We start from the raw sequence: 56159 nt of genomic DNA, 5'->3' as shown, positions 1-56159 counted from the left end.
CGGCGAGACGGCCCGCCAGCATACCGAGAACCCGCGGCAGCACCTCCGGAAGATCCTCGGCGATCAGCCCGAGACCGGCGGCCTGGCCGGCCTCGCCATGCAGCCAGACCGCGGCGCTCGCCGCGGCGAAAGGCGCCATGCCCTGCGCCAGAAGGCCGGTCACGATTCCCGCCAGAACGTCGCCGGACCCGGCCGTCGCCAGCCAGGGCGGCGCATTGGCGGCGATCGACACCGTGCCGTCGGGCATGGCCACCACCGTATCCGGCCCCTTGAGGATCACGGCGGCGCCCGCCAGCGCGGCAGCCCGGCGCGCCGCATCGGGCTTCGCGAGGCCTGGATCGGCACCGAACAGGCGCACGAACTCGCCGGCATGGGGCGTCAGCACCACCGGACGATCCGGCCAGGCGCGGATGCCGGCGAAGAGCGCCGCAGGATCGGCTGCGAAGGCGGTGAGGCCGTCGGCATCGATGACGGTCGCCGCCCCGCTCGCCAGCGCCTCGGCGACCAGCGCCCGCGTTGCCTCGCCCGTCCCCAGCGCCGGACCGAGACAGACGGCATTGCGGCGGCGGTCGGCGAGGCTGGCGGCAAGGCCGGAGGGCCCGTCCATCCGCTCCAGCATGATCGCCGTGAGATGGGACGCGTTGACGGCCAGCGCCTCGGGGGGTGAGGCGAGCGTCACAAGGCCCGCGCCCGCGCGCAGGGCGCCGCGGGCGGCAAGGCGCGCCGCGCCGGTCCGCGCCAGCCCGCCCGACACGACGACCGCATGACCGCGGTGATATTTGTGCCCGTCCGCCCGCGGCAGCGGGAAGGCGTCACCCCAGAGCGCCGGGTCATTGGCGAAATCGCGGATGGCGAGCCGGTCCAGGACCGCCGGCCGGATGCCGATATCGGCCACCCGGACCGTGCCGCCATGCAGGCGACCGGGCATCAGAAGATGGCCGGGTTTGCGGCGGAAGAAGGTGACGGTCTCGCGCGCCATCATGGCGACGCCGCGCACCGCGCCCGTCGCTCCGTCAACGCCCGAGGCGATGTCGGCCGCGACGACCCGGCAGCCCGAGGCATTGACCGCGGTGATCACCTCGGCCTCGACTCCGGTAATGGCGCGGGACAGACCGGCACCGTAGAGCGCGTCGACCACAACGCCCGGCCGCACGGCAGCCCAGTCCGCCAGCGGGACCGCCGCCCTGCCCCAGGCTTCCGCCGCGGCCACGGCATCGCCCGCCTGCGCCCGCGGCGGCGCGCTGGCCGCAACCGTCACGCCGAAGCCGCGTTCGCGCAGAACCTTGGCCGCCACATAGCCGTCTCCGCCATTGTTGCCGGGCCCGCACAACACGACGATGCGGGTGCCGAGGGGGGTCGCGCGTGCCACCACATCGGCGATGGCAACACCCGCGCGGTGCATCAGGACCGCGCCTGGCGTACCCGCGGCGATGGTCAGGCGGTCGGCCTCGGCCATGGCCAGGGGCGTGAGGAGAGCGCTGGAGCGGCGTGTCATGGCGCCACCATCGGAAGGCACCCGGCCCGGGTCAATCGTCACGGCTGCCGGCGCTGCACTTTTCTTTGCCCATTATTGCGGCACTGATGGTGCGACGGCGCGCCCCAACCGACCATGCAGCAACAATGATGATCATTTTTTGATCATTATGCACATTGAATTGGCAAAAAGATCGCCGCTTGGAGAGGCCGCAGCCAAGGAGCACTGGCTTTCGCCTTGGAATTCCAGCACAATTGTCGAGGGACGCCTCTGGCACATCTCCTGCTAGCCCGCGACAGCGGTTCGGGAGCGGGAGCCAGATCCGGCGATCGGACCACAGGAGCAGGATCGGAATGAAGAAGATCGAGGCGATCATCAAGCCCTTCAAGCTCGATGAGGTGAAGGAGGCGCTGCAGGAGGTCGGACTTCAGGGCATCACCGTCACCGAGGCGAAGGGATTCGGCCGCCAGAAGGGTCATACCGAACTCTACCGCGGCGCCGAATATGTCGTGGATTTCCTTCCCAAAGTGAAGATTGAGATCGTCATGCCCGACGACATGGTGGACAAGGCGATCGACGCCATCCGCCGCGCGGCCCAGACCGGCCGCATCGGCGACGGCAAGATCTTCGTCTCGACCATCGAGGAAGCGATCCGCATCCGCACCGGCGAATCCGGCCTCGACGCGATCTGAACGGAATTCGGCGGGTCCGCCTGCCGCAAATGCAAACGTGCAAACCAAGAGGAAGCACTAAATGACGACTGCCAAGGATGTCCTGAAAATGATCAAGGAGAACGACGTGAAGTACGTCGATCTCCGCTTCACCGACCCGCGTGGCAAGTGGCAGCACGTCACCTTCGACATCACCATGATCGACGAGGATATCTTTGCCGAGGGCACGATGTTCGACGGCTCCTCGATCGCCGGCTGGAAGGCGATCAACGAGTCGGACATGCTGCTCATGCTCGACCCGACGACGGCGCAGATCGACCCGTTCTTCGCCGAGACGACCATGTCGATCGTCTGCGACATTCTCGAGCCCTCCACCGGCGAGCCCTATAACCGCGACCCGCGCGGCATCGCCAAGAAGGCCGAGGCCTATCTGAAGTCCACCAAGATCGGTGACACCATCTTCGTCGGCCCCGAGGCCGAGTTCTTCGTCTTCGACGACGTGAAGTTCGCTGCCGAGCCCTACCACACGGGCTTCAAGGTCGACTCTTCGGAGCTGCCGACCAACTCCTACACCGACTACGAGGGCGGCAATCTCGGCCACCGCGTCCGCGTCAAGGGCGGCTACTTCCCCGTTCCCCCGATCGACAGCCTGCAGGACATGCGCGGCGAGATGCTCGCCTCCATGGCCAAGATGGGCGTGAAGGTCGAGAAGCACCACCACGAGGTCGCTTCCGCCCAGCACGAGCTCGGCATGAAGTTCGACACGCTGACGCACATGGCCGACCAGATGCAGATCTACAAGTACTGCATCCATCAGGTCGCCAACATCTACGGCAAGACCGCCACCTTCATGCCGAAGCCGGTCTATGGCGACAACGGCTCGGGCATGCACGTGCACCAGTCGATCTGGAAGGGCGGCAAGCCGCTGTTCGCCGGCAACAAATATGCCGACCTCAGCCAGGAATGCCTCTGGTACATCGGCGGCATCATCAAGCACGCCAAGTCCCTGAACGCCTTCACCAACCCGTCGACCAACTCCTACAAGCGTCTGGTCCCGGGCTACGAGGCCCCGGTGCTGCTCGCCTATTCGGCCCGCAACCGCTCGGCGTCCTGCCGCATTCCGTGGACGGCGAACCCGAAGGCCAAGCGCGTCGAGGTCCGCTTCCCCGATCCGACCGCCAACCCCTACCTGGCGTTCGCGGCCATGCTGATGGCCGGCATCGACGGCATCACCAACAAGATCGACCCCGGCGCGGCCATGGACAAGGACCTCTATGACCTGCCGGCGAAGGAGCTGAAGAAGATCCCGACGGTCTGCGGCTCGCTGCGCGAGGCCCTCGCCAACCTCGACAAGGACCGCGCCTATCTCAAGGCCGGTGGCGTCTTCAACGACGACTTCATCGACAGCTACATCGAGCTGAAGATGACCGAGGTGATGCGCTTCGAAATGACGCCGCACCCGGTCGAGTACGACATGTACTACTCGGTCTGATCCGGACGGGGCGGGCTTTCGGGCCCGCCCCTTTCTCTTGGGGTCACAGCTTCGCCGGCGCCCCGTCTTCATGCATGTGCGCGCCCTGCCGGGCGTGACATGGGGGCCCTGTCACGGCACCGGCAGCGTCATGTCCCCAAGCGGCTGCCAGCGCTGGGTGGTGATCATTTCGACACCGCTGAACCGCGAGGTCGAGATCGCCTGGGTTGCGATCCCCGATTCCCGGCTGATCCAGTAGCGGTTGTGCATCTCCACCCGCACCGACCCTTCCATGGTCATGCGCGCCTCGTAGGTATCGTGGACCACGCCGTCGAGCGTCTCGGTCCCGCAGACCACCCCCGTCGCCGACCGCGCCTGGGACCTGATCGCCTCCTTGGCTTCGGCATGCTGCTTGTCCCGGTCGAAGCTGTGAACCTTCGTCCAGCTGCGGCCCTGGTCGGCGGACTGGTACATTGCGCTCTGGTAGGTGAGCACCCAGGGAATGTTGTCCGGATTGACCGGCTTGAACATGTGGTGGTCGCGGGAGACGAAGATGAAAAGGCTCTCCTGGGTCGAAGCGCCCTGCTGCACGGTGGTGCGGCTCTGGCCCGGCCGGCCGTCGAGAGCACTCTCGAGATAGCGCACCAGACGGTCGCGGCATTCGTCGGCGCCAGAGGCGCCCATGGCAAACAGGACCAGTGTCATTGCGACAGTCAAGGTCTTCATTCCGGCCCCTCTCCGATCGACAGCGGGCATCGGTGCCCGTCGACCGATATCGGGCCACGAACCACGGACGGTGGCAACTCCCGTTATGCGCTGTGTTGCTCACGGTCGTGCAACCGCCGGCGTGGCGGTTAGGCCGCCGGGTCGGCCGCGGCCACCGCGGCTCCTGCTCGCGGATTATCGATGATCGACTGCAGGTGAAGCCCCTGGGGGCCACTTGGTCACGGGCGGCGTATGCTGAGGATCGGATTCACGGCAGCATGCCGGTGCCGGCGGAACTGCCATGCCGAAAACGACGACGAAACGTCCATTCCCGAAGGGAAGATCAGAATGTGCCGCCTCTGCACGCTTCAGACCGGTGGATCGCGGAGCCGTCCGGTCCCTGCATTACGCAGCATGCTGCATGGCGACGGCGGCGCCGCCGGGTTCCTGGACGGGTTGGATCGTCCATTCGGCCGGGTGCACCTGGGGCTCTCCCGCGGCCCTAACGCCCTCCCTCAGAGCACCAGGAACGTCGCCGCCAGTGCCACGGTCACCACCCAGGCGCCGATGCGCCCGAGCGTCCACTCCGTGCTCTTTTCATCTCCGGGGAGCACGAGGCTCGTCTCCTCGGGGTCGATGCAACCCAGGGCGAGGCCGGCGCGCTCGGCCGCGCGCATCAGCTTCGCCATGTCCTGTTCGACGGTCACCAGTCCCAATACGCGGTCCATGACGCAACTCCGGAACGCCTCACCCTACCCAGTCGCGGACTGTGGACGTGCAGGCGTAAACGAGGTCTTTGCAATCGGCCCGGGGACGCGTGCGCCATCAGCATGATGACGCGGATGACGGCGAGCTGTGGCATTTTGGCTTCACCGGATAGAGGATCACCGCCGTCATGGCGTTGTCGCCGGCCTCTGCTGACATCGTCGACGATGCCCACAAGGAGCCCGACATGATGCGCGACGCCGACAGGCCGGATGATGATGGCCTCTGCAATGCCTCGCAGCGGGCTGAGGCAGCGGAAGACCGGGGCACTAGCCCGGCTGGCGCGCCGACCTTCGGCGACGTGGTTGCCACCCGATTCCACCGCCGCGAGTTGATGAAGGGCGTCCTTGGTGTCGGCGCCATCACCGCAGCGCTTGGCCCCGCCGCCCTCGCCTCCCGGACCGCTGCGGCGCAGACGGCGGCTGCCACGCCCTCCTTCGGCTTCCGCGAACTCTCCTCCACCCCCACCGACCGCGCCGAAGTGGCCGCGGGCTACGACGCCGACGTGCTGATCCGCTGGGGCGATGCGGTGCTGGCCGATGCGCCGGCCTTCGATCCGCGCCACCAGAGCGGGGCGGCCCAGGCGCGCCAGTTCGGCTACAACAACGACTATCTCGGCTATTTCCCTGTGCCGGGCGCATCGGACCCGTCGCGTCACGGTCTGCTCTGCGTCAACCACGAGTACACCAACGAAGAGCTGATGTTCCCCGGCATCGGCCGCCAGGATGCCGGCGGACCGCTCGGCCGCGCCAGGGCCTTTTCCGGCATGACGCCCGAACTCGTCGCGATCGAGATGATGGCCCATGGCGGCAGCGTCATCGAGGTCCGGCGCGAGGATGGGCGCTGGCAGGTGGTCGCCGGCTCGCGCTATGCGCGGCGCATCACCGCCGAGACAGCGATGGAGATCACCGGCCCTGCCGCCGGTCATCCGCGGATGCGCACCGCCGCCGACCCGGCCGGCCGGCGCGTCCTCGGCATGCTCAACAACTGCGCCGGCGGCATAACGCCCTGGGGCACCTGGCTGAGCTGCGAGGAGAACGTCAACGGCTACTTCACCGGCCGCCTGCCCGAGGGCCATGCCGAGGCCGTCAATTACCGCCGTATGGGCATCCCGGGCCGCTGGTACAATTGGGGCGATCATGTCGACCGCTTCAACCTGGAGAAGGAGCCGAACGAGGCGAACCGCTTCGGCTGGGTGGTGGAGATCGACCCCTTCGATCCCGCATCGATTCCGAAGAAGCGCACCGCACTCGGCCGCTTCAAACACGAGGGCGCGGCGGGCATCGTCGGCCGCGACGGGCGCTACGTGCTCTATTCGGGCGACGACGAGCGCTACGACTATGTCTATCGCTTCGTCACCGCGGGGCGCGTTACCGGCGACCGGGCGCGCGACCGCGACCTCCTCGATGCCGGCACGCTCTCCGTCGCCCGCTACAATGCCGACGGCACCGGCGACTGGCTGCCCCTGGTCTTCGGCGAAGGGCCGCTGACACAGGCCAACGGCTTCCACTCCCAGGCGGATGTGGTGATCGAGACGCGCCGGGCCGCCGATCTCCTCGGCGCCACCCGGATGGACCGGCCGGAAGACGTCGAGGCGAACCCTGCGACCGACAAGGTCTATGTCATGCTCACCAACAACAGCCGCCGCAAGCCGGAGGAGGTCGACGCCGCCAATCCGCGCGCCGACAACCGCTTCGGCCATATCGTCGAGATGCTCCCCGACGGCCGCGACCATGCCGCACCGCGCTTCACCTGGGACATCCTCGTGCGCTGCGGCGACCCGTCGGTGGCAACCGTCGGCGCCACCTTCAACAGCCGCACGAGCCAGGACGGCTGGTTCGGCATGCCCGACAATTGCGCCATCGATGCCGATGGGCGGCTATGGATCGCCACCGACGGCAACTTCCCCTCCCGCACCGGCCGCAACGACGGCGTCTGGGCCATGGAGACGGAAGGCGCGGCGCGCGGCACCGCCAAGCTCTTCTTCAAATGCCCCTTCGGTGCCGAACTCTGCGGACCGGAATTCACCCCCGACGGCGAAACCTTCTTCGTCGCCATCCAGCATCCCGGCGAAGCCGATCCGGAAGACGCCAGGGCGACACCGGCGACCTTCGAGAACCCGGCGACCCGCTGGCCCGACTTCGCGCCTGACATGCCGCCCAGGCCCTCCGTCCTCGCCATCACCCGGCAGGGCGGCGGCAAGATCGGCAGCTAGACACCGGCGGCGGCTAGGGCGCCAGCGCGAGGAGCGCCCGCGTCAGCGCGCCGTCGGGACGGCGCATCGTGTCGAGGATGGAGAAATGGTCGGTATTGGCGACCGGCAGGAGTGTCCCTGGCGCGCCGGCCCGCAGCCGCGCCGCCTGCATGGCATGGGAATTCGCCACCAGCGCCGGCAATTCCCGCGCGCCATAGGTGATGGCCAACGGCTTCATCACAGGCGGGCGGCGCAGCGGCGACAAGTCGGCGATCTCGGCTGGGGAGAGCCTGAGGGTTTCGTTCAGATAGGTGTCGGCGAGCGGCGCGAGCTCGAAGATGCCGGAAATGGCGAGCCCGGCTGTCACCGCCCCATGGCTCAGCGCCATGGCGGCGAGGTGCCCGCCGGCCGACCAGCCGGCGACGATCAGCGGGCCGACCACGCCATGGGCGGGGGCATGCGCCGCCAGCCAGTCGAGCGCCGCGCTGCATTCGCCGACGATGTCGGCGAGGCAGGCCTGCGGCGCCAGGGTGTAGCCGGGCATCGCCACCGACCAGCCACGGGCCGCAACCCCCTCACCCAGAACCGCGAACATCTCGCGGGAATTGCGCATCCAGTAGCCGCCGTGGAAATAGACGAGACAGGGGGCGGCCGGGTCCTGCCCGGGATAGAGGTCGATCTTCTGCCGCTCCGCCCTGCCATAGGGCAGGTCCATGGTGGTCGGGTAGCGCGCCCGGATATCGGCGGATTCCGCTGTCCAGCCGGCGAATGTTGCGACCCAGCTCGGCACGGCCTGGCCGTTATTGTAGGCGGCGTCGCGCAGGGCCTGCGGGACGGGCGAGACGTCTATGGCCATGATCGGGTATCCGGTCGGGAACAATGGCCAGTGTCGCACGGAACGCGCCGGGGGGAACCGCCGCGACCGCATGCGGTTCACCCGCGGATGAGGAGATCGCCATGACCCGACCGGCCAGCCAGCCCGCCGACCATTCCACCGTCTCAGCCTATGTGATGGCGCAGGGCGCACGCGACCTGATGGACTTCCTCGGCACCGTCTTCGGCGCAAAGGCGCTGATGGCCATCGACCGTGAGGATGGCAGCCTCATGCATGCCTCGCTCAGGATCGGCGATTCGGTGGTGATGATCGCCGAGGCCACTGCCGACTACCCCGCCTTCCCCACCTGGCTGCACGTCTATGTCGACGATGTCGACGCCACCCATGCCGCGGCGCTGGCCAAGGGCGCCACCGAGGTCTGGGCGCCGTCCGCCAAGGGCGACGGCGACCAGCGCGGCGGCTTCCGCGACGCCTGCGGCAATACCTGGTGGATCGCGACGCCGGTCAGATGAGCCGCCGCGGGGGACCCAGCCGGCCTGCTCGGCGCCCCTGGAACAATCCCCGGACCGACTGCCATGACGCCCCAGGTGACAACCTGTCTGCGGAGCCGGAGAACGACGCCCGCCCACACCCCCCGCGACCAGCAGCGGCGGCCGCAGATTGGCCGGCTCTGAACAAGGCTCCTCGGGATCAAATCAGCAATTCGGCCCAACCCTTGAAGCTGCGCCGCGCTGATCCGTCGGATCGGGCGAGGGTGCCGTGGATCACCGCCATGGCAAACCCGCCAGTCCGCCAGTCGGCAACCTCCTCCAGCGCGACGGTCCCGGCCTCAAGCTGCCACGCCGCTCCCCGGTGGGTGAAACCGACCCGCCAGTCTGTCGGCCAGCGATAGGGGCGATCAGCGACGGCGCGGCTGTCGCGGATCTTGAAATCGATGTCCGACAGGACGCCTGCGCCGTCGACGGTGGTCATGCCGCTCTCGCGCGGCACGCCCGGCTGGGCCCGGTCGTGGTAGCGCAGATAGATGTCTCGGTTGTCCTCGGTCCACAGGTAAAGGCCGTTGAAATTGTTCCAGTTGGCGCCGAAATCGCTGGTGAACCGGTTGAAGCCGGTGCGCGCGATGAATTCGAAGATGACCCGCCCGCGAAGCTCCCGCCCCTTCCAGCGCATCGTCGCGGACGCGGCGCCGATCCAGTAGTCATTGTCCGGCATCTGCCGCCGCAGGATCGGTGTCAGTCCTTCCACGGCCATGTCGATGTCGTTGGTCGCGCTCACCATGCGCAAGCCGCCGGCAACCGTCCCGCGAAACTGGAAATGCTCGGAATCCGGAATGGTCTCGAGGATCCTGTCCGGATTCGGGTAATGCGCGCTGCCGGCGACCGGCACGACACCCTGGCCGTCGGCGAACATCGCGATCCAGTGGTCGGCGAAGAAGCGGTCTCCGGTCTGGCCGCGGTTGTTGTCGTGCGCGAGGTAGACGGTGCCCTGCGCGTCGGAACCGACGAAGGAGAAATAGTCGGAGTGATAGCGCCGGGTGACCTCCGCCCAGGCCAGTGTCGGCACCGAGGCCACAAAGCCGGTCGCCGCGAGCAGGACATGACGACGATGCAGAACCATGGGCCGACCCTTCGCGTTACCAGATCAGCATGCCGACAATGACCGTCGCCGCAATTCACGTCTTATTGACGCACAAAACGATCCAGCGCCGCCGGTCATACCCGCGCAGCGCCGCCCTGGCGGTGGCGGGAGCCATAGCCGTCTGACGGGGGCCGGCCCCGGCCCAGGGCCATCGACCGGAACATCCGGACGATCCTGATGTTCTTGATCTGGGCAACCGAGGAGGACCTGGCATGCCGAACGGCAAGACGACGAGTGTGACCACCCGCAACACCATCACCCGCGAGGCGCAGACCATCGCCACCGAAGCGGACACCACGATCCCGGCGCACGACAAGCCGGTCGAGACCGGCGGCGCGGAGGCTATGCAGCGCCGGACGGTGCTGAAGGAAGCCCATTCGACGGCGACCGAGGCCGGCACCACGATCCCGGCCCATGATCGGCTCGTGCCTAAGGGCGCTTAGGCGTGCTTGGGCAGCCTCTCCCCGGAAACGAAAAAAGCCGGGCCCAGGGCCCGGCTTTTCGATGTCGTGAAGAGCGATCAGCGCTTCGAGAACTGGAAGGAACGGCGGGCCTTGGCCTTGCCGTACTTCTTGCGCTCGACCACGCGGCTGTCGCGGGTGAGGAAGCCTTCCTTCTTCAGCGCGCCGCGCAGATCCGGCTCGTAATAGGTCAGAGCCTTGGAAATGCCGTGGCGCACAGCGCCGGCCTGGCCGGACAGGCCGCCGCCGGCGACCGTCACATTGATGTCGTACTGCGTGTCGCGGCCGACGAGAACGAGCGGCTGGCGGAGCAACATGCGCAGAACCGGACGGGCGAAGTAGACTTCGAGCGTACGGTCATTGACGGTGATCTTGCCGGAACCCGGCTTGACCCAGACGCGGGCGACCGCGTCCTTGCGCTTGCCGGTGGCATAGGCGCGGCCCTGCTTGTCGAGCTTCTGCACATGCCGGGGGGCCTCGGCGGCCGCCGGCTTGAGGGCGCTCAGGCCTTCGAGAGACGAAACGGTCTCAGCCATGATCAGGCCCTCACGTTCTTGGAGTTCAACACGCCGACGTCGAGGACGACGGGCGCCTGGGCCTCATGGGGGTGCTTGTCGCCGCCATAGACGCGCAGGTTCGACATCTGCCGGCGGCCAAGCGGACCGCGCGGGATCATGCGCTCCACGGCCTTCTCGACGATACGCTCGGGGAACTTGCCGTCGCGGATGGTCTTGGCGATCCGCTCCTTGATGCCGCCCGGATAGCCGGTGTGATGGTAGTAGGCCTTCTGGTCCCACTTGCGGCCGGTGAAGACCACCTTATCCGCATTGATGATGATGACATTGTCACCGCAATCGACATGGGGGGTATACGTGGCCTTGTGCTTGCCGCGCAGGCGCGTCGCCACGATCGTCGCGAGGCGGCCGACAACCAGGCCCTTCGCGTCGATCAGAACCCACTTCTTGTCGACCTCGGCGGGTTTCGCCACATAGGTCTTCATGGTCGTGTCTTCCGGAATTGAGAAATCGGAAGCGGCGGTGCGCAGATCGCCCGTCGCGTCGGGAGGGCTATAGGCGAGACCGGCCGCGGCGTCAACGCGGGCAACCGGCAAAAAGAAAAGCAAAACCAATGACTTATAAAATAGGTATTTTGATACCTTGATTTTATGGCCGATTTTGCAAGGGCTTGCCCCCGTCCCGGCTCAGGGGCGCGCCGGGATCTCGAGCCCCCGCTGGACCGCGGGACGGGCGAGACAGCGCTCGAGCCAGGCCGGAACCTCCTTGAGGTCGTGATAGGCGACGAGATCGCCGGCCCCATAGAAGCCGACGAGATTGCGCACCCAGCCGATCAGCGCGATGTCGGCAATGGTGTAGTCGTCGCCCATGATGAAGCGGCGCCCGGCGAGCCGCGTCTCCAGCACCCGGATCAGGCGGTGGGCCTCGGCGCGGTAGCGCTCCAGGGGGCGCTTGTCCTCGTATTCCCGGCCCGCGAACTTGAAGAAGAAGCCGAGCTGGCCAAACATCGGGCCGACGGCCGCCATCTGGAAGAAGACCCACTGGATGGTCTCGATCCGGGCAACCGGATCGGCCGGCAGGAAGCGACCGGTCTTTTCGGCGAGATAGAGCAGGATCGCTCCGGATTCGAACAGAGCGAGCGGTTGTCCGCCGGGCCCTTCGGGGTCGATGATCGCCGGAATCTTGCCGTTCGGGTTGAGCGCCAGGAATTCCGGGGTCCAGGTTTCGTTCTGGCCGATATTGATCGCATGCGGCTCGTAGGGCAGCCCCGTCTCCTCCAGCATGATCGACACCTTCACCCCGTTCGGCGTCGGCAGCGAATAAAGCTGGATGCGGTCGGGATGGGCGGCGGGCCAGCGGCGGGTGACGGCGAAGGCGGAAAGATCGGACATCGGGGAAGCTCCTCGGCCGTCACTGCGACGGCTGACCCTGCGACAAATGGGCGGCAAACCTCGGCGATCAATGGACGCCGCGCAAGCGTCGCTGCTTCGAGCCCGGCCTCCTACGCCGCACGGCCCAGTTGAGCGGCGCTCCGCCCTGCCCCACGCTCGTCCGATCCGGGAGGCGGGATCAACCCGCCCCGCATGAGTCCAGAGGAAAGCCCATGCCGATGGTCACCCCGCCCGCGGGCCATGTCGGTCCCTTCGCCGGCCTCGACGTCCCCTGGCTCCTGAAGCTTCGGGCCCGCACCCGCCGCGACCATCCCTTCATCGTCTGGGCGCCCTTCGAGCGGCCCGCAGTCATCCTCACCTACGGCGCCTTTCACGCCCGCGTCGGCGCCCTCGCCGCGGGGCTGGTGAAGCGCGGTGTGAAGCCCGGCGAGTTCGTGCTGATCCACCTCGACAATTGCCTCGAGGCGATCCTCGCCTGGTATGCCTGCGTCGAGCTCGGCGCCGTGGCGGTCACCACCAACACCCGCTCGGCGGGTCCCGAAATCGCCTATTTCGCCGGCCATTGCGGGGCGGTTGCCGCCATCACCCAGCCGGCCTATGCCGGCGCGGTGGCCGCCCATTGCCCGGGCCTCCGCTGGATCGCTGTCACCGACAACGACAGCGGCGAGCCCTCCCCGGCCGGCACGACCCCCGAGACGGCGATGCGCTTCGACGCCCTCTTCGCCGAGGAGTCCGACCGGCCCGTGCGGCCGCACGACCCGCTCTGGCCCTGCAGCGTGCAATACACCTCCGGAACCACCGCCCGGCCCAAGGCCGTGCTCTGGACCCACGCCAACGCGCTGTGGGGGGCGAAGGTCAACGCCGTCCACGAGGATCTTCGGCCCGAGGACGTCCATCTCGTCCATCTGCCCCTCTTCCACACCAACGCCCTCGCCTATTCGGTGCTCGCGAGCCTCTGGGTCGGCGCCACCGCCGTCGTCATGCCGCGCTTCTCGGCGAGCCGCTTCTGGACCATTGCCGCCGCGCACCGCTGCACCTGGACCTCCGTCGTCCCCTTCTGCACCCGCGCCCTCATGGAGCGCGACATCCCGAAGGTCCACACGTTCCGGCTCTGGGGCAGCGCCGTCTGCGAGCCGCCGACCGATGCGATCTTCGGGGTGAAGACGATCGGCTGGTGGGGCATGACCGAGACCATCACCCACGGCATCATCGGCGAGGCGAACCAGCCGAACACGCCCTTGGCCATCGGCCGGGCAGCGCCGGAATACGAGATCCGCGTGAGCGACGACGATGGCCGGCCGACGCCGCTCGGCGGCACCGGGCACCTGCGCATCCGCGGCATTCCCGGCCTGTCGCTGTTCAAGGAGTACCTGTTCAATGCCAAGGCCATGGCCGAGAGCTTCGACGAGGACGGCTACTTCATCACCGGCGACCGCATCACCCTCCTGCCCGACGGCTTCCTGAAATTCGCCGACCGCGACAAGGACATGCTGAAGGTCGGCGGCGAGAATGTCGCGGCCTCCGAGATCGAGCAGGTCATCGTGGCGGTTCAGGGCGTGCGCGAGGTGGCGGTGGTGGCCCAGAAACATCCGATGCTCGACGAGGTCCCCGTCGTCTTCATCATCCCGCAGGGCGGCATTGCCGGCGCGGCGCCGGGCCTTGCCGACGCGGTTCTCGCCGCCTGCCGCGCCGCCCTCGCCGATTTCAAGGTGCCGCGCGCGGTGCATCTCGTTGACGACATGCCGCGCTCGACGCTGGAGAAGATCGCCAAGGCCGAGCTGAGGAAGCGGCTGGAGGCCTGAGGCCCCTCACCGCTCCGGCGGGATGGAATAGGTGCCCGTCGCATGGGCGACGAGGTCGTCCGGCTCGCCCTCGGACCAGATCGACACCTCGCCGACGGCCAGCCGCTTGCCGAGCTTGATGAGCCGGCATGTGGCGATCAGGTCGCGCTGGTCGGGCTTCCTGAGGAAGTTGATGTTGAGATTGGTCGTCACCGCCAGCGCCACCGGCCCGATCGAGGCGAGGATCGCCACATAGAGCCCGGTATCGGCGAGGGTCATCATGGTGGGACCGGAAATGGTTCCGCCGGGGCGGAGCTGGCGCGGATCATAGCGGCAGCGCATCCGGGCGAAGCGGTGCTCCACCGCCTCGACCAGGAAGGTCTTGCCGGCGCCGAAGACCTGCGGGAACTCCCTCTCGAGGAAGGCCTCCATCGCGGCGGCATCGAGTTTCGGCGGCGGCTTGGTCTGTGACATGGCACGAGCGGATCCCGACGGCGGTCGTTCGACAGCCTTGCGGGCGCGACGATAGCGGGCGACAGTCCCCGCCGCTCCTCTTGCGAAAGGCGGATGGCGATGAACGCGCCGGCCCTCTCGACGCGCCCGATCCTCGACCGTCGGGACCACGACGGCGTGACGACGCTGACCCTCGACGATCCCGCCAGCCGCAACGCGCTGTCCGAGGCGATGCTCGCCGGTCTGTCCGACGCTTTCACCGCCATCGCCGCGGACCGGTCCGTGCGCGCCGTGATCCTCACCGCCGTCGGTCCCTGCTTTTCCTCCGGCCACCACCTCAAGGAAATGACGGCCCGCCGCGCCGACCCGGACCGCGGCCGCGCCTATTTCGCCGACATCCTCGCCCGCTGCTCCACCATGATGCAGCAGATCGTCCATCTGCCCCAGCCGGTCGTCGCCGCCGTCCAGGGCCTGGCGACCGCCGCCGGCTGCCAGCTGGTGGCCACCTGCGACCTCGCCGTCGCCTCCGCCGCGGCCCGGTTCTGCACGCCCGGCGTCCATATCGGCCTGTTCTGCTCGACGCCGATGGTGGCCCTGTCGCGCAACGTCGCGCCCAAACACGCCATGGAAATGCTGCTGCTCGGCGACATGGTGGCGGCGGAGGACGCCTTCCGCATGGGCCTCGTGAACCGCGTCGTCCCGGCCGGCGAGGAACTGGCCGCGGCCGAGGCCCTCGCCGCCCGCATCGCCGCCAAGTCCACCCTCACCGTGAAGATCGGCAAGCGCGCCTTCTACGACCAGAGCGGCATGGGCCTGGCCGATGCCTACGACCACGCCAGCGCCGTCATGGTCGAGAACATGCTCGCCCGCGACGCTGAGGAAGGCATCGGTGCCACCCTCGCCAAGCGCCAGCCGCTGTGGGAAGACCGGTGAACCACGACCATTATCCCGACGCCTATATCCGCACCATCCTTGGCGAGGTGAAGGTCGTTGCCATGGTCGGCGCCTCGGCCAATGCCGTGCGTCCCAGCTTTTTCGTGCTGAAATACCTCCTCGACCGGGGCTACCGCGTCCATCCGGTCAATCCGGGCCTCGCCGGACAGGAGATCCTCGGCTGTCGGGTCCATCACAGCCTCGCCGCCATTCCCGAGGCGGTCGACATGGTCGACATCTTCCGCAATGCGGAGGCCGCCGCAGCCGTCGTCGACGAGGCCCTCGCCCTGCCCACGCCGCCAAAGGTCGTCTGGATGCAGCTTTCCGTCCGCAACGATCAGGCCGCGGCGCGGGCCGAGGCCGCCGGCCTGAAGGTGGTGATGAACCGCTGCCCGAAAATCGAGCTCGGCCGCCTCTCCTCGGAAATCTCCTGGATGGGCGTCAATTCGCGCACCATCTCGGCCAAACGCGCCCCGCAGCTGAAGTCCGGCAAGTTCCAGAAGCTCGGCCTGCGGCAGACCTTCGAGGGCAGCGACTGACCGTCGCCGCTGCGGCGGCCGTCATGTCGTGCTAGGACAGCAACGTTCCCTCCCAGCTCTCCCCGCGAGCCCCCATGACCACTGCCGCCATTGCCCTGCCTCCCGCCGTCGCGAAGTTCCCGGTCCTTGGCTGGATGGTGAACGACGCCGTGACCGGCCGCGACGACGCCAAGTATTATTTCATCGGCAATGTGCTGCTGACCATCGTCCTCGCCGTCTATCTCTTCGGCTATCCGCTTCTGATCGTCCTCGCCCTCGCCGCCGCGGCGCTGGCCCTCACCACCATCGTCATCTTCACCGCCGCGGACATGTTCGAGAATCGCCGGCCGCGCCGACCGACATCGCCAGCCGCCCGTCCGAAGCGCTAAGTCTCGCCGCGGACGGCCGGCGGAAACCATCCATCTGCGGCGGCCCTAGAAAAGAAAATTCTCTCTCCTTGACCCGCCGACCGACCGTTCGATAAAACGAACATCTCGTTCGCCAATCAAGCCAGCCTCAGGGCGGCACCCAAGGAGGACACCCCATGGCCGACCGCGCTCCCGGTTTTGCGACCCTCGCCGTTCATGCCGGCGCCCAGCCGGACCCGACCACGGGCGCCCGCGCCACACCCATCTACCAGACGACGTCCTTCGTCTTCGATGACGTCGACCATGCGGCGTCCCTGTTCGGGCTCCAGGCCTTCGGCAACATCTACACGCGCATCGGCAACCCGACCAATGCGGTGCTCGAGGAGCGTGTGGCGGCGCTCGAGGGCGGCACCGCCGCTCTCGCCGTCGCTTCCGGCCATGCCGCCGAATTCCTCGTCTTCCACGCCCTGCTGCAGCCGGGTGACGAGTTCGTCGCCTCGAAGAAGCTCTATGGCGGCTCGATCAACCAGTTCAACCATTCCTACAAGAGCTTCAACTGGACCGTCGTCTGGGCCGATCAGGACGACGTGTCCTCGTTCGAGCGCGCCATCACGCCGAAGACCAAGGCGATCTTCATCGAGAGCATCGCCAACCCCGCCGGAGAGATCACCGACATCGCCGCCATCGCGGCCATCGCGAAAAAGCACGGCCTCCCGCTCATCGTCGACAACACGCTGGCGACACCCTACCTCATCCGCCCCTTCGAGCACGGCGCCGACATCATCGTCCATTCCGCCACCAAGTTCCTCGGCGGCCACGGCAATTCCATCGGCGGCGTGATCGTCGACGGCGGCTCCTTCGACTGGATCAAGTCGGGCCGCTACCCCTTCCTGACCGCCCCGCGGCCGGAATATGGCGGCATTGTCCTCGCCGAAACCTTCGGCAACTTCGCCTTCGCCATTGCCACCCGCGTGCTCGGCCTGCGCGACCTCGGCCCGGCCCTCTCGCCGTTCAACGCCTTCCAGATCCTCACCGGCATCGAGACCCTGCCGCTGCGCATGGAGCGGCACTGCGCCAATGCGCTGAAAGTGGCCGAATTCCTCTCCACCCATGCCAAGGTGGCCTGGGTCTCCTATCCCGGCCTTGCCGGCGACAAGGGCCATGCCCTGGCCAGGAAATATGCCCCCAAGGGGGCCGGCGCGGTCTTCACCTTCGGCCTCAAGGGTGGCTTCGACGCCGGCGTGAAGCTGGTCTCGGAGGTGCAGCTCTTCTCCCACCTCGCCAATGTCGGCGATACGCGGTCGCTGATCATCCACCCCGCCTCGACCACCCACCGCCAGCTCTCCGACGCGCAGAAGACGGTGGCCGGCGCCGGGCCGGAAGTGGTGCGCCTCTCGGTCGGCATCGAGGACCCCGCCGACATCATCGCCGACCTGGAGAAGGCGCTGGCGGCGGTGTGAGGCCACGCGGCGTCCAGCGTCGTCATGCCCGGGCGCGTCCCGGACAGTGCGCCCTTGGCACACACGTTCACCTCTCCCCGCCGGGGAGAGGTGCAGCGCAGCCTTTAACCCGAGGAAAAGCCCGGCCTGCTACTCCGCCGCGACCACCCGCCCGACCGGCGCCATCTGCATCCGCGGCGCGTGGGTCAGGGCGAAGACATGCGCCAGGGCATGGCCCAGCAGGACCACCGCGAAGCCCTGGTGCAGCAGGCCAGCCCAGAGCGGCACGACCAGCATCAGCGTGACGATGCCGATGACCGCCTGCGCCAGCATCAGCCCGAACAGCACGGTCGCGCTCTTGAAATAGGCCGTGCCCCGCGCCGACAGCATGTGCCAGAGCGCCAGGGCGACCAGCCCATAGGCGACGAGGCGATGGTTGAACTGGACGAGGGCCAGCGAGTCGATGAAGGCCTCGAAGACGCTCGGCTTGTCGAACAGCACGGCCATCGGCGGAACGAGGGCGCCGTCCATCAGCGGCCAGTCGTTGAAGCGCATGCCCGCCTTGTTGCCGGCGACGAGGGCACCGAGGGCGATCTGCAGCCCCAACACCGCAAGCACGGCGATGCCACCGCGGCGCACCGCGTCGGGCGCCGGCTCGCGGTCGCGCGGCGCCCCCAGCATGAGCGCTGTCCAGACCAGCAGCGCGAAGATGACGCAGGCCAGCGACAGGTGGAACATCAGCTTGAGCGGCGCCACATAGACCATGCCCGGCTGCAGCCCTGAGGCGACCATCAGCCAGCCGACGAAACCCTGCAGGCCCATCATCAGGCCGATGGCGAAAGTGCCGGCGGCAAGGCGCACCGACATCCAGCCCTTGGCGGCGAAGAACAGCCAGGGCAGCAGCATGGCGGCGCCGAGGAGACGGCCGAGGAAACGATGGCCCCACTCCCACCAGTAGATGAACTGGAAGTCGGCGAAGCTCATGCCGCGGTTGATGGCCTCATATTGCGGACTGGCGCGGTATTTGGCGAAATCCTCCGCCCATTGCGCCGCGGTCAGCGGCGGCAGGGCACCGGTGACAGGCTTCCATTCGGTGATCGACAGGCCGGAATCGGTGAGGCGCGTCGCGCCGCCCACCACCACCATGGCGAAGACGAGCACGGCCACCACCAGCAGCCAGAGACGGATGATGCGATCGGTATCGGGGCGGGACGAAAGGTCCGCTGTCGCCGTCATACGGCGATCCTCCAGCTTGTGATGAGCGTACGGGGAGAGATATAGCCCTCACCTCCCGCCCGACAAGGCGGCAACCTGACCCGGTCTTCACGCATGCGTCAACGCACCCGCAAACTCATCGGCACGCTCCTGCTCCTGGCCTGGGTGACCTTCTACGCCCTCATCGTCATGGCGATCACGCACAATGCCGTCCGCCGTTTCGGGCCGATCGGCGAGCCGGTCTTCTACGCCGTCGCCGGTTTCGCCTGGATCCCGGTCGCCATGCTGGTGATCTGGTGGATGACCCGTCCGGACCCCGAGGAGGACGAGGCCTGAGCGGCCCTCAGAGCAGCCCGAGTTCGGAGAGTTCCCTCGCGAGTTCCGGCGGCATGCCCTTGGTGGCCCCGGAATTCAGGTCCGGCGGGGCATCAGAAGCCGCGAGATAGCGCCAGCCCTGGAACGGCCCCTTGCGGCGCGGCTGCACCCGGTGGATCACCGGCTCGAGGATCAGGTCGCAGCGCGAGATCCCCTCGCCATCGGTGAAGGGACGCACGCCGATCAGCTTCTGCCGGCATTGCACCTGGCCCTTGATCACCCAGTAGAGCGACCCCTCGCCGATGATCTCGTCGGCGCGCTTCGGCTGCATCCGCGTCGTGTGGACCTGCTCGCCGAAACTCTTGATCCGCCAGTCGATCCATTCCTGCAGGTCCTCGACGGAATCGGCGCCGACGCAGAGCTTTATGAGGTGCAGGGTCATGGCCCCAATCTAGCGCGCCGCAGCCGCCGCCCCAAGCGCCGCGATCTCACCGGCTGGGGACAAAGGGCAGCGGCCGCAGCGCCAGTGCCATGCACAGGTCGGTGCGCCAGACGCGCCCGTCGCGCCGCGCCGCGACGACCACCCGCTGCGGCACCTGGAAGTTGACGCCGCAGGCCGCCGGGCTCGCCGGCGTCAGCAGGGTAATGGAGGTGACCTCCGGGCCCTTTTCCAGCCGCTGCACGTCGATCGTCGCCTGCAGCTGGCCGCGCACCACGGTGACGACGGCGACCGTGCCCTCGAAGACGATATCGGCGCGCTGGACAATCTCGGCGCGGGAGAAATTGAAGCACTGGCAGGCGGAAGCGGGGGTGGCGAGGGCGAGGGTGAGTCCGGCGAGGACAAGTCCGATGGCGGATCCGCCCTGCAGGAAGGCAAGTGCGTCCTTCGAGGCTCGGCTCCGGACGATGCCGGACGCATCGCCGGGGCCTCGCACCTCAGGATGAGGAGGGCGGAGACTTGCACACGCCAAGCTCAAAGCGCGGCGCCGACGCCTCATCAACATAGATGCCATGCACTCCACTCCTCATCCTGAGGTGCGAGCCTCGGCGAGAAGCGAACGCATCTCGCGTTCGCTCGATGCTGGGGCGAGCCTCGAAGGACGCACTTGGGTGATGCAGGGCCTTGGCCGATGCAAGGCACCACCCTCACGCCGCCTGCGCCTCGGCCGCCTCGATGGAGGCGACCGGTGCCCCCTCGGCCACCTGTTCGCCGGCGAGCACCGCCACCATCGTCACGGTCCCGTCCGAGGGCGCCACCAGCGTGTGTTCCATCTTCATTGCCTCGATCACGGCGATGCGGTCGCCCTTGGCCACCTGCTGACCCGCCTCGACGAAGACCTGCACGACCTTGCCGTGCATCGGCGCCTTCACCGACCCGCCACCATCGAGATGGTCGAGATCGACGTCGAGCGGGTCGAAGGCGCGGACCTCGGTCTGGCGGCCATCGCGAATGACGAAGACGCGGTCGTCGGCGAACACGAGTTTGACCTCATCGGGATACGACACCCTTTCGCCTACATAGATGAAGTCAAAAAGCTGACCGAAGCCGGACAGCATTGGCGTAGCGGGACTGACTGGAGCACCTGCACCGAAAACCACTGCAGGCCCCGATTGGGACCACGTCACATCTGCAGTCTGGGTTTCACCGTCGACAACCACGGCCCACCTGCGCCTCCAAACACTCTTGGAAAGCAGAAACCCGTCCCCCGAAGCCGGCTCCCATGGACTCCCCCGCAGGTCAGCGCGGACTTGGTCCAGCCGCTTGAGTTCCCCCTGGATCAACCGCAGCGCCCCCACCGCCGCCGCTTTCGCATCCATCGGCTGCGGCACGGCCCCGAGCGCCTCGACGTTCCGGTCGATGAATCCCGTGTCGAAATCCCCTTCGCGGAACCCCTCCGCCTCGGTCAGCGCCTTCAGGAACCGCACATTGGTGCGCGGACCCGCCACCACCGTCCCCGCCAGCGCCTGCCCCAGCCGGTCCAGCGCCTCGTCGCGCGTCGCGCCATGGGCGATCACCTTGGCGATCATCGGGTCATAGTAAGGCGAGACCTCCGCGCCCTCCTCCACACCCGTATCGATGCGCACGCCCTCCGCCTTGCCGAACTCGAGCGCGTGCAGCGTGCCGGTCGACGGCAGAAAGCCCTTCTCCGGGTCTTCCGCATAGAGCCTGGCCTCCACGGCATGGCCCTCGATGGACAGGTTCTCCTGCAACAGCGGCAAGCGCTCGCCGGACGCGACGCGGAGCTGCCACTCAACGAGATCCTGCCCGGTGATCGCCTCCGTCACCGGATGCTCCACCTGCAGGCGCGTGTTCATCTCCATGAACCAGAACCGGTCAGGCTGCAGCCCCTGCGACCCGTCGGCGATGAACTCGACCGTTCCCGCGCCGACATAGCCGACGGCCCGCGCTGCCTCGACCGCCGCGCGGCCCATGGCCTCGCGCATGGCCTGGGGCATGCCGGGCGCCGGCGCCTCCTCGATCACCTTCTGGTGGCGGCGCTGCAGCGAGCAGTCGCGCTCGAACAGGTGAACGACGTTGCCTTGGCTGTCGCCGAACACCTGGATCTCGATGTGGCGGGGCGACAGGACATATTTCTCGATGAGCACGCGCGGATCGCCGAAGGCGCCTTGCGCCTCGCGCTGCGCCGAGGCCAGCGCTTCATCAAAATCAACCGCCTTGTCGACGCGCTTCATGCCCTTGCCGCCGCCGCCGGCCACCGCCTTGATCAGCACGGGATAGCCGATCTCGTAGGCCTTCTCCTTGAGGAATTTCGGCTCCTGCATGGCGCCGTGATAGCCCGGCACCACCGGCACGCCGGCCTTCTGCATCAGGGCTTTGGCGCCGTCCTTGAGGCCCATGGCGCGGATGGCGGAGGCGGGCGGGCCGACGAAGACGATGCCGGCGGCCTCGCAGGCTTCCGCAAATTCGGCGCGCTCGGAGAGGAAGCCGTAGCCCGGATGGATCGCCTCGGCATGGGCTTCGCGGGCGACGGCGATGATCTTGTCGATGACCAGATAGCTGTCGCGGGCCGGGGCCGGGCCGATGCCATAGGCCTCGTCGGCCATGCGCACATGCATGGCATCGGCGTCGGCCTCCGAATAGACCGCGATGGTCCGGAGCCCCAGGCGCTTCGCCGTCTTCATGACCCGGACGGCGATCTCGCCGCGGTTGGCGATGAGGACGGAGGAGAACATGCGCGCCTCGGCTGCTGGATCAGGGGTCTGTGAATGTAACCCGTTCGCGCGCCGATGCCAGCATGCCGAAGGGACGAAGCGCGTGCATGGCATGCCCCCTGCCCCGCGGCTTGCACCGGGGCCCGCGCGGCGGGACAAGGGCGCATCTGCCGGAGCCTGCCATGACCGACCTCGCCGACCTCACCGCCGCCGCCCTGTCCAAAGCCTATGCGGCGAAGACGCTCTCGCCGGTGGAGGTGACCCGCGCCGTCCTCGCCCGCATCGAGGCCTCGGAGCCCGCCATCAACGCCATGTACCTCGTCTCGGCCGATGCGGCCCTCGCCGCAGCCGGTGCAGCGGAGGCCCGCTGGGCGAAGGGCGCGCCGCTCTCCGCCCTCGACGGCGTGCCGGTGACGGTGAAGGAGAATATCGGCACGAAGGGCGACCCCGCCCCCATCGGCGTGCCCATCGCCGACATGACGCCGCGGGCGGAGGACACGCCCGTGCCCGCGCGCCTGCGCGAGGCGGGCTGCGTCATCCTCGGCAAGACCACCATGCCCGATTACGGCATGATGTCCTCCGGACTCTCCTCGCTCCACGGCATCACCCGCAACCCCTGGGACCTCTCGAAGAACCCCGCCGGCTCATCTTCCGGCGCCGGCGCAGCGGCGGCGGCGGGCTACGGGCCGCTGCATGTCGGCACCGATATCGGCGGCTCCATCCGCCTGCCCGCCGCCCATTGCGGCCTGTTCGGCCTCAAACCCTCCTATGGCCGCGTGCCGATCCACCCGCCCTTCCTCGGCCGCGTCGCCGGCCCCATGACCCGCACGGTGGAGGATGGCGCGCTGCTGATGACCGTCATTGCCCGGCCCGACCCGCGCGACTATGCGAGCCTCCCCTATGACGGCCAGGATTTCGCCGCGGGTCTGGAGGGCCTGTCGCTGAAGGGCCTGAGGGTCGGCGTCATCACCGCCATGCCGGCGGGCCTGCCCGCCGATCCCGCCATCGTTGCGGCGGTGGAGGCGGCGGCCGCGGCACTGGCCGCCGAGGGCGCCCTGGTCACGCCGGTCGAAGGCTACCTCACCCCCGCCATGCTCGACGGCATCTGCCGCTTCTTCGAGGCACGCTCCCACGGCGACGTTGCGAAGCTCTCCGCTGCGGAGAAGGCACGCATCCTGCCCTATATCGTCGAATGGGCGACCTGGCGCGCCGGCGCCTTCACCGGCGCGGACGTGATGAGCGGCTTCCTCGCCGTGCAGGCCATGCGCGAGGCGGCGATCCAAGCGATCCAGGGCTTCGACGTCCTCCTGTCGCCCTGCACCTGCCCGGTGAACTATGCCGCCGAGGCCCATTCGCCCACCGACGACCCGCACCGGGCGCTGGAGCACATCCCCTTCACCGTGGCGCAGAACTTCTCCGAGCAGCCCGCCGCGAGCGTCAACTGGGGCTACGACCGGACCGGCTTCCCCATCGGCGTGCAGGTCACCGGCCACCGCTTCGACGATGTAGGGGTGATCAGGCTCTGTGCGGCGATGGAGACGCTGCGGCCGGAGCAGAAGCCCTGGCCGGTGGTGGGGTAGCCGGACGCGCTCAACCTCTGCGCGTCATGCCCGGGCTTGTCCCGGGCATCCACGACTTGACCACCGCCCCTCAAAGAATTCGTGGATGCCCGGGACAAGCCCGGGCATGACGCAGTGAAGGCAGCCTCAGCCCTCAGATCGGCGCGACACCCACCGTCATCCCGCCGCACACATAGAGCACCTGCCCCGTCACGAAGCTCGCGCCCTCCGACAGGAAGAAATCCGCGGCATGGGCGATGTCCTCGGGCTGCCCGAGACGCTGCACCGGCACGCCGCGGATGATCGCCTGGGTGCGCGGCGAATTGTGCGGGTTGGCCGACTTGAACAGCTCCGTCTCGATCGGCCCCGGCCCGATGGCGTTCACCGTGATCCCGTGGGGCGCGAGTTCCAGTGCCCAGGTGCGGGTGAGGCCGATGACCCCCGCCTTGGTGGCGGAATAGGCGGTGCGCAGTTCCTTCCCCAGCGCCGCCCGGCTTGAAATGGTGACGATCCGCCCCTTGCCCGCCGCCTTCATGGCCGACAGCGCAGCCTGCGCCGCCAGGATGCAGGCACGCAGGTTGATGGCGACGACCTTGTCGAAATCCTCCATCGTGGTGTCTTCCAGCGTCGCGGGGGCGGCGATGCCGGCATTGTTGACCAGCCAGAGGATGGCGTTCTCCGCGCTGATCGCGGCGAGCGCGGCCTGTGTCGATGCGAGGTCGGTGAGGTCGCACTGGACGAAACGCGCCGCCGAGGGCTCGGCCGGCGCCTCCCGGTCGAGAATGACGACCTTCAGGCCGCGGGCCAGCAGCTTGCGGACGATCGCCGCGCCGATGCCGCGGGAGCCGCCGGTCACCAGGGCGGCAGGTTCAGGGGTTCTCATGCGTTTCGTCCCTCATGCCGGCCGTTCGCCGGCCCTTGTCGGGACGAGACTAGACGGCTCCGCGGGGATCAGGCGAGCGGCTGTACTGCATGACGCAAGTGCGTCGTGCAGCAACCGTGTTGGCGGACCGCCCTCACATCCGGAACACGCCGAACCGCGTCTCCGGCACCGGCGCGTTGAGGCATGCCGACAGCGCCAGCGCCAGCACGCGCCGGGTCTCCGACGGCAGGATGATGCCATCGTCCCAGAGCCGCGCCGTGGCGTAGTACGGATGCCCTTCTGCTTCATAGTTCGCCCGGATCGGCGCCTTGAAGGCCTCTTCCTCCTCGGCGCTCCAGTCCTTGCCCTCGGCCTCGAAATTCTCGCGCTTGACGGTGGCGAGCACGCTCGCGGCCTGTTCGCCGCCCATCACCGAGATGCGCGAATTCGGCCAGGTGAAGAGGAAGCGGGGCGAATAGGCCCGCCCGCACATGCCGTAATTGCCAGCGCCGTAGCTCCCCCCCACCAGCAGCGTGATCTTCGGCACCTGCGCGCAGGCCACCGCCGTGACGAGCTTGGCGCCGTCCTTGGCGATGCCGCCGGCCTCGAACTGGCGGCCGACCATGAACCCGGTGATGTTCTGCAGGAAGAGCAGCGGAATCCGCCGCTGGCAGCACAGTTCGATGAAATGGGCGCCCTTCTGGGCGCTTTCCGAGAACAGGATGCCGTTGTTGGCGATGATGCCGACGGGCATGCCGTGCAGGCGGGCAAAGCCCGTGACCAGCGTCGTGCCGAAGAGCGCCTTGAACTCGTCGAACTCTGACGCGTCCACCAGCCGGGCAATGACCTCGCGGATGTCGTACTGGGTCTTGAGATTGGTCGGCACCAGCGCCTCGAGCTCGGCCGGGTCGTATTTCGGCTCACGCGGCTCGGCGAGCGCGATGTCGACGGTCTTGACCGAATTGACGTTGGCGACGATGCGCCGGGCGATGGCAAGCGCGTGGGTATCGTCCACCGCATAGTGGTCGGCGACGCCGGACTGGCGGGCATGAACGTCGGCGCCGCCGAGATCCTCCGCGGTGACGATCTCGCCCGTCGCCGCCCGCACCAGCGGCGGTCCCCCGAGGAAGATCGTGCCCTGCCGCCGCACGATCACCGTCTCGTCCGACATGGCCGGCACATAGGCGCCGCCGGCCGTGCAGGAGCCCATCACCACCGCGATCTGCGGGATGCGGGCGGCCGAGAGGTTGGCCTGGTTGAAGAAGATGCGGCCGAAATGCTCGCGGTCGGGGAAGACCTCGGTCTGGTGCGGCAGATTGGCGCCGCCGGAATCGACGAGATAGACGCAGGGCAGCCGGTTCTGCAGCGCGATCTCCTGCGCCCGCAGGTGCTTCTTCACCGTCATGGGATAGTAGGTGCCGCCCTTGATGGTGGAATCATTGGCGACGATCATCACCTCGCGCCCCTCGACCCGGCCGATGCCGGTGATGACACCGGCACCGTGGATCGCCTCGCCATACATGCCGTTGGCGGCGAGCTGGGAGAGTTCGAGGAAGGGCGAGCCGGGGTCGAGCAGGCCCATCACCCGGTCGCGCGGCAGGAGCTTGCCGCGGGCCACATGGCGCTGGCGGCTCTTCTCGTTGCCGCCGAGTGCGGCCTCGGCGCGCTTGGCCTGCAGGTCGGCGATGATCACCTGCCAGGCTTCGGCATTGGCCCGGGCATCGGGCGTCGCGGCGTTGAAGGATGACTTCAGGATGGCCAAGGCGTCACGGCTCCGGCAGGGACTGCGGGACGCCTTGGTTAGCGCGGCCCGCGCCCCCTGTCATCCGGGCGGAGAGAGGGAGGTTCAGCCCTTCGCCTTCGGCGCCCAGTCCTCGACCGGACCGCCGGTCTTCTTCCAGGCCCCGAAGCCCCCCTCGATATGGGCGACGGGCTTCAGCCCCATGTCCTGCGCCGTCCTGGCGGCAAGCGCCGACCGCATCCCGCCGGCACAGAAGAAGACGAACTTCTTGTCCTCCTGAAAAAGCGGCTTGGCATAGGGGCTTTCCGGGTCGATCCAGAATTCCAGCATGCCGCGCGGGCAATGGAAGGCACCGGGAACCTTGCCGTCCCGCTCCAGCTCGCGCGGGTCGCGGATGTCGACCAGAACGACGTCGTCGCGCCCATGCAGGGCCTTGGCGGCGTCGATGCTCAGCGTCTCGATGGCGGCATTGGCCTCGGCAATCAGCGCCTTGTAGCCCTTGGTGATGGTCTGCGGCATGGATTCTCTCCGGCGTGTCGGGGCGAGCCTAGCACCAAGCCGGGCCTGCCGGACACCCGCCGGACGGCGGACGAGTAGACGCGGATGCCCACCGCTTGCTACCGATGATCGATGCTTGGACTGACATTCCTCGACGGCGTCGCCTTCGGCTATTTCGCAGTGGCCTGGGCCACCTATGCCTGGCTGGTGGAGGTCTGGGGCGGCGGGCGGCGCGGGCTGACCGCCATCATGGCCGACTACCGCCGGGCCTGGATGACCGAGATGCTGGTGCGTCCCAACCGCATCGTCGACACCCAGATCAACATGACGCTGCAGCAGGGCTCGTCCTTCTTCGCCTCGACCTCGCTGCTGGCGGTCGGCGCCTGTCTTGGCCTGATCAATGCCTCGGATCGCGCCCTGGAAGTCCTCCAGTCGCTCTCCTTCGGCCATGCCGGATCGCGCCAGCAATGGGAGATCAAGCTCGCCGGGCTGCTGGTGATCTTCGTCTATGCCTTCTTCAAGTTCGGCTGGGCCTACCGGCTGTTCAACTACTGCGCCATCCTGATCGGCGCGACACCGGAGGGCGACGGGCGCGGCAGCGACGAGGCCAAGGCCATGGCCGAGCGCGCGGCGCGGATGAACACCATCGCCGCCGCCCATTTCAACCGGGGACAGCGGGCCTTCTTCTTCGCCCTCGGCTATCTCGGCTGGTTCGCCGGCCCGCTCGTGTTCATGGCGGCGACCACCGCCGTCTTCGCCGTGCTCTACCGGCGGCAGTTCCATTCCGAGAGCCGGCAGGCGCTGCTCTAGGCCAAGGCTCGACGGCCGGCCCGCCGTGGTGCATGAGGGCGCCATGACCCCCAGCGATTCCGATCTCCAGGCCGCCATCCTGCTCCTCACCCAGGGACGCGGACCGGACAAGTCCATCTGCCCTTCGGAGGCTGCCAAGCATGTCGCGGCGGCCCGCGACGTCGATTGGCACAGCCTCATGCAGCCGGTGCGGCGGGCGGCTGTCGGACTGGCGCGCGAGGGCCGGCTCGTCATCCTGCGCAAGGGCAAGCCGGTCGACCCCGATGATTTCCGTGGCGTCTACCGCCTCACCGTGCCGCGCCAGGACTGACCTCACGGCCCCGGCAGCAGGGCGTCGCTGCGGCCGCCGAGGCGATAGGCGAGAAGCCCCAGCCATTCCCGCACCATGCGGTCGACGAGATCGAGGCCGCGGCTGACCGGCAGGATCGGCCGCCAGAGCTCGCCTGGCCGCCCCCGCGTCTCGAAATCGGTGGGATAGGCGATCACGGTCCAGCCCGCCTTGCGGAAGATGCCGAAGGAGCGCGGCATGTGCCAGGCCGATGTCACCAGCAGCCAGGTCTCGCCCGGCCGCGGCTGGACGAGCGCCCTGGTCAGGACGGCGTTCTCGAAGGTGTTGCGGCTGTCGCGCTCCAGCGTGAGCCGGGCGGGATCGATGCCGAGCTGACGGAACAGCGCCTCCGCCGCCCCGGCCTCATCCAGAGCCTCCCCCCGGAAGACGGCGGCCGAACCGCCGGTGAAGACCAGCCGCGCGGCGGGAAAGCGCCGCGCCAGCGCCACCGCCTCGGTGATACGGCCGGGCGCCGACCCCATGGTCGGCTGTCCCCGCGCCGCCGTGGTCAGCGGGTCCATGGAACCGCCGAGGACGATGATGCCGATCGGCGCCGCCAAGTCCGGTCCCGGGATCGGGAAACGGCTCTCCAGCGGCGTCGCGAGCCAGAGACCGAGAGGCGAGAGGCCGCAGACGGCGAGGCCAAGCGCCCCGGCGACGACGAGGCGCCGCCCGCCCCGGCTCCAGCGGGTGAAGAGCAGCACAGCGCCGACCAGCACCAGGGCGGTCAGCACGTTGGAGGGCGCCGCGAACCACCAGAGGATCTTGGACAGGTAGAAGAAGACGTGGTTGGCGAAGGTCACTGGCGCTCCCGGCGGCGCGGAACGCGAGGGCCCGGGACGAGCGCCCCGGTCACGAACCGCCTCACATGGTCTTGTTGAACAGTTCCCGTCCGATCAGCATGCGGCGGATCTCGCTCGTGCCCGCGCCGATCTCGTAGAGCTTGGCGTCGCGCAGCAGCCGTCCCGTCGGATAGTCGTTGATATAGCCGTTGCCGCCGAGGAGCTGGATGGCATCGAGCGCCATCTTCGTCGCGTTCTCCGCGGCATAGAGGATGGCGCCGGCGGCGTCCTCGCGCGTCGTCTGGCCGCGGTCGCAGGCCTTGGCGACCGCATAGACATAGGCGCGGGCGGCGTTCATCGAGACATACATATCGGCGATCTTGCCCTGGACCAGCTGGAATTCGCCGATCGCCTGGCCGAACTGCTTGCGCTCGTGGACATAGGGCATGACCACGTCCATGCAGGCCTGCATGATGCCGATCGGCCCGGCCGCCAGCACGGCGCGCTCATAGTCGAGGCCGCTCATCAGCACGTTGACGCCGCGGCCGACCTGTCCGAGCACGTTCTCCTCCGGCACTTCGCAGTCCTCGAACACGAGTTCGCCGGTGTGCGAGCCGCGCATGCCGAGCTTGTCCAGCTTCTGGGCACAGGAGAAGCCCTTGAAGCCCTTCTCGATGAGGAAGGCCGTCATGCCGCGGGCGCCGGCAGCGGGATCGGTCTTGGCATAGACGACGAGGACATCGGCATCGGGACCGTTGGTGATCCACATCTTGGTGCCGTTGAGGATGTAACGACCGCCCTTCTTCTCGGCCTTCAGCTTCATCGAGACGACGTCGGAGCCGGCACCGGGCTCCGACATGGCCAAGGCGCCGACATGGGCGCCGCTGATCAGCTGCGGCAGGTAGCGCCGCTTCTGCTCTTCCGAGCCGTTCTTGCGGATCTGGTTGACGCAGAGGTTGGAATGGGCGCCGTAGGACAGCCCCACCGAGGCCGAGGCGCGCGAGATCTCTTCCATGGCGATGCAGTGCTCGAGATAGCCGAGCCCGCTGCCGCCATGCTCCTCCTCGACGGTGACGCCAAGCAGGCCGAGCCCGCCGAACTTCTGCCACAGGTCCATGGGGAACTGATCGGTCTTGTCGATCTCGGCGGCACGCGGCGCGATCTCCGCCTGCGCGAAGGCGAAGACCGTGTCGCGCAGCATGTCGGCGGTCTCTCCGAGGTCGAAATCGAAGGAGCGCGGCATATTCCTCAGCATGGCATGGTCCTCGGCGGTACGGGCTTCGTGCGGCGGCTTCGGGAAGGTTATAGAAGCGGTATGCCGGGCTGTCATGATCGGCCTTGCGGCAGGGAGACGAGGATGACGGACGCGCCAGACACACCCTATGCCGATCGACCGAACCGCTTTCCGCTGCCGCCGCTCATTTTCGTCGGCGCGCTGGCCCTCGGCTACGGCCTGAACTGGCTGGCGCCGGTGGTGCTGCCGGTGGCGATCGTCTTCAAGGCCGCCGGCGCCCTGGCGCTGGGAGCGGGCCTGGCGCTGATCCTCTGGGCCTCCTCCGCCCTGTCGCGGGCGGGGACCGCGATCCTGCCGCACCACGCCGCGCGGCGCCTGGTCACGACAGGGCCGTTCGGCTGGAGCCGCAATCCGATCTATCTCGGTGAGGCGCTGATCATCGGCGGGTTCGGCGGGGTCGAGGGGGCGCTCGGCTATCTCGTGGCGGCGGCGGTCTTCGTGATGGCCATGACGCATTTCGCGATCGTGCGCGAGGAAGCGCATCTGGCGGCGCGGTTCGGCGCCGACTGGCAGGCCTATGCGGCGAGGGTCCGGCGCTGGGTGTGACCGCGATCAGCCCTGCGCGCCGCTGAGGCAGACCGCCGCGGCCCCTAGAAGCGCGGCCGCGATGCCGGCAGAGGCGCCGTCGTCATGGCCGGCGCATCGGCGGCGGGGACAGCGGCGGCGGGCACCGATGTCGTCGCCGTCGGCACCTGTGCCGGGCTCGTCTCGGCCGCGGCGAACGCCATGGGCGGGGCCGCAGCCGCCGGCGCTGCCGCCACCGCCGTCACCGGCTGGCCGCGGTGACGGAACCCCGTCTGGGCGATCTGCTGCCATTGCTGGGGCGTGCCGGCGAAGACGTTGCGGTCCACCGGAGTGTTGATACCGGCGACACGGCCGGTGGCTGTGATCTGCCAGAAGGCCCAGCGGCGGCCCGGATAGCGCTCATGCGGCACGGCCGCCACCGAGCGGACCCAGAACGGATATTCGGCAAACTCGTTGTTGGCCAGAATCTCGCGGTGGAACTTGATATCGGCATAGATGATCGGCTTCTTGCCGTAATGCCGCTCCATGGCCCGAAGAAACTCGCGCATCTTCGCCTGAGCCACGGCGACCGGAACGCGCCGCGGGCAGGTCGGCGACTGGAAGTTCCATTCGACGTCGAGCACTGGCGGCAGCGCGTCCGGCTCGACCGGCACATGGCGCTTGAACCAGGCGATCTGGTCCGCCATCGGCCGGCACCAATAGGTGAAGTGATAGGCACCGCGTGGAATGCCGGCCCGGCGCGATGCCTCCCAGTTCTCGCGGAAGCGGCTGTCGAGGAGATCGCCGCCTTCCGTCGCCTTGATGAAAGCAAAGGACACGCCCGCCGCCCTCACCTGCTCCCAGTCGATCCGGCCCTGATATTTCGACACATCGATGCCATGCACCGGATGGGCGTGATGGCCCACCGTATGGGTGATGGTCGGGAAGGGATGGTCACCGGTCGGCGGCGCGGCAACATCCGTCGGCACGCTGCCGCAGCCGGCGAGCATCAGCCCCATCAGGGTCACGGCGGTGAAGGCGATGGAGCGTCGGTTCATGGTCGAGGATGTGGCCAAGGATTGCGGCTGCGAAATGGCGGCCTTCTCTCATCCCTTATGCTTTACGACCCGTTTCCTTTTCGTAACGGGCCTTGGTCTCGGCGTTCGGCGGATAGAGGCCCGGCAGCGGCACGCCCTTGTCGATCTCGCCCATCAGCCAGCCTTCGAGATGTTCCTGCGCCTCGGCTGCCTCGAGCACCGCCTCGACCATGTCCTGCGGGATCAGAACCGCGCCGTCACCATCGCAGACGACAATGTCGTTCGGGAAGACGGCGACGCCGCCGCAGCCGATCGGCTCCTGCCAGTTGATGAAGGTCAGCGCCGCGACGGAAGCCGGCGCAGCAGCACCCGAGCACCAGACCGGCAGACCCGTGCCGCGCACCCCGTCGGCATCGCGAACCACGCCGTCGGTGACCAGCGCGGCAACGCCGCGCTTGGCCATGCGGGCGCAGAGGATGTCGCCGAAAATGCCGGCTTCCTTCGAGCCCATGGCGTCGACCACGGCGATGACGCCCTCGGGCATGGCCTCGATGGCGCCGCGGGTCGAGATCGGATGCGACCAGCTCGCCGGTGTCGCCAGATCCTCGCGCGCGGGGACGAAACGCAACGTGAAAGCCCGCCCGACCGTGCGCTTCCCCGCATGGGAGAAAGGCTGTGTCCCGGCCATCCAGATCTTCCGCAGGCCCTTCTTGAGCAGGACCGTCGTCAGCGTCGCGGTGGTGATCGTCTCGAGCTTCGCCTTGATGGCGGGATCGAGGGGCAGGACGTCAGTCATGGCAGGGGTCCGTCGGAAGGCTGAAGGAAGGCCGCGACCCTGCCCGACGTCAGCGGCGCTGTCGAGGACACAAAACGCCGGACAGCCCCCTCATACCCGGCCTGACACCGCCCTTCCGGACACGATGCCCGGCGTTGTCACGGCCAGCGGCAGGCGAGAATGCGCGCACCGGGCTGGCTTGGGCGCCACCTGCCGAACGCGGCCACGGCCGCAGACGCGAGGCGTGGGACTTTTGCGAGCGGGATCAACAAACAGGACAGCGCGGCTGATTCACAATCTGAACCACCATGTCGCGATCATCAGGAAACTGAAGAACCCGGTCACGTCGGTCACCGTCGTCACGAAGGGGCCGGAGGCGATCGCCGGGTCGACCTTCATCCGGTCGAGCGCCAGGGGGACCAGCACGCCACCGAGCGAGCCGGCCACCAGGTTGCAGACGAGGGCGAGCCCGATCACCATGCCGATGCCGGCATTGGTGAACCAGAAGCTCGCCACCGTTCCGGTGATGAGCGCGAAGGCGATGCCGTTGAACAGGCCGACGAGCATCTCGCGGCGAACGACGCGCCAGGCGTTGCGCGGACCGAGCGCGCGGGTCGCGAGCGCGCGGACCGCGACCGTCATGGTCTGCGTCGCCGCACTGCCGCCCTGGCTGGCGACGATCGGCGCGAACACGGCGAGTGCGACCATGGTCTCGAGCTGGTTCTCGGAGGATTTGAGCACGGTCGTCGCGAGAAAGGCGGTGACGAGATTGATGAGCAACCAGCGGAAGCGGCTCTTGGCCGTGGTCCAGACGCTCTGGATAGTCCAGCGCCCGCCGCCGGCGCCATGTCCTCGAGAATTTCGGCGCGGATCGTCTCGTCGATCTCGTTCAGCGCGTTGAAGTCGAAGGCGGCGCCGAGCAGGGACACGACCCTGCTGCGGTCCTCCGCGTCGAGCTGGGCGAGCAAGGCGCCGAGATCGGCCTCATGGGCCTCGGAAACGAGGCTCTTCAGGCTGTCGCGGTCATCCGCGCGCAGGATCGACTGGACCAGATGGACGACGGCGGGCAGCAATTCACCATCTTCGTCGCGCCAATCCTGGTCACGCCATTGTTCGGCCATGGCGGCGGGCGACGTGGTGACGGCCATGGGGCCTCCAGGCGAAGCGCAGCTCTCGGATCAGGGATCGGTCGTTCTTGGATGCACGGCAACGATTTGGCTAGCAGAGGTGGCGCATGGCCACCGACAGTGCCTGCAGAAGGATGGCGACGCCATGACGTCCGCTCACTCACCCTCGCGCCGCGCCCTTCTCGGCGCCCTGTCGCTGACGCTGGTGCCGGCCGCCGCCGGCGCGGCGTCCTGCGGGCCGGGCCGGCTCGGCACGGCGCGTGTGCTGCAGGTCTCCACCGCAAACGGCCTGCGCGTCGGTCGCAGGAGCTATCCGCGCACCCTGCCCCTCGAAGCCGGCGAGGTGCTGCTGACCTTCGACGACGGACCCCATCCGGGAACGACCGAGCCGATCCTCGCCGCGTTGGCGGAGGAATGCGTCAAGGCCACCTTCTTCATGATCGGCCGCCAGGCGGCCGCGCACCCTGCCCTCGCCCGCCGTGTCCTGGCGGAGGGCCATACGGTCGGCCACCATTCGAACACCCATCCGATGACGCTGGCGCAACTGCCGCAGGCCGCAGCCGAAGCCGATATCGAGGCCGGTTTCGCCGCCGTCGATCAGGCGCTCTACGGGCGCTATACGGGCCAGCCGCGGACCCCGTTCTTCCGCTATCCAGGCTTCGGCGATTCAGAGCCGCTCAACCAGGGACTGGCGGCCCGGCGCATCGGCATTTTCGGCGCCGACCTCTGGGCCAGCGACTGGAACGACATGGCGCCGGATGCCCAGCTCGGCCTCGTCATGCGCCGCCTCAGACAGGCGCGTGGCGGCATCCTGCTGTTCCACGACACGCGGCCGCAGACGGCGGTGATGCTGCCGGCCTTCCTGCAGGCCATGCGGCAGGAGGGCTTCCGGGCGGTCAATATCGTCCCGGCGTGAGGACGGGCGGCATCACCGCCCGTCCCTGTCGGGCCGTCAGGCCTTGCGCTCGATGTTCCAGATCACCGGGAAACCGAAGTCGATCACGCCCTGCAGCTCGCTGCGCCACACGGCCGGACTCTGGAACTGACCGGCGATGGGGAAGGTCGCGTTCTCCAGCGCGAACTTCTGGATCTCCTCAGCGATCGCCTTGCGCTTCACCGGGTCGCTTTCCGCCTCGAAACGCTCGATGGCCGGCACCATCGGCTGCACGCAGTAGCCCCAGGGCTGGTTGCCGGTGCAGTTGAACCCGACGCCAAGATTGGACAGCGGGTCCGACATGTCGAAGCCGGTATAGACGACCGGAATGACGCTCCAGCCGCCCTGGTCCAGCGGGTTCTTCTGCACCCAGCGCTGGGCGATGGCCGACCATTCCAGACCCTGGACATCGACATTGAACCCGGCCCGCTTCATGCGGTCGATGAGCACCGCGCCGAAGGGATTGAGCAGCGGGCTGTCGAGCGGATGGAGAACGACGATCTTCTCGTTCTTGTAGCCGGCCTCCGCCAGCAGCGCCTTGGCCTTGTCAATGCTCGGATTGGCGATCATGTCGCTGCCGCCCTTGTTCTCGTAGGGCGCGCCGCACATGAACATGGCGGTGCAGTCGGGCTTGCCGAGTTCGCCGCCGAAGCCGGCACCGGCCAGCACCTCGCCGCGATCCAGGCACTGCTGGATCGCCCGCCGCACCAGGACATTGTCCATCGGCGCCTGGAAGTGGTTGATCGACACCGCATACATGAGGTTGGCGCGGCCGCTCGCCTGGGCGAAGGTGAGGTTGCGGTCGCGGCGCATGCGCGGAATGAGGTCCACCGGCGCATATTCGAGATAGTCCACCTCGCCGCGCGTCAGCGCCGCATAGCGCAGCGCGATATCGGGCATGGTGAGCATCTCCACGCGGTCGATCTTGGCGATCTTGCCGCCGGCCAGCCCGTCCGCCGCCTCGTTCCGCGGCACGTATTTGTCGAACTTGCGGAAGGTGGCGCGGTCACCCGGGATCCATTCGCTGCGCTGGAACGCATAGGGGCCGGAGCCGACGATCTCGGAAACCTGCTGCGTCGGCGGCGTCGCTGAGGCGATCCGGGCCGGCATGATCATCGGCACATGGACCGACGGCTTGCCGAGTGCGTCGATGACACCGCCGAAGGGCCGCGACAGTTTCAGCGTGAAGGCATCGGGGCCGTCGGCGGTCAGTTCGGCGGTGGCCGCCATCAGACGCCGGCCGATGGAATCGCGGCTGCCCCAGCGCCTCAGCGAGGCGATGACGTCCGCGGAGGTGACCTTGGCGCCATCGTGGAACATGAGGCCGCCGCGCAGCTTGAATTTCCACGTCAGGCGGTCGGCGCTGACCTCCCAGCCCTCCAGCATCTGCGGCTTGTACTCGCCCTTGCCGTTGAGCGAGACGAGCGTGTCGAAGACCAGATAGCCGAAATTGCGCGTCACGAAGGACGGCGAGGCGATCGGGTCGAGATTCTGCAGGCCGACATTGACGACGAAACGCAGCGGTCTTTCTGCGCTCTGGGCGAAACCGACCCTCGGCGCGGCAATGAGCGCGGCGGCTGCGACAAGGCCCTGGCGGCGGGTGATGCGCATGGAAGGCTCCCTCTCGTCGGGTCTTCGGGGACTGTTCAGACCGCCCTCCCCGACAGAAGACGCGGCCCTTGACCCGTCGAGCCTATGAAACTTAACCGCCTGCCAGACATGCGAAGTTGGCAAGACTGATGACCAGGAACGACACAGCACTATCGCTCAGCGATACGATTGATGTTGAGATGCAGCCCGTGCCGGATTTGGATGCCCGCCGCCTTACGACGAGCGGCGCGCCGAGAAGCTGTTAGCGCAACACCCGGCCGGTAGCCCCGGGTATCGATGCGGCGAGAGACGGTGGCGACGCCCGCGGCGAACGGCAAAAAGCCCCGGCGGACCTTCGTCCACCGGGGCTTTGAATTTGGTGCGGTCGAGAGGACTCGAACCTCCACTCGGTTAAGAACTACCACCTCAAGGTAGCGCGTCTACCAGTTCCGCCACGACCGCAGTGCCAGGTTGACCTAGCGAGGCGGCTGTCTAGCAGAGCGTTTCCGTCGCCGCAAGGCTCAAACAACGCCCGCCGGCAACCTCATTCGAACTCCATGATGACGGCGTCCACGGCCAGGCTGTCGCCGGCCTTGGCGGCGATGGATTTGACCTTTCCGTCGCGCTCGGCACGCAGCACGTTCTCCATCTTCATCGCCTCGACGACGCAGAGCGCCTCGCCGGCCTTCACCTCCTGGCCGACGGCGACGGCGATGGACTTGACGAGGCCGGGCATGGGGCAGGTCAGCTTCTTGCCGCTGTCGGCTGCCACCTTCACCGGCATCAGCGCTGCCAGATCCGCCTCGCGCCGCGTATAAACATGGGCGGTGGTGGCGATGCCGCGATAGGCGAGCCTCACGCCGTTCGGCACGGTGCGCACAAGGAGGTTCACCGGGCGGCCGTCCACCTGACCGGCAAGGACCGGCTGACCCGGCGTCCAGGTCGAGGCGACCGTGTGGGTCTTGAGTTCGGTGCCGCCCGGCCCGTCGAAAATCCGAACCGCGATCTTGCCGCCCTCGTCGATGACCTCGACGTCATGGCGTGTGCCGGCCATCAGCACGACGCGGTCGCGCTCGAAGGCGACGCGATGGCCCTGCCGCATCTGGCCAGAGATCTGGCGCTTGCGGACGTTCTGGATGTGATCGATGAACGCGGCGACGGCGGCCATCACACCGGCCGCCTCGCCTTCCGGCGCCCGCGGCTTGAACCCTTCGGGATATTCCTCGGCGATGAAGCCCGTGGACAACGTCCCCGACTGCCAGCGCGGATGCTGCATCAGCGCCGAGAGGAAGGGAATATTGTGCTGGATGCCGTCGATGGCGAAGGCATCGAGCGCATCGGCCTGCGCCGCGATCGCCTTCTCGCGGGTCGGTGCCCAGGTGACCAGCTTGGCGATCATCGGGTCGTAGTAGAGCGAGATCTCGCCGCCCTCGAAGACGCCGGTATCGTTGCGCACCATCGCATCGCCCGCCGGGCCCTCCGCCGGCGGCCGATAGGTCACCAGGCGGCCGATCGAAGGCAGGAAGTTGCGATACGGATCCTCGGCATAGATGCGGCTCTCCACCGCCCAACCGTTGAGCTTCACCTGATCCTGGGTCAGGCTGAGCTTCTCGCCATAGGCGACGCGGATCATCTGCTCGACGAGGTCGATGCCGGTGATCATCTCGGTCACCGGATGCTCGACCTGCAGACGGGTGTTCATCTCGAGGAAGAAGAAGGACTTGTCCTGCCCGGCGACGAACTCGACCGTTCCGGCGGAATCGTAGTCGACCGCCCTGGCGAGGGCCACCGCCTGCTCGCCCATGGCGCGGCGGGTGGCCGGGTCGAGCAGCGGCGACGGCGCCTCCTCGATGACCTTCTGGTTGCGGCGCTGGATCGAGCATTCGCGCTCGCCGAGATAGATGACGTTGCCGTGCTTGTCGCCCAGAACCTGGATCTCGATGTGGCGCGGATTGACGATGAACTTCTCGACGAAGACGCGGTCGTCGCCGAAGGAGGACTTGGCCTCGGACTTGGCGAGGGCAAAGCCCTCGGCCACTTCCGATGCGGAATGGGCGATGCGCATGCCCTTGCCGCCGCCGCCGGCCGAGGCCTTGATCATCACGGGATAGCCGATCTCGTCGGCGATGCGGGTGGCGTGGGCCGCATCCTCGATGACGCCGAGGAAGCCGGGAACGGTGGAGACCTTGGCGGCCGCCGCCGCCTTCTTCGATTCGATCTTGTCGCCCATGGCGGCAATGGCACGGGGATTGGGACCGATGAAGACGATGCCGTTATCCTTGAGCGCCTGGGCGAAAGCCTCCCGCTCCGACAGGAAGCCGTAGCCCGGATGCACCGCCTCGGCGCCCGTCTGCTTGGCGGCGGCGATGATCTTGTCGATGACGAGATAGCTCTCGGCCGCCGCCGGCGGGCCGATATGCACGGCCTCGTCCGCCATCTCCACATGCATGGCATCCCGGTCGGCGTCCGAATAGACGGCGACCGTCTTGATGCCCATCCGCCGCGCGGTCTTGATCACGCGGCAGGCGATCTCGCCGCGGTTGGCGATCAGGATCTTCTTGAACATGCGGGAAGTCTTTCGGGCAGCACGCAAAATGGAGCAGTTCGGACGGTTTCTAGAGCCAAGGCCGCCCGGACGTCCACTCAGCTAATGGGATGACGATCCGGCTTGATCGGCCGGATCGTCCCGTCCCATGCAAATCGCCTGCCGAAAGATGGCGTTCAGGCCCGCAGCGGCTTCAGGGCGCCGGCCCACTTGACGAGTTCGTCGAGGACCTCCTTGGCGCTCGTCGCCATCAGGTCGTTGGGCTTGAAGGTCGCATCCGGGCCGAGGAAGGAGCCGAAGCCGGGAACGGCCACCGCCTGCGGGATGGGCATCATCTTCAGCGTGGTCAGCGTCGGCTTGATCTGCTGCACGGCGCGCAGGCCACCGGACACGCCGCCATAGCCGACGAAGCCCACTGGCTTGTAGGCCCATTCACCGGCCAGGAAGGTCAGGGCGTTGTAGAGCGCCGGCGAGACGCCGTAATTGTATTCAGGCGTGACGAAGACGAAGGCATCGGCCGCCTTGACGCTCTCAGACCAGGCCTTGGTATGGGCCTTCTCGTATTTCGCCATGCGCGGATGGTTGGGCTCGTCGAAGACCGGCAGATTGAAACTGGCGAGGTCGACCAGTTCGGCCGAAAAGCCGCCATGGGCGACCGCGACGTCGTTGAACCACTTGCCGACCTGGGGGCCGACACGTCCCGGCCGTGTGCTGGTGACGATCGTGTGGAGCTTGAGGCTCATGCTGTTCTCCTGGGCGGTGCCGCTGCCGGCAGCCGCGATACCGAATTCGTGGTTACTGTCTGTAACCGGGGGTAGTCTGGTAATTCATGTTGCATCGCGCAAGAAGGCAGGGCGGAGAAAGCAGGGAACAAAGGCGTGAGCGCAGGCCCTCGAAGCCCGCGGACCGCGCCGCGCCCCCTTAGGGAATGACCCGCAATTCGCTCTCGCGGCTGACCAGCCGTCCGAGCGTACGCAGTCGGTTCGAGAGCCGGTCGCCGGCGAGGCCGGCGAGGTCGCCGGCCAGCGTCAGGACCAGCCGGCGGTCCTCGACGCCGAGCGGCGCGCGCGGCAGCGCACCCGGCATGGCAGCGGAGACGAGATAAGCGACCCGCATCGCCGCGCCGAGAATGCGGGCGCGATCGAGAAGCCTGACGCCCACCAACTCGCGGATCCGCGGTGACATGAACTCGTCGAGCAGGCCCTCGTGCCGGTAGAAGCTGGCGAGCGCCAGATAGGCGCGGCCGGGATGGTCCACCCCGACGAAATTGGCATGGGCGATGATGTTGAGGCTCTGCTCGCCGCGATAGTCCGGATGGGCGCGCCAGCCGATATCGGCAAGCAGGCAGGCAGCATGGCGCAGCCTTTTCTCCTCCGCGCTTTCCTCGAGATGGGCGACCTCCATGAACCGGTCGGTCCAGGCGATCAGTTCCTCGCCGTGGCGCGGCGATCGCGATCTGAGCAGACAGAGCTCGCGCGCCGCCGCGATCAGCGGATCGGCCGCTCTCTCGTCCGGGTCGAGCAATGAGTAGAGCAATCCCTCGCGCACACCGGTGACCGAGATGACCACCCGCTCGATCCGCGCGGTGCGGACCACCGCCTCCAGCACCAGGGCGCCATAGGCGAGCAGCGGCCGCCGGCTCTCCGCGACCACGTCGATGCGGGAAATCGTATCGGTCGGCTGCCGGCTGACGAGATAGCAGAAGTCGGCGACCTCCCGGCCGGTCAGGGCATAGCCGTGCATCACGTTGAGGGGATAGCCGCGCTGGGCCATGTGCAGCTTGGCGAGCGACCGCCAGGTGCCACCGACCGCATAGAAGGTCTGGCCCCGGTTCTTCTTGAGGAGATCGACCTTGCCGACCAGCTTGGCGGCGATGCGCTCCGCCTTCTTCACCGACTGGCCGGACGTGTCCTGCAGCGCGAGGCCGCCGAGCGGCAGGGTCACACCGGTACCGATGGCGCCACCATTGATGTCGACGAGTTCGAGCGATCCGCCACCGAGATCGCCGACGAGGCCGTGGGGCCGATACATGCCGGAGACGACGCCGAGCGCGGCGAAGGCCGCCTCGTCCCGGCCCGACAGGAGTTGCAGCGGGACACCGCAGATCGCCTCGCATGCGGCGACAAATTCCGGGCCGTTCTTGGCGTCGCGGACCGCGGCGGTGGCGAGGATATGGAGTTCGCCCACCCGCAGCTGCGTGCACAGCGCCCGAAACCGTCGGATCGAGGCCAGGGCCCGCACCACCGCGTCATCGGCAAGGCGGCCGGAGGTCTGCACGTTGCGGCCAAGGCCGCAAAGGGTCTTCTCATTGAAGATCGGTGTCGGGGATCGCGTTAGCGCCTCGTAGACGACGAGACGGACCGAATTCGATCCGATGTCGATGACGCCGATGGTCGGGCCGAGCTGCAACCGGCCCGGGGCGATCTCGAACACGTCACTCGTCTGACCGCTCGGCCCTGCTGGCAAAGCGGCGGGGAGACGATTCTTTGAGCGATTTTCCACGTCCGGACAGACTCGGATTGGTCATGAAGTATTTGTGGGCGTTGAAGGCCTCTTCGCCCTTGGCCGGCTTGATACGCTCCGAGGTCCCGTCGGGCAAGAGACGCCAGCTCTGCTCGTTGTCCTTGAGGTTAGCGATCATGATCTGGTCGAGCACCTGTTCATGCACCGTCGGGTTGACCAGCGGGCAGAGCACCTCGACGCGCCGGTCGAGGTTGCGCGGCATCAGGTCGGCCGAGGAGATATAGACCTTGGCCTTGGCGTGAGGCAGGCCGTGACCACCGCCGAAGGCATAGATGCGGCTGTGTTCGAGGAAACGGCCGACGATGGACTTGGCGTGGATATTGTCGGACAGGCCGGGCACGCCGGGCCTGAGACAGCAGATGCCGCGCACGACGAGATCGACGCGCACGCCGGCCTGGCTGGCGTCGTAGAGGGCATCGATGATCATCGGGTCGACGAGCGAGTTCATCTTCAGCCAGATCGCGGCCGGCTTGCCGGCCTTGGCGAAGGCGATCTCCTCGGCGATGTGCTCGAGCAGCTTCTTCTTGAGGCTCAGCGGCGAGATCGCCATGGCCTCGAGCTCCTGCGGCTCGGCATAGCCGGTGATGAAGTTGAAGATGCGGGCGACGTCGCGGCCGATCACCGGATCGTCGGTGAAGTACGACAGGTCGGTATAGATGCGCGCCGTGATCGGGTGATAATTGCCGGTGCCGACATGGCAGTAGGTGACGAGGTTCTCGCCCTCGCGGCGGATCACCATCGACAGCTTGGCATGGGTCTTCAGCTCGATGAAGCCGAAGACGACCTGCACGCCGGCGCGCTCCAGGTCGCGGGCCCAGCGGATATTGGCCTCTTCATCGAAGCGCGCCTTGAGCTCGACGAGGGCCGTGACCGACTTGCCGGCCTCGGCCGCCTCGGCCAGGGCCTTGACGATCGGCGAGTCCGAGGAGGTCCGGTACAGCGTCTGCTTGATGGCGACGACATTGGGGTCGCGCGCCGCCTGGTTGAGGAACTGCACCACCACATCGAAGCTCTCATAGGGGTGGTGGACGACCAGATCCTTCTGCCGGATCGAGGCGAAGCAGTCGCCGCCCTGGTCGCGGATGCGCTCGGGATAGCGCGGCGCATAGGGTACGAACTTGAGGTCCGGCCGCTCCAGCGAGACGAGCTGGGACAATTCGTTCAGCGCCAGCACGCCTTCGACCCGGAAGATTTCGTCGTCGACGACACCGAGCGCTCCCGCGATAAAATGGCGAAGGTCGTCGGGCATCGACGCCTCAGCCTCAAGGCGGATCACCGAGCCGCGACGACGCCGCTTCAGCGCAGATTCGAAGTGGCGGACGAGATCCTCGGCCTCTTCCTCGATTTCCAGGTCGCTGTCGCGGATGATGCGGAAGGCGCCCTGCCCTTTGACGTCATAGCCGGGAAAGAGGCGGTTGATGAACAGGCCGACCGTCTGCTCCAGCGTGACGAAGCGCCGGGCGCCGGTCTCGGCGAGATCGGGCAGCTTGATGAACCGGTCGATCTTGGCGGGGACGCGGATGAGCGCGCGCATCGGGCGGCCGTCGGCGATGCGCTGCAATGCCAGCGCGACGGTGAAGCCGAGATTGGGGATGAAGGGAAAGGGGTGGGCCGGGTCGATGGCGAGCGGCGTCAAGACCGGGAAGACATGACCGAGGAAATGGTCCTCGAGCCAGGCACGCTCCGCCTTGGTGACGTCCGGAGCATCGACCAGCACGATGCCCTCGTGAAGCACCTCCTCGCGCAGCTCGCGCCAGCGCTTTTGCTGGTCGGAAGCAAGGCTGGCCACCGCCTCGGATATCTTGGCGAGCTGCTCGGCAGGGGTGAGACCGTCCGGCGACACCGTACCGATGCCCTGCAGCACCTGGCCGCGCAGACCGGCGACGCGGACCATGAAGAATTCGTCGAGGTTGTTCGCCGAGATCGACAGGAACCGCAGCTGTTCGAGCAGCGGATGGTTGCGGTTGGAGGCTTCCTCCATGACGCGGCGGTTGAACTGCAGCCAGGAGAGTTCGCGGTTGATGAAGCGCTCGGGCTTGTCGCGCAGGTCGCTTGTCGCAACCGCCTGCGCCACGTCGCGCACAGCAGAGGCCGCAGCCGCCGCCTGGCTGCGGCCGAAGCCCTTGACCTCGGCAGCCACCCGGGCTGTCACATCCTTCTTGGTCTCGCCAGCGGTCATCATGCCCCCAAGGGTGAACAGCGCCACCCATCACCTGCCATCATGACGTGACTGTGACGGCCGTCAAAGAGGGCTTGCGCCGCCTCGGCTCAGATCAGGGTCGGCTGCATGATGCGGTCGAGAACCTGCGCCGCCAGGGGCCGTGTCAGCCGGCGCCCGGTTTCCAGCGCCTCGCGATCGAGCGCGGCGACGAGGCGGCGGGCGGCATCGAGCGATCGCTCCATCCGGCGGGCGAGATATTCCACCACCTCGGCCTCGACCACGAGCTGGCGATCAGCGAAGAGCTTCACCAGCACGGCCCGCAGCAGCCCGTCCTCCGGCTCCGCAAGGGCAACAGCCGGCAGGGCCCGCAGCCGTGAGGCGAGGTCCTTCAGGCCAACGCCCCAGGACACCGGCGCCTCGCGGGCTGTCATCAGGACGAAGGCATCCTCCTCCCGCGCGCTGTTCAGGAGATGAAACAGGGCAACCTCCGAGGTTCTCGGTCCCGCGTCCTCGAGCAGCAGGGCGCCGGTCGCCAGCGCATCGCCCGGAGCGGTTCCCGCGAGATCCCGGGCCGCGAGGCGCCTCGCACCCGCCAGATCCGCCCAGATGGCGCCGAGATGGCTCTTGCCCGCACCAGGGGGGCCAACCAGGGCCATGACCCGGGCCGGCCAGTCCGGCCAAGAGTCGACGAGTTCGAGCGCCGTCACGTTGCAGGGTGCGGCGAGGAAATCGTCCCGCGACAGGCTTTCTGGCAGGGCGAGGTCCAGCGCCATCTGGCGCGGCCCTGCCCGGGGTGCTGTGGCAACCATCTCAATTCTCCGGCCGGACCGGACCCTCATGCGTCCGCAGCCGCGCCACGCCTGTAAAGAGCGGGCTGGCGAGGTACTGCCGGATGGCGAACCGCGTCAAGACACCGACCGAGGCGGCCAGCGGTACCGCCAGCATCAGGCCGGCAAACCCGAACAGAGCACCGAAGGAAAACAGCGCGAACATCAGCCAGACCGGGTGGAGGCCGACGGATTCGCCGACAAGATTGGGATAGAGGACGTAGGACTCGAAAAAGATTCCGATGGCAAAGATCGACAATATGACCAGGACCATGGTCCAGTCGGGCCAGAACTGGACGATGGCGACGCCGACCGCGAGCGTCAGGCCGATGATCGACCCGACATAGGGGATGAAACTGAGGAAACCGGTTCCCAGCCCGATCAGCAGGCCGAAATTGAGCCCCGCCCCGGTCAGGGCCATGCCATAATAGATCATCAGGATGAGACAGACCGTCGCCTGTCCGCGCACGAAACCGGCCATGGCGACATTCATCTCGCGCATCAGGCCGAGGATGGTCTCGCGATGCTGCAACGGCAGCCAGGAATCGACCTTGTCCATCATGCGCGGCCAATCCTTCAGCAGGTAGAAGGCAACCACGGGCGTGATAATAAACAGGCTAAAAATGTAAATGAATGTTGCCCCGCCCGTCCACAGGCTCTGCTGGACGAAGCCGGCGATCCAGCCGGTCGACTGGGTGACGAGATCGGCGACACTGCGCGACACATCCGGCAACTGGTCACCGAGAAGGTGCTGCAGCCATTCGCGGTTCTGTTCGGTGGCCAGCGCCTGGAGCTGGACGACATAGCTGGGCAGCCGCGCCACGAAAGACGTCAGCTGGTTGGCGAGGATCGGAACGATCACCACCGTCAGGATGATGAAGATAACGACGAAGGTGCCGATGACAGCCAGTGCTCCGACCGCACGCGGAACCCTGATCGCGGCCAGCCGGCTGACCATAGGATCGAGGAAATAGGCCAAAGCCAGCCCCGCGACGAAGGGCAGAAGAATGCCGCGCAGCACATAGAGTGACAGCGCCAGCACGGCGAGCCCGCCGATCCAGAAGCCGACCTGTCTCTGCAACGTCAAGGGCGACACCTTTCCCGGTCGATACGGAGCAATGGCCGCCGTCCCGGCACCGTCGCAAGGCAGGCGCCGGCTTTCAAGCGGCGATTCGCCCCACTGGCCACCACGACCGGGCTCAATTGGACATATGGCGCGTCCAGCTGACCAGGTAGGCGGCGGCGGACGCGAGGGTGAGGATCGCTACGGCCCACATGCACAGGAAAATCGCCCCGTCGAGGTTGATCTCCAGCCCCTTGGCCGCCAGGACCAGGGCGGCGAAGACGATCTGCGCCACCGTATTGGCCTTGGAGACCATCAGCGGCTGGATGGCCAGCGGCCTCTCCATCAGGGTCGACAGCACCACGGCACCGACGATCATGATGTCGCGCGACACGACGAGGATCGCGACCCAGGGCGGGATGAAGCCGAAGATCGCCAGCGACACATAGATCGAGACGATCAGAGTCTTGTCGGCGAGTGGATCCAGATAGGCGCCGAGTTCGGTCTGCTGATCGAAATGCTTGGCGATATAGCCGTCCACCGCATCGGTGATCCCGGCGATGACGAAGGCCGCCAGGGCGAGCGCCATTTGCCCCTGCGAGATGGCCCATACCACAACCGGCACCAGCAGGATGCGCAGCAGGGTCAGGAGGTTGGGAATGTTCACTGTTGCGCAGTCGCGATGGCCCCGGGACGGAGACATTAATGTGCCGGCCGGAGGCTGCCAAGCCAGAGACGGGGATAAGCCCGGTCAGGCGTCGGACGACTCACGCAGCCTCGGCGCGCCGGATGAAGCTCTGGATCCGGCCGATGGAGGCGGCGTCGGTCAGCAGCGGTGCATGGCCCTGGCCGGAAACCGTCAGCACGTCGAGATCGGGCCGCTTGTCGGCCATGGCCCCGACGGTCGCCGCGCTGAGGATGTCGGAGTTCTCGCCGCGGATGACCATGACTGGCACCCCCGCCAGACCGTCGAATTGGGGCCACAGTGTCGGCATGGGCTGATCGAAACTGACGCTGTCCAGGGTCTTGGTGAGCGCCGGATCGAAGGCGGCCACGAGCCGGCCCTCCCGCTCCAGCCAGATGCTGCCCGCCTGGCCGCGCCAGTCGGCATCGGTGAGAACCGGAAAGCGTGACTGGCCGATGCTTTTCAGCAGTGCCACCGCCTCGTCCCAGGTCGCCGGCGCCGGCAACCGCCCGAGATAACTCTTGATCCGTGCCAGCCCCGCACCCTCGATCACCGGTCCGATATCATTGAGGATCGCGCCGGCGAGCAGCGAGGGCCTCACCGCGCTCGTCATCATGGTGAGGAGCCCGCCGCGCGATGTGCCGAGAAAGACCGCACGGGCAACGCCGAGGACGGTCGTCACCGTCAGCATGTCGTCGAGTTCCACCGGCAGGGCATAGTTCCGCCAGTCGGCGTCCGAGTCCGATAGACCCCGCCCCCGATAGTCGAGGGCGATCACCTGGCGCTCGGGCGCAAGCGCGCGCGCGAGCACGTCGAAATCCCCGGAATTGCGCGACAGCCCGGCCAGGCAAAGCAACGGCAACCGACCGGCAACCGGGTGCCCGTAGAGACGGGCGTGGAGCCTCAACCCGTCGCTCGCCGTGACGAAACGGCTCTCGAAGGTGCCCTCGCCCGGCTCCGCCATCATGGTTTCTTCGGATCGACGGCGATGCGGATCGAGAGTTCGCGCAGCTGCTTCGGGCTCGCCTCGTTGGGCGCCCCCATCAAGAGATCCTCGGCGCGCTGGTTCATCGGGAACAGCGAGATCTCGCGCAGGTTCTGCGTGCCGCAGATCAGCATGACGATGCGGTCGACGCCCGCCGCCATGCCGCCATGGGGCGGCGCGCCGTAGTGGAAGGCGCGATACATGCCGCCGAACCGCTCGATCACCGTCGCCTCGTCATAGCCGGCGAGTTCGAAGGCCTTCACCATGGCCTCCGGGCGATGGTTGCGGATACCGCCCGAGGCGATCTCGTAGCCGTTGCAGGTGATGTCGTACTGGAACGCCTTGATCGAGAGCGGCTCCTGCGTCTTCAGGGCCTCAAGACCGCCCTGCGGCATGGAGAAGGGGTTGTGCGAGAAATCGACCTTCTTCTCGTCCTCGTTCCACTCGTAGAAGGGGAAATCGACGATCCAGGCGAGCTCGAACCGGTCCTTGTCGATAAGGTTGAGCTCCTCGCCGACCCTGGTGCGGGCCATGCCGGCGAACTTCACGAACTTCTCGGGATCGCCGGCGACGAAGAAGGCGGCATCGCCCTCCTTGAGGCCGAGCTGCTCGCGGATCGCCGCAGTGCGCTCCGGGCCGATATTGTTGGCGAGCGGGCCGGCGCCCTCGCCCCCCTCGCGCCACATGATATAGCCGAGGCCGGGCTGGCCCTCGCCCTGCGCCCAGGCATTCATGCGATCGCAGAAGGCGCGGGACCCGCCGATCGGGCCAGGGATCGCCCAGACCTGGTTCTTCGGATCCTCCAGCATGCGGGCAAAGACCTTGAAGCCCGAGCCGCGGAAATGCTCGGAGACATCCTGCATGACGAGGGGATTGCGCAGATCCGGCTTGTCGGAGCCGTATTTGCGCATGGATTCGGCGTAGGGGATGCGCGGGAAGCGCTGCGTCACCGGCTTGCCCCCGGCAAAATCCTCGAAGACCCCGCGGATCACCGGTTCCACCGCCGCGAAGACGTCCTCCTGCTCGACGAAACTCATTTCCAGGTCGAGCTGGTAGAATTCGCCCGGCAGGCGGTCGGCGCGCGGGTCCTCGTCGCGGAAACAGGGCGCGATCTGGAAATAGCGGTCGAAGCCGCTCATCATGATGAGCTGCTTGTACTGCTGCGGGGCCTGCGGCAGGGCGTAGAACTTGCCGGGATGGATGCGGCTCGGCACGAGGAAGTCGCGCGCGCCCTCGGGGCTCGACGCGGTGAGGATCGGCGTCTGGAATTCGAAGAAGCCCTGCCCCTTCATGCGGCGGCGGATCGAATCCACCACCTCGCCGCGCGTCATGATGTTCTTGTGCAGCTTCTCACGCCGCAGGTCGAGGAAGCGGTACTTCAACCGCGTCTCTTCCGGATAGTCCTGCTCGCCGAAGACCTGCAGCGGCAGTTCGTCCGCCTTGCCGAGCACCTCGAGTTCGGTGATGAAGACCTCGACATCGCCGGTGCCGATCTTCGGGTTCTTCAGCCCCTCGTCGCGCGCCTTGACGCGGCCGTCGATGCGGATGACCCATTCGGCGCGGCAGGCCTCCAGCGCCTTGAAGGCGGGCGAATCCGGATCGGCCAGGCACTGGGTGATGCCATAATGGTCGCGCAGGTCGACGAAGAGAATGCCGCCGTGATCGCGGATGCGGTGGCACCAGCCGGACAGGCGGACGGTCTCGCCCACATGGGCCGAACGCAGCTCGCCGCAGGTTTTCGAGCGATAGCGGTGCATATTAGCCTCGGAGGTCTCGCAGACGGCGCGGAGGGCGCGGCCCAAAAATTCGAACGTCGCGTCCCTTTAGCGGATGGATGCGCTCGCTTCAAACGGAAGCCGCGCAATTGCAAGCGTCGGAGGGAACGGCGAAATTCCGCCGCACCCGGCGCCGCCACCGCCACATCAGCGTGGGATGATCTCGATGCGGCGGTTGCGCGCCTTGTTGGCCGGCGAATCGTTCGCCACGAGCGGCCGGCTCGCCCCGTGCCCCTCGGAGAGCAGGCGGCTCGCCTCAACCCCCTGGCGGACCAGAAGAGCCACCACGGCTTGCGCACGGCGGTGGCTGAGATCGACGTTCTGCGCGGGATTGCCATCGGAATCGGTATGGCCCTCCACCGAGAAGCGCACGGTCGGACATTGCGCCATCAGCGCCGCGATACGCCGCAGACGGGCCTGGCTCTCGGGGCGCATCACCTCGCGGCCGAACTGGAACACGATTCCGCCGGCCGCCATTTCCTGGGCGATCTGTCCGGTACAGGCCGCCGGTGACGGCGTGGCCACCGGGGCCGCGACCACCGGCACCGCAGACGCCGGTGCGGCGATGGCCGGTGCGGTGATCCCATGGGCAACGGTGAAGCCGAACGGCGCCGACCCCTCGATGGCGGCCCTCGCGGCCAAGGCGGCCGTCGGCGACGCGACCTGTCCCGTCACGCTCAGGTGCGAATCCTGCAGCGTCGCCCGGCCGCGCTCGAGCAGGACCAGTTTGCCCATGGCGGCGACGGCCGCCGCGACGAAGCCCTGCGGCGCCCCGGCCGCCAGTTCCTGTGCCTCGGTCACAGCCAGCGGCGCGAAAAGGGCTTCGGCAGCGGCGCGGATCTCGGCCCGCGCCGCCGCGGTCGGCACATAGCCCTGCAGGCGCACGCCCTCGGGCTGTTTCTCGGCGAACCAACCATAGGGCGCAATGACGGGGGCGCTGATGGTGGCGCCGGCCAGCGTCAGACCGGCCGGCAGGGACGCCGCGCGCAAGGCGAGATGGACAGCAACGAAACCCGCCCTGTCAGCGGCCTGCCCCTCCATCGTCAGCGTCCGATCGGCGATGGACGCCGTCCCCGTCGCCAGGCGCGTCATCTGCGTCAGGGCGAAACGTGACGCTGCCAGCTGGTCGAAGGCGTCGGGCGCACCCGCCGCGACAACCAGACGGTCGGTGACGGGCCCCAGCCCGAGCGACCCTGCGAAGGCGACGAGGGCCGCCTTCCCCTCCGCTGAGGCGATGGCGCCTGACAGCACCAGCCCCTCCCCGCTGCGGGCCACGGACAACAGGAAGGGGCGAACCAGCGGCGGCGACAGCGCCTGACGCTGCAGCCTGAAACCCTCCGGAAGGGCGGCAAGCGCGGCGCTGACGGCCGCCTGCCCGGCAAGCCCGTCGGGCCGACCCTCGACATGGATGGCTGTGCCCGACAGCAGGACCGCGCCAGGCTTGAGCCGGGCGGCGAGCCCTGCCGCGAAAGCGGCGGCCGGCGCGAAACCCGCCGGCGCCCCCTCCGCCACTGCCGTCATGTCGATGACGGACGTGTCGGCGGCCGCGGCCCGGATGGCGGCGAGCACCGCCTCGCGCACCGCTTCGCTCGGCACGGAACCGCCGAGGGCGACGAGATCACCCTCCCGCACCAGGGAGAGCTGATAGGGTTCGGCGACGGTCTGGGCGCGAGTGGCACCGGATCCGTAGAAAAGGAACAAAGCGGCCAGGAATGCCAGGCCGAAGACGGGGCGGCGGGCCCGACTCATGATGTCATCCCCGCGGATCGTCACCATCCCCATCTCCCCTTGCCGTCCAGGCCTTGCTGCCGGTGCCAGCACCGGCGAATCCCGGATGCAGACTAGCGTCTCGCATGCAGCCGGGCCATGCGCCGCGCAAGGGAGGCCGACAGGCGGATTCACCCAGTCCGCTTGAGGATTTCACCACAACTACATGGCATATTTGATATATCGTCTCGCGTAACGCGGCGCGCGAAACTGGCCATGACGCCCTGGAACGACGCTGGCCTGCCCGGACGCGGCGGGGTCCAGGACCACCGCCCATCCCAGAAAGACATCGCCGCTTTGGCCGCGGCTCCCGGTGGGAGGCTGGTTCATGGCGACCACCCGGCGCAAAAAAGAACCCCGGCGGTTGCCCGCCGGGGTCTTTTGGACTGGAACCGGTCTGAGACCGGACCCGATCAGAAGTTGCGCTGGACGCGGAACATGCCCGACCAGGCGTTGGCATTGCCGATGGTCGTGCCGTTGGCGACGCCACCGTTGAGGTTGTTGCGCGAGGTGAGGTTCGAATAGACGACCTCAACACCGAGGTCGAGGTTACGAACCGGCGACCAGATGGTGTTCACGCCAACCTGCCAGAACCGGAAGTCGGTCAGGTTGTTGGCGAGAGCAGCGGCACCGCCCGGGGCGTCGACGTTGACGTACTTGCCCCAGATGGCGGAGCGGAGAGCCGGGGTCCAGAAGTGGCGGAAACCACCGTGGATGGACCAGGCCTTCGACTTCACGATGCCGGTGCCGGCGGCGTTCGACACGCCATCAGCGTAGGTGGAGGTCAGGAGACCAACGCCAACCGTCTGACGGGTCTGAACCAGACCGTCCGAGTTATCGTTCGTGAAGGCATAGGCGAGAGCGCCGTCCGTGTAGGCCGCCTGCAACCAGAGCACGTCGCCGCGGGCGAGCATGTCGAGGTTCAGACGGACGCCACCGCCGACGGCCCAGCCGGTCGAGGAGCGGCCGATGCCACCGATGGTCGAGCGGACCTCGTGGAAGGCAGCCATGACCTGAGCGGAGCCCCAGCCCTGATCGACGCGGAGGTTACCGACGACGTCCGGGATGCCGTTGCCGTTGTAGATGACGCCGTTGGCAGCGATCGGAGCGGTAAACGTCTGAATGCCACCGACGACGCTGGTGGTCGTCAGAGCACCGATGCGGCGGAACTGCGGATCCTCAACCGAAACCGTGGCCGAGAAGCCCGAACCGAACGACGCCGTGTAGGCGATGAGGTTCGACGAGTTGCGCGACGGGTCCATGGCGGCGCCCGACGAAGCAACGAACTGGACGTCGCCCTGGTAGAAGTTGAAGAACGAGGCCGAGTTGCCGAACGTGAAGCCAGCGAACTGGATGAACGCGCGGGACATGTAGGCGGCCGAGGCCTGTCCAGTGATACCAGCGCCGGTGGCGACGTTAAAGGGCAGGACGTTGTTGGCCGGGCCGCGCTGGACGAAGAACTCGCCATAGGCGCGGAGGAGGCCGAACTCGGTGTTCGAGCGGGCGTCGAAGTTCAGCAGCAGGCGGGTACGGGTCGTGTAGGCATTGTTGCCCGGCGCGAACGTCTGCGTCAGGTAGGCATCCATGCGGACGTAGCCGCCGATGCGAAGGCAGGTGTCGGTGCCCGGGATGAAGAAGAAGCCCGCGCCGTAGGTGTCGCAGATGCGAACGTACTCGGCGGGAGCAGCCTTGCCCGGGAGATCCGCTGCCTGAGCGCCGGTGAGGGCAACGAAGCCCGCCGCAGCGCCGAGAAGAAGGCTCTTAACCGTCTTCATTGTGTAGACCTCCAAATGTTTCTCCTGAGGGAGCCTGGTTCCGCGCCTTTGACGGCTTTGGTTCCGATATTCCCCGTGTGGCCGCCTTTTCTGCTGTCGTGGCGATCTGCCGTTCGACCCCAGGAAGGGCGGTGCGACCGGGGTGCCCCCCTTCGTCGCAAGGTCACCATTACCGATGCCCCCGCGCCGATCAATCGAAAGAACGGCTCCAGACGGGTCCCGGGCCGGCTTTGGGGGGAACTGTTGCAGGAAGGACACGCGCCTCTTAACCACAACAGTGCCGTGGCAATTGATGACAAGTTTATGAAAAAAAACGGAATTCCACCAGTCACCGCGGCGTGAGGGCGTTAATGGCCCCGCCCGCTGCTACGGGCGTGTCGGGCCCGCCGGGCCATGGCGCAGCGACTCCTGCCCCGGAAGGCCGGTTTCAGGCGGAATGCCACAGATCCGGTCTCTCGGCGGCCTGTTTCCCCCGGATATGGCTGCGAATCGGCACCATGACCCCGATCCAGTCCCAGGCCCCCTGCGACTCGGCGCAAAGGGGCCCGAATGGGGATTCGCCCCTCGCGCGGCCAGAGTCGGGGTGCTGCGAAGAGCCTTCTTCTCGGCGCTGCGGCGGGCTTCGTTGCCCTCACCGGCGCTCAGGCAGCGGATCTCCCGGGCAAGGCTGCTCCCGCCGAGTACGTGCGCATCTGCGACACCTACGGCGCGGGCTTCTTCTTCATCCCGGGCACCGACACCTGCCTTCGCATCGGCGGCTATGTCCGCGCCGACTTCTACGTTGCGCAAGCTTTTGGCGGCGCAACGAACGTCTACTCGACCCGTTCCCGCGTGCTGCTGAACTTCGACGCCCGCTCGAACACCGAGTACGGCCTCCTCCGCGCCTACGGTGAGTTCTTCATCCAGCGCGGCCCGGCAAATGCTGCGCTGCCGTTTACTCTCGGCAACACCGGCCAGGGCGCCACGGTTCAGGCCTCGGCCGCCTACATGTCCCGCGCGTTCATCCAGTTCGCTGGCTTCACGTTCGGTAACTCGGCCTCGTTCTTCAACTTCTACCAGGGCGATGTTCAGTTTGTCGGTGGTGGCGGTGCAGCGCTTGATGCGTCGCGTCAATCCTCAAACCTCATCGCCTACACGGCGTCGTTCGGTTCGGGCTTCTCGGCCACGGTCTCGATCGAGGATCCGCAGTTCCGCCGTATCGGTTCCTTGCCGACTTTCGCGGCAGCGACCGGTACGTTTACCGCTGCAGCGGCGGCGAATGGCGTCATCTACAATGGCAACAGCCTTCCGGATGTGGTCGCAAACCTCCGCGTCGATCAGGGGTGGGGTTCCGCCCAGATTATGGCGGCCTATCATGAGGTTCGGACCAACACTAACGCTCTCGTCCCGGCTGCTAGCGCCTCTGCGGCCGGTTGGGCTGTCGGTGGTGGCGTCCGTCTGAACCTCGACATGCTTGCCCGTGGCGACGTGCTGTGGTTGCAGGCAGCCTATGCCGACGGCGCTCTCGCCTACGTCTTTACGAACGATAACTCGGACGGAATTTCCCAGACCCGTCAGACCCAGGCTGTTGGCATTTTGACGGCGACATACGCCGACGGAGCGCTTAACGCGGCTGGTACGGGTATCCGCAAGTCGACGGCTTGGGGTGTGTTCGGCGGCTTCCGGCACTTTTGGACCCCGGCGTTGCGCAGCGCTCTCTGGGGCCGTTACGTGGCGATCGACAGCCCGTCGGTTAACACTCAGGGTGCCAGCCTGAACGACATCCGTTATTGGGCCGTTGGCGCCAACACGGTCTGGTCGCCGGTGCGTAACCTCGACCTCGGTGTTGAGATTGTGTACCAGAGCCTTTCCTCGCGCACCAATGCGGGCGGCTTCGTTGCGCCGGCTGTGTCCGGCGCGCGGACGACCGGTTCTGCCTCGGCTTGGTCGGGCATGCTGCGCGTCCAGCGCAACTTCTGATCGGGTCCGGTCTCAGACCGGTTCCAGTCTCAAAGACCCCGGCGGGCAACCGCCGGGGTTCTTTGCGTTTCGGACCTTGAGAACAGAGGCGTCCCCCTCCCCGCGTCAGACCGGCGGGCGGATTTTCTCCAAAGCCTCGGCCATCATCACCATGGAGACGGACCCGTAGCGGCGCGACGTCGTCGCCTGCGCATGACCGACAATGGCATCGGTGATCTTCTCCGGCACCGCCGCGGCGAAGGCCTGCTCCTTGAACCAGTGCCGCCAGGCATGATTGGGGTCGATTTTCGCGTCACGGCCGATGCCGAGATCCAGCCCATGGAGCCAGTCGGTCAGGCGGCGCAACGTGCTGCGCCCCGGATGATAGACCGGCGGCCCGGTTTCGGCGGCGATCATCGGCTGCAACCCGTTGCCCACGAGGGGCTTTTCGATGAACAGCCGCTCCCTGTCGGTCTTGTCGACGAAGGAGAGGAAGCCCCGCGCCAGAATGGCGGAATGGATCGGCACCAGCCGCTCCGAGGCGGCGGTCTTGATCGGCCCCGCCTGGCGGCTGATCCTGAGACACCAGATGCCCTCGACCTCGACCACATCCTGCTTGCGCAGATTGGCGATGGCCGCAACACGGCTGCCGGTCAGCGCCGTCAGCCACGGAATCCAGCGGCGCGCCGCGACAGTCTCGCGGTCAGCCGCGGCCAGAATGCCGCGCGCCTGAACCGGCGAAAAGGCCTTCATCGCCTGCGTCGCCGCCAGCCGTTCCGGCTTGAAGCGGATGCCGGTCGTCGGATTGCCCGTCACGACCTCGTTTTCCACCGCGAACTGGAACAGCGCGCGGAGCGCCGCGAAGTCGGAATGGCGGGCCGTTCGCAGCCGTCGCCCCGTGGCGATGAGATGGTCGCGATAGGCCCGGATGTCATGGGCGGTAACGTCCTGCGGCCGGTCGTGGCCGAGAAAAACCACGAAGCGCTGGATGAGAACGCGCCAGTAGGGCGGCGTTGTCGGCGCGCCGCCCGTCTGCACATGCTGGAGGGCCCAGGCCTCGAACAGCTCCGCGAAGGTCAGCGTCTGCGGATCGGCTGCGCAAGACGGGGAGGCCCCTCTCGGAGCAATGGAACCGCTACCGGCCAGCACAGTCCCGCATAGATCAGATCGCGGAGCCAATTGGACATCAGGCGCGACAATCAAATCAGCATGAGCTGATTTCTCCAATTCAAGCAGCCGCGCCATCACCTGGTCTGCAACCGCTGTGACAGCGCTGCGCGCGTCTGCGAATGAATTACTCGCCAGTGGAAGAGAAATTTCATCATCAACATCAACACAAAACCGAAAACAGTCGTAGACAACATCGACCGAGAAATTTTTATACTTATTGATAACCGGCGACGGCAGCGGCAGCGCGAAAAACACACGCCCCTCCCGATCAATGCGGATATCAAGACTGCGATACATTGATAGTTTTCCTAGTTCCTCTAGGGAAGACATCAGTAAGACAACAAGATCGATGCTTATTCAAGAGCGGCATCGAAACCTTTCAAGCGAAAGGGTATTCAAGCACCGGACATCCATGTATTGATTGAATACTTCAGCGTTTATAGATTGATTATACCCCCTCCGCGCACCACGATCAACAGAAAGCGCACGCGACAGCGAAAAAAACGCAACTATACCATGACAATATAGGTATTTCTTCTTGCAGTCGCCTATGCCGAATACGTCGCGCCCTTCAGGGGCCTGCTGCTGCCCAACGCGGTCGGAGCGGCGCCACCATTGCGCGATTAAGCTGAAGTAAAGTTCAATAGTGGCAGCATTTTACCGCCATCGCTAGGCCGTAGACTCATTACCGCGTAGCCAAATGCGGACAGATGCGAGCTTCACGGCGGCGAGGAAGTTTTCCGCCGTCTTATCGAAGCGGGTGGCGATACGGCGGAACTGCTTGATCT

At 67.2% G+C, this 56159-nt stretch carries 51 protein-coding genes, 1 tRNA gene and 2 pseudogenes (1 of these 54 running past the window's edge); 17 read left to right on the top strand and 37 right to left on the bottom strand.

Annotation, left to right across the window (positions count from 1 at the left end; genetic code table 11):
- On the bottom strand, positions 1-1495 hold the 5' portion of the coding sequence (locus tag Q0C57_RS13580) for an NAD(P)H-hydrate dehydratase (RefSeq protein ID WP_296576968.1). The gene continues 41 nt to the left of window position 1, outside the view; the window shows 1495 of its 1536 coding nt (coding positions 1-1495); its start codon is at positions 1493-1495; its stop codon lies beyond the left edge, outside the window.
- A gap of 31 nt (positions 1496-1526) precedes the next feature.
- On the bottom strand, positions 1527-1850 hold the full coding sequence (locus tag Q0C57_RS13575; protein ID WP_296576967.1) for a hypothetical protein: 324 nt from the start codon (positions 1848-1850) through the stop codon (positions 1527-1529).
- On the opposite strand from Q0C57_RS13575, the gene Q0C57_RS13570 reads away from it, so the two are divergent.
- Entirely contained in the window at positions 1828-2166 is a 339-nt protein-coding gene (locus Q0C57_RS13570; protein ID WP_296576966.1) for a P-II family nitrogen regulator, read from the top strand. The genes Q0C57_RS13575 and Q0C57_RS13570 overlap by 23 nt on opposite strands.
- Positions 2167-2227: 61 nt before the next feature.
- The gene (gene glnA, locus Q0C57_RS13565) at positions 2228-3637 is read left to right on the top strand and encodes a type I glutamate--ammonia ligase (RefSeq protein ID WP_296576965.1); all 1410 of its coding nucleotides are present in this window, start codon (positions 2228-2230) and stop codon (positions 3635-3637) included.
- A 111-nt stretch (positions 3638-3748) separates the two neighbouring features.
- Here the strand turns inward: glnA and Q0C57_RS13560 are convergent, their stop codons facing one another.
- Positions 3749-4342 carry a hypothetical protein gene (locus Q0C57_RS13560; RefSeq protein ID WP_296576964.1) on the bottom strand — a complete coding sequence of 198 codons (594 nt, stop codon included), beginning with the start codon at positions 4340-4342 and terminating at the stop codon, positions 3749-3751.
- Positions 4343-4836: 494 nt separating this feature from the next.
- Positions 4837-5049: a hypothetical protein gene (locus Q0C57_RS13555; protein WP_296576963.1), complete on the bottom strand. Its 213-nt coding sequence runs from the start codon at positions 5047-5049 to the stop codon at positions 4837-4839.
- Between the two features lie 227 nt (positions 5050-5276).
- On the opposite strand from Q0C57_RS13555, the gene Q0C57_RS13550 reads away from it, so the two are divergent.
- Positions 5277-7301 (top strand): PhoX family phosphatase, encoded by a 2025-nt coding sequence (locus tag Q0C57_RS13550; protein ID WP_296577005.1) that lies wholly within the window; start codon positions 5277-5279, stop codon positions 7299-7301.
- A 13-nt stretch (positions 7302-7314) separates the two neighbouring features.
- On the opposite strand, the gene Q0C57_RS13545 is transcribed toward Q0C57_RS13550, so the two are convergent.
- Entirely contained in the window at positions 7315-8136 is an 822-nt protein-coding gene (locus Q0C57_RS13545; protein WP_296576962.1) for an alpha/beta hydrolase, read from the bottom strand.
- Between the two features lie 101 nt (positions 8137-8237).
- Between Q0C57_RS13545 and Q0C57_RS13540 the strand changes: the two genes are divergently transcribed.
- Positions 8238-8627 carry a VOC family protein gene (locus Q0C57_RS13540; protein ID WP_296576961.1) on the top strand — a complete coding sequence of 130 codons (390 nt, stop codon included), beginning with the start codon at positions 8238-8240 and terminating at the stop codon, positions 8625-8627.
- 178 nt (positions 8628-8805) lie between these two features.
- On the opposite strand, the gene Q0C57_RS13535 is transcribed toward Q0C57_RS13540, so the two are convergent.
- Complete coding sequence (locus Q0C57_RS13535) at positions 8806-9732, bottom strand: hypothetical protein (RefSeq protein ID WP_296576960.1); 927 nt, start codon at positions 9730-9732, stop codon at positions 8806-8808.
- Positions 9733-9965: 233 nt separating this feature from the next.
- Between Q0C57_RS13535 and Q0C57_RS13530 the strand changes: the two genes are divergently transcribed.
- Positions 9966-10196 (top strand): hypothetical protein, encoded by a 231-nt coding sequence (locus Q0C57_RS13530; RefSeq protein WP_296576959.1) that lies wholly within the window; start codon positions 9966-9968, stop codon positions 10194-10196.
- 77 nt (positions 10197-10273) lie between these two features.
- Here Q0C57_RS13530 and rpsI read toward each other — a convergent pair whose 3' ends face one another.
- From rpsI to Q0C57_RS13515, 3 genes are all read right to left on the bottom strand, one after another.
- The gene (gene rpsI / locus Q0C57_RS13525; RefSeq protein WP_296576958.1) at positions 10274-10750 is read right to left on the bottom strand and encodes a 30S ribosomal protein S9; all 477 of its coding nucleotides are present in this window, start codon (positions 10748-10750) and stop codon (positions 10274-10276) included.
- A gap of 2 nt (positions 10751-10752) precedes the next feature.
- Positions 10753-11214 (bottom strand): 50S ribosomal protein L13, encoded by a 462-nt coding sequence (rplM, locus tag Q0C57_RS13520; RefSeq protein WP_296576957.1) that lies wholly within the window; start codon positions 11212-11214, stop codon positions 10753-10755.
- Positions 11215-11415: 201 nt separating this feature from the next.
- Entirely contained in the window at positions 11416-12120 is a 705-nt protein-coding gene (locus Q0C57_RS13515; RefSeq protein ID WP_296576956.1) for a glutathione S-transferase N-terminal domain-containing protein, read from the bottom strand.
- Positions 12121-12332: 212 nt separating this feature from the next.
- Here Q0C57_RS13515 and Q0C57_RS13510 point away from each other — a divergent pair, with 212 nt between their 5' ends.
- Positions 12333-13922 carry an AMP-binding protein gene (locus Q0C57_RS13510; protein WP_296576955.1) on the top strand — a complete coding sequence of 530 codons (1590 nt, stop codon included), beginning with the start codon at positions 12333-12335 and terminating at the stop codon, positions 13920-13922.
- 6 nt (positions 13923-13928) lie between these two features.
- Here Q0C57_RS13510 and Q0C57_RS13505 read toward each other — a convergent pair whose 3' ends face one another.
- The gene (locus tag Q0C57_RS13505; protein WP_296576954.1) at positions 13929-14375 is read right to left on the bottom strand and encodes a PaaI family thioesterase; all 447 of its coding nucleotides are present in this window, start codon (positions 14373-14375) and stop codon (positions 13929-13931) included.
- 99 nt (positions 14376-14474) lie between these two features.
- Here Q0C57_RS13505 and Q0C57_RS13500 point away from each other — a divergent pair, with 99 nt between their 5' ends.
- The 4 genes from Q0C57_RS13500 (at position 14475) to Q0C57_RS13485 (ending at position 17633) form a co-directional block, all read left to right on the top strand.
- Positions 14475-15287: an enoyl-CoA hydratase gene (locus tag Q0C57_RS13500; protein WP_296576953.1), complete on the top strand. Its 813-nt coding sequence runs from the start codon at positions 14475-14477 to the stop codon at positions 15285-15287.
- On the top strand, positions 15284-15826 hold the full coding sequence (locus Q0C57_RS13495; protein ID WP_296576952.1) for a CoA-binding protein: 543 nt from the start codon (positions 15284-15286) through the stop codon (positions 15824-15826). Before Q0C57_RS13500 ends, Q0C57_RS13495 begins: the two co-directional genes overlap by 4 nt.
- 74 nt (positions 15827-15900) lie before the next feature.
- A complete protein-coding gene (locus Q0C57_RS13490; protein ID WP_296576951.1) occupies positions 15901-16194 on the top strand; it encodes a hypothetical protein in 294 nt (97 codons plus the stop codon).
- A gap of 155 nt (positions 16195-16349) precedes the next feature.
- Positions 16350-17633: an O-acetylhomoserine aminocarboxypropyltransferase gene (locus tag Q0C57_RS13485; protein WP_296576950.1), complete on the top strand. Its 1284-nt coding sequence runs from the start codon at positions 16350-16352 to the stop codon at positions 17631-17633.
- 129 nt (positions 17634-17762) lie between these two features.
- Here Q0C57_RS13485 and Q0C57_RS13480 read toward each other — a convergent pair whose 3' ends face one another.
- Positions 17763-18848: a COX15/CtaA family protein gene (locus Q0C57_RS13480; RefSeq protein WP_296576949.1), complete on the bottom strand. Its 1086-nt coding sequence runs from the start codon at positions 18846-18848 to the stop codon at positions 17763-17765.
- 93 nt (positions 18849-18941) lie between these two features.
- Between Q0C57_RS13480 and Q0C57_RS13475 the strand changes: the two genes are divergently transcribed.
- Positions 18942-19163, top strand: coding sequence for a DUF2842 domain-containing protein (locus Q0C57_RS13475; protein WP_296576948.1), 222 nt, complete (start codon positions 18942-18944; stop codon positions 19161-19163).
- Positions 19164-19170: 7 nt separating this feature from the next.
- Here Q0C57_RS13475 and Q0C57_RS13470 read toward each other — a convergent pair whose 3' ends face one another.
- The 3 genes from Q0C57_RS13470 to Q0C57_RS13460 all read right to left on the bottom strand — a co-directional run bounded on the left by Q0C57_RS13470 (position 19171) and on the right by Q0C57_RS13460 (position 22337).
- On the bottom strand, positions 19171-19584 hold the full coding sequence (locus Q0C57_RS13470; RefSeq protein WP_296576947.1) for a DUF1489 domain-containing protein: 414 nt from the start codon (positions 19582-19584) through the stop codon (positions 19171-19173).
- Positions 19585-19630: 46 nt separating this feature from the next.
- A complete protein-coding gene (locus Q0C57_RS13465; RefSeq protein ID WP_296576946.1) occupies positions 19631-20077 on the bottom strand; it encodes a hypothetical protein in 447 nt (148 codons plus the stop codon).
- 211 nt (positions 20078-20288) lie between these two features.
- Complete coding sequence (locus tag Q0C57_RS13460) at positions 20289-22337, bottom strand: acetyl/propionyl/methylcrotonyl-CoA carboxylase subunit alpha (RefSeq protein ID WP_296576945.1); 2049 nt, start codon at positions 22335-22337, stop codon at positions 20289-20291.
- Between the two features lie 161 nt (positions 22338-22498).
- Here Q0C57_RS13460 and Q0C57_RS13455 point away from each other — a divergent pair, with 161 nt between their 5' ends.
- Positions 22499-23896, top strand: a complete 1398-nt coding sequence (locus Q0C57_RS13455; protein ID WP_296576944.1) for an amidase — start codon at positions 22499-22501, stop codon at positions 23894-23896.
- 133 nt (positions 23897-24029) lie between these two features.
- On the opposite strand, the gene Q0C57_RS13450 is transcribed toward Q0C57_RS13455, so the two are convergent.
- The 3 genes from Q0C57_RS13450 to Q0C57_RS13440 all read right to left on the bottom strand — a co-directional run bounded on the left by Q0C57_RS13450 (position 24030) and on the right by Q0C57_RS13440 (position 26997).
- Positions 24030-24758: an SDR family NAD(P)-dependent oxidoreductase gene (locus Q0C57_RS13450; protein WP_296576943.1), complete on the bottom strand. Its 729-nt coding sequence runs from the start codon at positions 24756-24758 to the stop codon at positions 24030-24032.
- 133 nt (positions 24759-24891) lie between these two features.
- A complete protein-coding gene (locus Q0C57_RS13445; protein ID WP_296576942.1) occupies positions 24892-26499 on the bottom strand; it encodes a carboxyl transferase domain-containing protein in 1608 nt (535 codons plus the stop codon).
- Positions 26500-26583: 84 nt separating this feature from the next.
- Positions 26584-26997, bottom strand: coding sequence for a rhodanese-like domain-containing protein (locus tag Q0C57_RS13440; RefSeq protein WP_296576941.1), 414 nt, complete (start codon positions 26995-26997; stop codon positions 26584-26586).
- A gap of 111 nt (positions 26998-27108) precedes the next feature.
- On the opposite strand from Q0C57_RS13440, the gene Q0C57_RS13435 reads away from it, so the two are divergent.
- Together Q0C57_RS13435 and Q0C57_RS13430 are read left to right on the top strand one after the other, a co-directional pair.
- On the top strand, positions 27109-27786 hold the full coding sequence (locus Q0C57_RS13435; RefSeq protein ID WP_296576940.1) for a DUF599 family protein: 678 nt from the start codon (positions 27109-27111) through the stop codon (positions 27784-27786).
- A 43-nt stretch (positions 27787-27829) separates the two neighbouring features.
- Complete coding sequence (locus Q0C57_RS13430) at positions 27830-28096, top strand: DUF3253 domain-containing protein (protein ID WP_296576939.1); 267 nt, start codon at positions 27830-27832, stop codon at positions 28094-28096.
- Between the two features lie 2 nt (positions 28097-28098).
- Here Q0C57_RS13430 and Q0C57_RS13425 read toward each other — a convergent pair whose 3' ends face one another.
- Both Q0C57_RS13425 and Q0C57_RS13420 read right to left on the bottom strand, forming a co-directional pair.
- Positions 28099-28917 (bottom strand): YdcF family protein, encoded by an 819-nt coding sequence (locus tag Q0C57_RS13425; RefSeq protein ID WP_296576938.1) that lies wholly within the window; start codon positions 28915-28917, stop codon positions 28099-28101.
- Positions 28918-28978: 61 nt separating this feature from the next.
- A complete protein-coding gene (locus Q0C57_RS13420) occupies positions 28979-30151 on the bottom strand; it encodes an isovaleryl-CoA dehydrogenase (protein ID WP_296576937.1) in 1173 nt (390 codons plus the stop codon).
- A gap of 102 nt (positions 30152-30253) precedes the next feature.
- On the opposite strand from Q0C57_RS13420, the gene Q0C57_RS13415 reads away from it, so the two are divergent.
- Positions 30254-30736 carry an isoprenylcysteine carboxylmethyltransferase family protein gene (locus Q0C57_RS13415; protein WP_296576936.1) on the top strand — a complete coding sequence of 161 codons (483 nt, stop codon included), beginning with the start codon at positions 30254-30256 and terminating at the stop codon, positions 30734-30736.
- A 44-nt stretch (positions 30737-30780) separates the two neighbouring features.
- Here the strand turns inward: Q0C57_RS13415 and Q0C57_RS13410 are convergent, their stop codons facing one another.
- The 3 genes and pseudogenes from Q0C57_RS13410 to Q0C57_RS13400 form a co-directional block, all read right to left on the bottom strand.
- Positions 30781-31752, bottom strand: coding sequence for a GH25 family lysozyme (locus Q0C57_RS13410; protein ID WP_296576935.1), 972 nt, complete (start codon positions 31750-31752; stop codon positions 30781-30783).
- A 55-nt stretch (positions 31753-31807) separates the two neighbouring features.
- Positions 31808-32527, bottom strand: a complete 720-nt coding sequence (locus Q0C57_RS13405; RefSeq protein WP_296576934.1) for a ribonuclease activity regulator RraA — start codon at positions 32525-32527, stop codon at positions 31808-31810.
- 270 nt (positions 32528-32797) lie between these two features.
- A pseudogene (locus Q0C57_RS13400) lies at positions 32798-33654 on the bottom strand (magnesium transporter).
- A gap of 124 nt (positions 33655-33778) precedes the next feature.
- On the opposite strand from Q0C57_RS13400, the gene Q0C57_RS13395 reads away from it, so the two are divergent.
- Positions 33779-34549 carry a polysaccharide deacetylase family protein gene (locus tag Q0C57_RS13395; RefSeq protein WP_296576933.1) on the top strand — a complete coding sequence of 257 codons (771 nt, stop codon included), beginning with the start codon at positions 33779-33781 and terminating at the stop codon, positions 34547-34549.
- Positions 34550-34585: 36 nt separating this feature from the next.
- On the opposite strand, the gene Q0C57_RS13390 is transcribed toward Q0C57_RS13395, so the two are convergent.
- From Q0C57_RS13390 to Q0C57_RS13330, 13 genes are all read right to left on the bottom strand, one after another.
- Positions 34586-36178, bottom strand: coding sequence for an ABC transporter substrate-binding protein (locus tag Q0C57_RS13390; RefSeq protein WP_296576932.1), 1593 nt, complete (start codon positions 36176-36178; stop codon positions 34586-34588).
- A 356-nt stretch (positions 36179-36534) separates the two neighbouring features.
- A tRNA-Leu gene (locus Q0C57_RS13385) sits at positions 36535-36619 on the bottom strand.
- Positions 36620-36701: 82 nt separating this feature from the next.
- Positions 36702-38723 (bottom strand): acetyl/propionyl/methylcrotonyl-CoA carboxylase subunit alpha, encoded by a 2022-nt coding sequence (locus tag Q0C57_RS13380; protein WP_296576931.1) that lies wholly within the window; start codon positions 38721-38723, stop codon positions 36702-36704.
- Between the two features lie 155 nt (positions 38724-38878).
- Positions 38879-39445 (bottom strand): NADPH-dependent FMN reductase, encoded by a 567-nt coding sequence (locus Q0C57_RS13375; RefSeq protein ID WP_296576930.1) that lies wholly within the window; start codon positions 39443-39445, stop codon positions 38879-38881.
- A gap of 178 nt (positions 39446-39623) precedes the next feature.
- Positions 39624-41135 (bottom strand): Ppx/GppA phosphatase family protein, encoded by a 1512-nt coding sequence (locus tag Q0C57_RS13370; RefSeq protein WP_296576929.1) that lies wholly within the window; start codon positions 41133-41135, stop codon positions 39624-39626.
- 1 nt (position 41136) lies between these two features.
- The gene (locus Q0C57_RS13365) at positions 41137-43404 is read right to left on the bottom strand and encodes an RNA degradosome polyphosphate kinase (protein WP_296577004.1); all 2268 of its coding nucleotides are present in this window, start codon (positions 43402-43404) and stop codon (positions 41137-41139) included.
- Positions 43405-43493: 89 nt separating this feature from the next.
- Positions 43494-44195 carry a DnaA/Hda family protein gene (locus tag Q0C57_RS13360; protein ID WP_296576928.1) on the bottom strand — a complete coding sequence of 234 codons (702 nt, stop codon included), beginning with the start codon at positions 44193-44195 and terminating at the stop codon, positions 43494-43496.
- A gap of 1 nt (position 44196) precedes the next feature.
- On the bottom strand, positions 44197-45300 hold the full coding sequence (locus Q0C57_RS13355) for an AI-2E family transporter (protein ID WP_296576927.1): 1104 nt from the start codon (positions 45298-45300) through the stop codon (positions 44197-44199).
- A gap of 112 nt (positions 45301-45412) precedes the next feature.
- Positions 45413-45943: a CDP-alcohol phosphatidyltransferase family protein gene (locus tag Q0C57_RS13350; RefSeq protein WP_296576926.1), complete on the bottom strand. Its 531-nt coding sequence runs from the start codon at positions 45941-45943 to the stop codon at positions 45413-45415.
- Between the two features lie 100 nt (positions 45944-46043).
- Entirely contained in the window at positions 46044-46928 is an 885-nt protein-coding gene (locus Q0C57_RS13345) for an alpha/beta hydrolase (protein WP_296576925.1), read from the bottom strand.
- Positions 46925-48703 carry an aspartate--tRNA ligase gene (gene aspS, locus Q0C57_RS13340; RefSeq protein ID WP_296576924.1) on the bottom strand — a complete coding sequence of 593 codons (1779 nt, stop codon included), beginning with the start codon at positions 48701-48703 and terminating at the stop codon, positions 46925-46927. The genes Q0C57_RS13345 and aspS overlap by 4 nt, the downstream gene beginning before the upstream one ends.
- Before the next feature lie 165 nt (positions 48704-48868).
- Positions 48869-50470 carry an OmpA family protein gene (locus Q0C57_RS13335; protein ID WP_296576923.1) on the bottom strand — a complete coding sequence of 534 codons (1602 nt, stop codon included), beginning with the start codon at positions 50468-50470 and terminating at the stop codon, positions 48869-48871.
- A 431-nt stretch (positions 50471-50901) separates the two neighbouring features.
- Positions 50902-52263, bottom strand: a complete 1362-nt coding sequence (locus tag Q0C57_RS13330; RefSeq protein WP_296576922.1) for a porin — start codon at positions 52261-52263, stop codon at positions 50902-50904.
- 549 nt (positions 52264-52812) lie between these two features.
- Between Q0C57_RS13330 and Q0C57_RS13325 the strand changes: the two genes are divergently transcribed.
- Positions 52813-54222, top strand: a complete 1410-nt coding sequence (locus tag Q0C57_RS13325) for a porin (RefSeq protein ID WP_296576921.1) — start codon at positions 52813-52815, stop codon at positions 54220-54222.
- Between the two features lie 105 nt (positions 54223-54327).
- Here Q0C57_RS13325 and Q0C57_RS13320 read toward each other — a convergent pair whose 3' ends face one another.
- Both Q0C57_RS13320 and Q0C57_RS13315 read right to left on the bottom strand, forming a co-directional pair.
- Positions 54328-55668 (bottom strand): phage integrase N-terminal SAM-like domain-containing protein, encoded by a 1341-nt coding sequence (locus Q0C57_RS13320; RefSeq protein WP_296576920.1) that lies wholly within the window; start codon positions 55666-55668, stop codon positions 54328-54330.
- A gap of 372 nt (positions 55669-56040) precedes the next feature.
- Positions 56041-56159: pseudogene (locus tag Q0C57_RS13315) on the bottom strand (IS5/IS1182 family transposase); the annotation flags it as partial.

It is taken from the genome of Phreatobacter sp. (assembly GCF_022843985.1).
Taxonomy (GTDB): Bacteria; Pseudomonadota; Alphaproteobacteria; order Rhizobiales; family Phreatobacteraceae; genus Phreatobacter.
Note: the sequence above shows the minus strand (reverse complement) of the source record. Positions and strands in the feature narration are given on the sequence as shown.

Excerpts from the sequence above, each read along its gene's own strand:
- Q0C57_RS13390 (WP_296576932.1), bottom strand. The coding sequence starts at position 36,178 with ATGCGCATCACCCGCCGCCAGGGCCTTGTCGCAGCCGCCGCGCTCATT.
- Q0C57_RS13330 (WP_296576922.1), bottom strand. The coding sequence starts at position 52,263 with ATGAAGACGGTTAAGAGCCTTCTTCTCGGCGCTGCGGCGGGCTTCGTT.
- Q0C57_RS13480 (WP_296576949.1), bottom strand. The coding sequence starts at position 18,848 with ATGACGGCGACAGCGGACCTTTCGTCCCGCCCCGATACCGATCGCATC.
- Q0C57_RS13335 (WP_296576923.1), bottom strand. The coding sequence starts at position 50,470 with ATGAGTCGGGCCCGCCGCCCCGTCTTCGGCCTGGCATTCCTGGCCGCT.
- Q0C57_RS13530 (WP_296576959.1), top strand. The coding sequence starts at position 9,966 with ATGCCGAACGGCAAGACGACGAGTGTGACCACCCGCAACACCATCACC.
- Q0C57_RS13345 (WP_296576925.1), bottom strand. The coding sequence starts at position 46,928 with ATGATGGCGGAGCCGGGCGAGGGCACCTTCGAGAGCCGTTTCGTCACG.
- Q0C57_RS13375 (WP_296576930.1), bottom strand. The coding sequence starts at position 39,445 with ATGAGCCTCAAGCTCCACACGATCGTCACCAGCACACGGCCGGGACGT.
- Q0C57_RS13365 (WP_296577004.1), bottom strand. The coding sequence starts at position 43,404 with ATGACCGCTGGCGAGACCAAGAAGGATGTGACAGCCCGGGTGGCTGCC.
- Q0C57_RS13405 (WP_296576934.1), bottom strand. The coding sequence starts at position 32,527 with ATGACTGACGTCCTGCCCCTCGATCCCGCCATCAAGGCGAAGCTCGAG.
- Q0C57_RS13360 (WP_296576928.1), bottom strand. The coding sequence starts at position 44,195 with ATGGTTGCCACAGCACCCCGGGCAGGGCCGCGCCAGATGGCGCTGGAC.
- Q0C57_RS13485 (WP_296576950.1), top strand. The coding sequence starts at position 16,350 with ATGGCCGACCGCGCTCCCGGTTTTGCGACCCTCGCCGTTCATGCCGGC.
- Q0C57_RS13440 (WP_296576941.1), bottom strand. The coding sequence starts at position 26,997 with ATGCCGCAGACCATCACCAAGGGCTACAAGGCGCTGATTGCCGAGGCC.
- rplM (WP_296576957.1), bottom strand. The coding sequence starts at position 11,214 with ATGAAGACCTATGTGGCGAAACCCGCCGAGGTCGACAAGAAGTGGGTT.
- Q0C57_RS13380 (WP_296576931.1), bottom strand. The coding sequence starts at position 38,723 with ATGTTCAAGAAGATCCTGATCGCCAACCGCGGCGAGATCGCCTGCCGC.
- Q0C57_RS13540 (WP_296576961.1), top strand. The coding sequence starts at position 8,238 with ATGACCCGACCGGCCAGCCAGCCCGCCGACCATTCCACCGTCTCAGCC.
- Q0C57_RS13470 (WP_296576947.1), bottom strand. The coding sequence starts at position 19,584 with ATGACCCTGCACCTCATAAAGCTCTGCGTCGGCGCCGATTCCGTCGAG.
- Q0C57_RS13475 (WP_296576948.1), top strand. The coding sequence starts at position 18,942 with ATGCGTCAACGCACCCGCAAACTCATCGGCACGCTCCTGCTCCTGGCC.
- Q0C57_RS13415 (WP_296576936.1), top strand. The coding sequence starts at position 30,254 with ATGACGGACGCGCCAGACACACCCTATGCCGATCGACCGAACCGCTTT.
- Q0C57_RS13395 (WP_296576933.1), top strand. The coding sequence starts at position 33,779 with ATGACGTCCGCTCACTCACCCTCGCGCCGCGCCCTTCTCGGCGCCCTG.
- Q0C57_RS13490 (WP_296576951.1), top strand. The coding sequence starts at position 15,901 with ATGACCACTGCCGCCATTGCCCTGCCTCCCGCCGTCGCGAAGTTCCCG.
- Q0C57_RS13325 (WP_296576921.1), top strand. The coding sequence starts at position 52,813 with ATGGGGATTCGCCCCTCGCGCGGCCAGAGTCGGGGTGCTGCGAAGAGC.
- Q0C57_RS13430 (WP_296576939.1), top strand. The coding sequence starts at position 27,830 with ATGACCCCCAGCGATTCCGATCTCCAGGCCGCCATCCTGCTCCTCACC.
- Q0C57_RS13460 (WP_296576945.1), bottom strand. The coding sequence starts at position 22,337 with ATGTTCTCCTCCGTCCTCATCGCCAACCGCGGCGAGATCGCCGTCCGG.
- Q0C57_RS13505 (WP_296576954.1), bottom strand. The coding sequence starts at position 14,375 with ATGTCACAGACCAAGCCGCCGCCGAAACTCGATGCCGCCGCGATGGAG.
- Q0C57_RS13550 (WP_296577005.1), top strand. The coding sequence starts at position 5,277 with ATGCGCGACGCCGACAGGCCGGATGATGATGGCCTCTGCAATGCCTCG.
- Q0C57_RS13455 (WP_296576944.1), top strand. The coding sequence starts at position 22,499 with ATGACCGACCTCGCCGACCTCACCGCCGCCGCCCTGTCCAAAGCCTAT.
- Q0C57_RS13545 (WP_296576962.1), bottom strand. The coding sequence starts at position 8,136 with ATGGCCATAGACGTCTCGCCCGTCCCGCAGGCCCTGCGCGACGCCGCC.
- Q0C57_RS13560 (WP_296576964.1), bottom strand. The coding sequence starts at position 4,342 with ATGAAGACCTTGACTGTCGCAATGACACTGGTCCTGTTTGCCATGGGC.
- Q0C57_RS13420 (WP_296576937.1), bottom strand. The coding sequence starts at position 30,151 with ATGCTGAGGAATATGCCGCGCTCCTTCGATTTCGACCTCGGAGAGACC.
- aspS (WP_296576924.1), bottom strand. The coding sequence starts at position 48,703 with ATGCACCGCTATCGCTCGAAAACCTGCGGCGAGCTGCGTTCGGCCCAT.
- rpsI (WP_296576958.1), bottom strand. The coding sequence starts at position 10,750 with ATGGCTGAGACCGTTTCGTCTCTCGAAGGCCTGAGCGCCCTCAAGCCG.
- Q0C57_RS13410 (WP_296576935.1), bottom strand. The coding sequence starts at position 31,752 with ATGAACCGACGCTCCATCGCCTTCACCGCCGTGACCCTGATGGGGCTG.
- Q0C57_RS13510 (WP_296576955.1), top strand. The coding sequence starts at position 12,333 with ATGCCGATGGTCACCCCGCCCGCGGGCCATGTCGGTCCCTTCGCCGGC.
- Q0C57_RS13435 (WP_296576940.1), top strand. The coding sequence starts at position 27,109 with ATGCTTGGACTGACATTCCTCGACGGCGTCGCCTTCGGCTATTTCGCA.
- Q0C57_RS13320 (WP_296576920.1), bottom strand. The coding sequence starts at position 55,668 with ATGTATCGCAGTCTTGATATCCGCATTGATCGGGAGGGGCGTGTGTTT.
- glnA (WP_296576965.1), top strand. The coding sequence starts at position 2,228 with ATGACGACTGCCAAGGATGTCCTGAAAATGATCAAGGAGAACGACGTG.
- Q0C57_RS13500 (WP_296576953.1), top strand. The coding sequence starts at position 14,475 with ATGAACGCGCCGGCCCTCTCGACGCGCCCGATCCTCGACCGTCGGGAC.
- Q0C57_RS13570 (WP_296576966.1), top strand. The coding sequence starts at position 1,828 with ATGAAGAAGATCGAGGCGATCATCAAGCCCTTCAAGCTCGATGAGGTG.
- Q0C57_RS13575 (WP_296576967.1), bottom strand. The coding sequence starts at position 1,850 with ATGATCGCCTCGATCTTCTTCATTCCGATCCTGCTCCTGTGGTCCGAT.
- Q0C57_RS13515 (WP_296576956.1), bottom strand. The coding sequence starts at position 12,120 with ATGTCCGATCTTTCCGCCTTCGCCGTCACCCGCCGCTGGCCCGCCGCC.
- Q0C57_RS13535 (WP_296576960.1), bottom strand. The coding sequence starts at position 9,732 with ATGGTTCTGCATCGTCGTCATGTCCTGCTCGCGGCGACCGGCTTTGTG.
- Q0C57_RS13555 (WP_296576963.1), bottom strand. The coding sequence starts at position 5,049 with ATGGACCGCGTATTGGGACTGGTGACCGTCGAACAGGACATGGCGAAG.
- Q0C57_RS13450 (WP_296576943.1), bottom strand. The coding sequence starts at position 24,758 with ATGAGAACCCCTGAACCTGCCGCCCTGGTGACCGGCGGCTCCCGCGGC.